Annotated in this window: 37 protein-coding genes (1 of these 37 cut by a window edge); 19 read left to right on the plus strand and 18 right to left on the minus strand. The window is 68.6% G+C overall.

Annotated elements, in window-relative coordinates:
* A protein-coding gene (locus DI526_RS02480) for an NAD-glutamate dehydrogenase (protein ID WP_304273696.1) crosses the window boundary here: on the minus strand, window positions 1–4773 show its 5' portion. Its footprint begins 48 nt before the window's first position; the window shows 4773 of its 4821 coding nt (coding positions 1–4773); the start codon lies at window positions 4771–4773; the stop codon falls past the left edge of the window.
* Window positions 4774–5132: 359 nt separating this feature from the next.
* The gene (locus tag DI526_RS02485) at window positions 5133–6218 is read right to left on the minus strand and encodes an AI-2E family transporter (RefSeq protein WP_304273699.1); all 1086 of its coding nucleotides are present in this window, start codon (window positions 6216–6218) and stop codon (window positions 5133–5135) included.
* 94 nt (window positions 6219–6312) lie between these two features.
* Here DI526_RS02485 and DI526_RS02490 point away from each other — a divergent pair, with 94 nt between their 5' ends.
* The 3 genes from DI526_RS02490 (at window position 6313) to DI526_RS02500 (ending at window position 10218) form a co-directional block, all read left to right on the plus strand.
* Complete coding sequence (locus DI526_RS02490; protein WP_304273701.1) at window positions 6313–7791, plus strand: helicase HerA-like C-terminal domain-containing protein; 1479 nt, start codon at window positions 6313–6315, stop codon at window positions 7789–7791.
* Window positions 7792–7939: 148 nt separating this feature from the next.
* Window positions 7940–9247: a UDP-glucose/GDP-mannose dehydrogenase family protein gene (locus DI526_RS02495; RefSeq protein WP_304273702.1), complete on the plus strand. Its 1308-nt coding sequence runs from the start codon at window positions 7940–7942 to the stop codon at window positions 9245–9247.
* Window positions 9244–10218 (plus strand): NAD-dependent epimerase/dehydratase family protein, encoded by a 975-nt coding sequence (locus DI526_RS02500; protein ID WP_304273765.1) that lies wholly within the window; start codon window positions 9244–9246, stop codon window positions 10216–10218. The genes DI526_RS02495 and DI526_RS02500 overlap by 4 nt, the downstream gene beginning before the upstream one ends.
* On the opposite strand, the gene DI526_RS02505 is transcribed toward DI526_RS02500, so the two are convergent.
* The 3 genes from DI526_RS02505 to DI526_RS02515 all read right to left on the minus strand — a co-directional run bounded on the left by DI526_RS02505 (window position 10206) and on the right by DI526_RS02515 (window position 13349).
* The gene (locus DI526_RS02505; protein ID WP_304273704.1) at window positions 10206–11096 is read right to left on the minus strand and encodes a DMT family transporter; all 891 of its coding nucleotides are present in this window, start codon (window positions 11094–11096) and stop codon (window positions 10206–10208) included. The genes DI526_RS02500 and DI526_RS02505 overlap by 13 nt on opposite strands.
* Window positions 11093–11983 carry an SDR family NAD(P)-dependent oxidoreductase gene (locus tag DI526_RS02510; protein WP_304273706.1) on the minus strand — a complete coding sequence of 297 codons (891 nt, stop codon included), beginning with the start codon at window positions 11981–11983 and terminating at the stop codon, window positions 11093–11095. Before DI526_RS02510 ends, DI526_RS02505 begins: the two co-directional genes overlap by 4 nt.
* A 367-nt stretch (window positions 11984–12350) precedes the next feature.
* Entirely contained in the window at window positions 12351–13349 is a 999-nt protein-coding gene (locus DI526_RS02515; protein WP_304273708.1) for an NADPH:quinone oxidoreductase family protein, read from the minus strand.
* Window positions 13350–13419: 70 nt separating this feature from the next.
* On the opposite strand from DI526_RS02515, the gene DI526_RS02520 reads away from it, so the two are divergent.
* The 5 genes from DI526_RS02520 to DI526_RS02540 all read left to right on the plus strand — a co-directional run bounded on the left by DI526_RS02520 (window position 13420) and on the right by DI526_RS02540 (window position 18876).
* Complete coding sequence (locus DI526_RS02520) at window positions 13420–14298, plus strand: isoaspartyl peptidase/L-asparaginase family protein (protein ID WP_304273710.1); 879 nt, start codon at window positions 13420–13422, stop codon at window positions 14296–14298.
* Between the two features lie 93 nt (window positions 14299–14391).
* A complete protein-coding gene (locus tag DI526_RS02525; RefSeq protein WP_304273711.1) occupies window positions 14392–15792 on the plus strand; it encodes an amino acid permease in 1401 nt (466 codons plus the stop codon).
* 389 nt (window positions 15793–16181) lie between these two features.
* Entirely contained in the window at window positions 16182–17291 is a 1110-nt protein-coding gene (locus tag DI526_RS02530) for a putative urea ABC transporter substrate-binding protein (protein WP_304273713.1), read from the plus strand.
* Window positions 17292–17296: 5 nt separating this feature from the next.
* Window positions 17297–18112, plus strand: a complete 816-nt coding sequence (locus tag DI526_RS02535) for an ABC transporter permease (protein WP_304273715.1) — start codon at window positions 17297–17299, stop codon at window positions 18110–18112.
* Window positions 18112–18876, plus strand: a complete 765-nt coding sequence (locus DI526_RS02540; RefSeq protein WP_304273717.1) for an ABC transporter ATP-binding protein — start codon at window positions 18112–18114, stop codon at window positions 18874–18876. The genes DI526_RS02535 and DI526_RS02540 overlap by 1 nt, the downstream gene beginning before the upstream one ends.
* A 255-nt stretch (window positions 18877–19131) precedes the next feature.
* On the opposite strand, the gene atzF is transcribed toward DI526_RS02540, so the two are convergent.
* The 6 genes from atzF to glmS all read right to left on the minus strand — a co-directional run bounded on the left by atzF (window position 19132) and on the right by glmS (window position 28431).
* Window positions 19132–20916: an allophanate hydrolase gene (atzF, locus tag DI526_RS02545; RefSeq protein ID WP_304273719.1), complete on the minus strand. Its 1785-nt coding sequence runs from the start codon at window positions 20914–20916 to the stop codon at window positions 19132–19134.
* Window positions 20913–24536, minus strand: coding sequence for an urea carboxylase (gene uca, locus DI526_RS02550; protein ID WP_304273721.1), 3624 nt, complete (start codon window positions 24534–24536; stop codon window positions 20913–20915). Before uca ends, atzF begins: the two co-directional genes overlap by 4 nt.
* 9 nt (window positions 24537–24545) lie before the next feature.
* Window positions 24546–25172 carry an urea amidolyase associated protein UAAP2 gene (locus DI526_RS02555; RefSeq protein WP_304273723.1) on the minus strand — a complete coding sequence of 209 codons (627 nt, stop codon included), beginning with the start codon at window positions 25170–25172 and terminating at the stop codon, window positions 24546–24548.
* A gap of 10 nt (window positions 25173–25182) precedes the next feature.
* On the minus strand, window positions 25183–26007 hold the full coding sequence (locus DI526_RS02560) for an urea amidolyase associated protein UAAP1 (protein WP_304273725.1): 825 nt from the start codon (window positions 26005–26007) through the stop codon (window positions 25183–25185).
* Window positions 26004–26471, minus strand: coding sequence for a CopG family ribbon-helix-helix protein (locus tag DI526_RS02565; RefSeq protein ID WP_304273727.1), 468 nt, complete (start codon window positions 26469–26471; stop codon window positions 26004–26006). Before DI526_RS02565 ends, DI526_RS02560 begins: the two co-directional genes overlap by 4 nt.
* Window positions 26472–26610: 139 nt before the next feature.
* Window positions 26611–28431 (minus strand): glutamine--fructose-6-phosphate transaminase (isomerizing), encoded by a 1821-nt coding sequence (gene glmS, locus DI526_RS02570; RefSeq protein ID WP_304273729.1) that lies wholly within the window; start codon window positions 28429–28431, stop codon window positions 26611–26613.
* Between the two features lie 217 nt (window positions 28432–28648).
* Between glmS and glmM the strand changes: the two genes are divergently transcribed.
* The gene (glmM, locus tag DI526_RS02575; RefSeq protein WP_304273731.1) at window positions 28649–29995 is read left to right on the plus strand and encodes a phosphoglucosamine mutase; all 1347 of its coding nucleotides are present in this window, start codon (window positions 28649–28651) and stop codon (window positions 29993–29995) included.
* A 402-nt stretch (window positions 29996–30397) separates the two neighbouring features.
* On the plus strand, window positions 30398–33208 hold the full coding sequence (locus DI526_RS02580; RefSeq protein ID WP_304273733.1) for a TonB-dependent receptor: 2811 nt from the start codon (window positions 30398–30400) through the stop codon (window positions 33206–33208).
* Between the two features lie 43 nt (window positions 33209–33251).
* Here DI526_RS02580 and DI526_RS02585 read toward each other — a convergent pair whose 3' ends face one another.
* Complete coding sequence (locus tag DI526_RS02585; RefSeq protein ID WP_304273735.1) at window positions 33252–33998, minus strand: DUF6065 family protein; 747 nt, start codon at window positions 33996–33998, stop codon at window positions 33252–33254.
* A 77-nt stretch (window positions 33999–34075) separates the two neighbouring features.
* On the opposite strand from DI526_RS02585, the gene DI526_RS02590 reads away from it, so the two are divergent.
* The 4 genes from DI526_RS02590 to DI526_RS02605 all read left to right on the plus strand — a co-directional run bounded on the left by DI526_RS02590 (window position 34076) and on the right by DI526_RS02605 (window position 36488).
* Window positions 34076–34579, plus strand: coding sequence for a prolyl-tRNA synthetase associated domain-containing protein (locus DI526_RS02590; protein ID WP_304273737.1), 504 nt, complete (start codon window positions 34076–34078; stop codon window positions 34577–34579).
* Between the two features lie 105 nt (window positions 34580–34684).
* Entirely contained in the window at window positions 34685–35593 is a 909-nt protein-coding gene (gene trxA, locus DI526_RS02595; RefSeq protein ID WP_304273739.1) for a thioredoxin, read from the plus strand.
* Window positions 35594–35615: 22 nt separating this feature from the next.
* Entirely contained in the window at window positions 35616–36281 is a 666-nt protein-coding gene (locus DI526_RS02600) for an LON peptidase substrate-binding domain-containing protein (protein WP_304273741.1), read from the plus strand.
* Window positions 36282–36290: 9 nt separating this feature from the next.
* The gene (locus tag DI526_RS02605; protein WP_304273743.1) at window positions 36291–36488 is read left to right on the plus strand and encodes a Trm112 family protein; all 198 of its coding nucleotides are present in this window, start codon (window positions 36291–36293) and stop codon (window positions 36486–36488) included.
* A 120-nt stretch (window positions 36489–36608) separates the two neighbouring features.
* Here the strand turns inward: DI526_RS02605 and DI526_RS02610 are convergent, their stop codons facing one another.
* Both DI526_RS02610 and DI526_RS02615 read right to left on the minus strand, forming a co-directional pair.
* Window positions 36609–37859, minus strand: coding sequence for a UbiH/UbiF/VisC/COQ6 family ubiquinone biosynthesis hydroxylase (locus tag DI526_RS02610; RefSeq protein ID WP_304273744.1), 1251 nt, complete (start codon window positions 37857–37859; stop codon window positions 36609–36611).
* Between the two features lie 45 nt (window positions 37860–37904).
* On the minus strand, window positions 37905–38600 hold the full coding sequence (locus DI526_RS02615) for a MarC family protein (protein ID WP_304273746.1): 696 nt from the start codon (window positions 38598–38600) through the stop codon (window positions 37905–37907).
* Between the two features lie 85 nt (window positions 38601–38685).
* On the opposite strand from DI526_RS02615, the gene pyrF reads away from it, so the two are divergent.
* Window positions 38686–39375, plus strand: coding sequence for an orotidine-5'-phosphate decarboxylase (gene pyrF, locus DI526_RS02620; protein ID WP_304273748.1), 690 nt, complete (start codon window positions 38686–38688; stop codon window positions 39373–39375).
* Between the two features lie 128 nt (window positions 39376–39503).
* Here the strand turns inward: pyrF and DI526_RS02625 are convergent, their stop codons facing one another.
* The 3 genes from DI526_RS02625 to DI526_RS02635 form a co-directional block, all read right to left on the minus strand.
* On the minus strand, window positions 39504–39863 hold the full coding sequence (locus tag DI526_RS02625; protein ID WP_304273750.1) for a hypothetical protein: 360 nt from the start codon (window positions 39861–39863) through the stop codon (window positions 39504–39506).
* Window positions 39863–41566 carry a gamma-glutamyltransferase gene (ggt, locus tag DI526_RS02630; protein ID WP_304273751.1) on the minus strand — a complete coding sequence of 568 codons (1704 nt, stop codon included), beginning with the start codon at window positions 41564–41566 and terminating at the stop codon, window positions 39863–39865. Before ggt ends, DI526_RS02625 begins: the two co-directional genes overlap by 1 nt.
* A gap of 88 nt (window positions 41567–41654) precedes the next feature.
* Window positions 41655–41879 (minus strand): DUF1674 domain-containing protein, encoded by a 225-nt coding sequence (locus tag DI526_RS02635; RefSeq protein WP_304273753.1) that lies wholly within the window; start codon window positions 41877–41879, stop codon window positions 41655–41657.
* Window positions 41880–41971: 92 nt separating this feature from the next.
* Here DI526_RS02635 and DI526_RS02640 point away from each other — a divergent pair, with 92 nt between their 5' ends.
* The 4 genes from DI526_RS02640 (at window position 41972) to DI526_RS02655 (ending at window position 47504) form a co-directional block, all read left to right on the plus strand.
* Window positions 41972–43252, plus strand: coding sequence for an RsmB/NOP family class I SAM-dependent RNA methyltransferase (locus DI526_RS02640; protein WP_304273754.1), 1281 nt, complete (start codon window positions 41972–41974; stop codon window positions 43250–43252).
* 84 nt (window positions 43253–43336) lie between these two features.
* The gene (rpe, locus tag DI526_RS02645; RefSeq protein ID WP_304273757.1) at window positions 43337–43996 is read left to right on the plus strand and encodes a ribulose-phosphate 3-epimerase; all 660 of its coding nucleotides are present in this window, start codon (window positions 43337–43339) and stop codon (window positions 43994–43996) included.
* Between the two features lie 4 nt (window positions 43997–44000).
* Window positions 44001–45740, plus strand: a complete 1740-nt coding sequence (locus DI526_RS02650) for a heparinase II/III family protein (protein ID WP_304273759.1) — start codon at window positions 44001–44003, stop codon at window positions 45738–45740.
* Between the two features lie 441 nt (window positions 45741–46181).
* Entirely contained in the window at window positions 46182–47504 is a 1323-nt protein-coding gene (locus tag DI526_RS02655) for an AAA family ATPase (protein WP_304273761.1), read from the plus strand.
* A 66-nt stretch (window positions 47505–47570) separates the two neighbouring features.
* Here the strand turns inward: DI526_RS02655 and DI526_RS02660 are convergent, their stop codons facing one another.
* On the minus strand, window positions 47571–47663 hold the full coding sequence (locus DI526_RS02660) for a hypothetical protein (RefSeq protein ID WP_304273767.1): 93 nt from the start codon (window positions 47661–47663) through the stop codon (window positions 47571–47573).
* Window positions 47664–47989: the final 326 nt, after the last annotated feature.

Here is a 47989-nt window from a genome sequence, read left to right on the forward strand (position 1 = left end):
GGCGAAGGTCCAGCCGCCGCCGGCTTGCTCGATCTCCTCGATCGTGCGCTTGACCGTCCGGGGCAGGTCGCCCCGCAGGGCGGCCCAGGAGTTGATCGCCGCCTTGGCCCCCGCCTCGTCCTCGCCGGCCTGGGCGTTGGCGGCGAACTTCAGCACCGACTGGGTGATGCCGGTCTGCTCGCTCAGCATGTCCTCGATCAGGCGACGGACCGCCAGGCGCTCGAAGCTGTCGCCGCCGACGAAGGCGCCGGCCGCCGCCCGCAGGCGGTCGAAGCCGAACGCCGCGCCGACCTGATGGTACAGGCGAGCGACATTCTCGACGCGCCAGCTGGAGGCGTTGGACAGATCCACGAGATCGGCGGCCGTGGTCAGCGGCTGCAGCGCCGCGACGGCCTGGGCCAGGGCTTCGGGCGCGCCGTCGGCGATATAGGCCTTGGCGCGCTTGGCGACGGCCTTCTGCTCGAAGGGCGACAGGATGGACGGGGTCTGGCCGCGCAGCACGGCGACCGAAGGGCCATAGGCCTCGACAAGCGCCTTGACGCCGGACTTGTCGCGGAAGGCCCGGCGCGCCAGCCAGAAGCTCAGGCTGCGCAGGGCGTAGGCCAGGGCCTTGTAGAGCGCGGTCTGGCCGTCGGCCGAGGCCTTGTTGTCGAGGGCGCCGACCTGGTCCCACAGGGCGTCGACGCCCAGGATTTCCCGGGCGGCCGTGAAGCCGACCACCACCGCGGCGATGTCCGAGCTGGCGGCGGCCTTCAGCCGGCTGGCGAAGGTCGGGCCGCACATGTTGACCATCTGGTTGCCGACCACCGTGGCGATGATCTCGCGCTTCAGGCGGTGCTTCTGCATGGCGTCGGCGTACTGGCCGAGCGCCTTGGGGAAGTAGCCCTCCAGCGTCGCCTCGAACCAGGGATCGTCCGGCGCCGAGGACGCGACGATCTCGTCGAACAGGTCGAGCTTGCCATAGGCCAGAAGCACCGCGAGCTCCGGACGGGTCATGCCCTTGCCGGCGGCCTTGCGCTCGAGCAGCGCCGTATTGGTCGGCAGGCCTTCGACCCGGCGGTCCAGGCGCCCGCGCTGTTCCAGGTCGACCATGTAGCGAATCTGGGCGTCGACCTCGGAGACGGCGTCGCTCTCCAGCAGGGTCAGGGCCAGGGTCTGGTCGTAATTGTGCTCCAGGACATGATGGGCCACGTCGTCGGTCATCGAGGCCAGCAGGGTGTTGCGATCCGGGCGGGTCAGCGCGCCCGAACGCTCCAGGATGCCGGTCAGGATCTTGATGTTGACCTCGTGGTCGGAGCTGTCGACCCCGGCCGAGTTGTCGATGGCGTCGGTGTTGATGTGGCCGCCGGCCTGGGCGAACTCGATGCGGCCCGCCTGGGTCAGGCCCAGGTTCGCGCCTTCACCGACCACCTTGACCCGCAGGTCCGCGCCGTTGATGCGGATGGCGTCGTTGGCCTTGTCGCCGGCGTCGGCGTTGCTTTCGCCCTTGGCCTTCACATAGGTGCCGATGCCGCCGAGATAGAGCAGCTCGGCCCGCGCCTTAAGGATCGCCGTCATCAGCTCGGCCGGCGAGACGGTCTCGGCCTTCAGGTCCAGCATGGCGCGGACCTCGGGCGACAGCGGGATGCTCTTCAGGCTGCGCGCGAAGACGCCGCCGCCCTGGGAGATCTTGGACTTGTCGTAATCCTCCCACGACGAGCGCGGCAGCTTGAACATGCGGTCGCGTTCTTCCCACGACACCGCGGGGTCGGGGTTCGGGTCCAGGAAGATATGGCGGTGGTCGAAGGCGGCCAGCAGCTTGGTCTGCTTGGACAGCAGCATGCCGTTGCCGAACACGTCGCCGGACATGTCGCCGACGCCGACGGCGGTGAAGGTCTCGGTCTGGATGTCCTTGCCCAGCTCACGGAAGTGGCGCTTGACCGCTTCCCAGGCGCCGCGGGCGGTGATGCCCATGACCTTGTGGTCGTAGCCGACCGAACCGCCCGAGGCGAAGGCGTCGCCCAGCCAGAAGCCGTAGTCCTCGGCCACGCCGTTGGCGATGTCGGAGAAGGTCGCCGTGCCCTTGTCGGCCGCCACGACCAGATAGGGGTCGTGGCCGTCGTGGACCACCACCGAGCGGGGCGGCACGACCTCGTTGTCGGCGTCGATGTTATCGGTCAGGTCCAGCAGGCCCGACAGGAAGGTCTTGTAGGCGCGGATCGCCTCGGCCTGGATGGCGTCGCGATCGCCGCCGCGCGGCAACTGCTTGGGATAGAAGCCGCCCTTCGAGCCGACCGGCACGATCACGGCGTTCTTGACCTGCTGGGCCTTCACCAGGCCCAGCACCTCGGTGCGGAAGTCGTCGCGGCGGTCGGACCACCGCAGGCCGCCGCGCGCCACCGGACCAAAGCGCAGGTGCACGCCCTCGACATGCGGGGCGGAGACGTAGATTTCGCGGAACGGCTTGGGCGCGGGCAGGTCTTCCAGCTCGCGCGAGGCGATCTTGAAGCTGATGTAGGGCTTGGGCGCGCCGTTGGCGGCGGGCTGGTAGAAGTTCGTCCGCTGGATGGCGCCGACGAGGGCGGCCAGGCGACGCAGAACGCGGTCGGCGTCCAGGCTTTCGACGGCCTGCAGCGCCTCGACGATCTTGGCCTCGACGGCCTTGGCCTGGGCGATGCGTCCCTTGAGGTCGCCCGGGATCGCCGGATCGAACTTGGCCCGGAAGAGGTCGAGGATCAGGCGGGTGACGGCCGGGTGGTCGCGCAGCGCGGCTTCCTGCACCTGCTGGCTGGGATCAAGGCCCGATTGCTGGCGATAGCGGGCGAGGGCGCGGATCAGCGCCGCTTCGCGCCAGCTGATGGCCAGCTCGAGCACGATGCGGTTGAAGCCGTCGTTCTCGGCGAGGCCCGTCCAGATCGCGATGAAGGCTTCCTCGAAGACCTGGCGAATCTCGTCGAACACGATGTGCTCGCCGGCGGGGTCGTCGAGCACGAACTCGTGGACCCAGACCGAGCGAGGACCATCGGCCTCGTAGACGCTGAGACGGTGGCCGTCCTCGATCAGCGCCTTCAGGCCCATGCGCTCCAGGATCGGCAGCACTTCGGCGAGCGGGGCGGCGGCGCCGCGCAGATAAAGTTTGAAGCGGAAGGTGCGGGCGTCGTCATCGGCCCGGCGGAAGGCGCGCACGCGCGGCGGCGTGTCCGGCGACAGGGCCTCGATCATGTCGATGTCCAGCAGCGCTTCCTGGGCGTCGTACTGGTCGCGATAGCCGGGAGGGAAGGCGCGGCCGTACTTGGCGAGCAGGGCGCGGACCCCGCCGGCCGGGGCGCCGCCCGCGCGGACCACGGCCTCGAACCGGTCTTCCCAAGTCAGGGCCGTGTCGGCGATGCGCGCCTCCACCCAGCCCAAATCAGGATCGGGGTGGTCGCCGGGCGTCACCTCGATGATGAACTGGGCGCGGGCCAGGGGGGCGTCCGAGATCTCCGGATAGTATTCCAGCACCTTGCCGTCATAGGCGTCGGCCAGGATCGCGCCGGCCCGCTCGCAGACCTCGGTGTCGAAGCGCTCGCGCGGGATATAGACCAGCACCGAGGCGAAGCGGTCGAACGGGTCCATGCGGGCGAACAGCCGCACGCGCGGCCGGTCGATCAGGTGCAGGACGCCCAGCGCCATGGACAACAGGGTGTCCTCGCTGGTCTGGAACAGTTCGTCGCGCGGCCAGGTCTCCAGGATGTTGCGCAGGCGCTTTTCGTTGTGGCTGCCCGGCGCCTTGGCGGCGCGCCGCATGATCCGGGCCACCCGGTGGCGGATCAGCGGCACCTCGCTGGCGGGGGTCTCATAGGCCTCGGCGGTGAACAGGCCCACGAACCGGACCTCGCCCGACGGCTTGCCGTCCGGGCCGTAGCGGCGGACGCCGACATAATCCATGAAGCCGCGGCGGTGGACCCGCGAGCGCAGGTTGGACTTGGCGACCACGACGGGGGTGCCGGTCTCCAGCTGCCGGCGCAGCTGCGCGGACAGGATCGCCGGTTCGTGAGTCCGCCGCAGCACCGCGCGCGTCGAGTCCTTCAGGACGCCAAGACCCGCCTCGGCCTCGTACAGGGGCTCTTCGGCCGCGTAGCCGCCGTCCGGCGAGCGCGGATATTCGTAGATGCGCGCGCCCAGGAAGACGAAGTTGTCGTCCTCCAGCCAGCGCAGGAAGGCTAGTTCCTCCTGGCGGCCCTCTTCGCTGGTGACGCCGTGCGTGGCCGACAGCTCGCCGATGGCGCGATGCATCAGCTCGCGCATCGCCTTGAAGTCGCCGACGGCGCGGCGAACGTCGAACAGGGTTTCGCGCACCTGCTCCTGAAGGAATTCCGCGCGGTCCTCGCCGACGGGGTCCAGGTGGACCTGGATCAGCGAGCGAGCGACGCCGTCGATCTCGACGACGGGGTGGAACATGGCGCGGACGCGGAAGCCGCTCTCGGTGATCTCGCCCATGACGCTATCGACCAGGAAGGGACGGTCGAGCTGGACGATCTCGAGCAGGTCGCGCCCGGTGGCGCCCTCCACCGCGGACCGAAGCCTGACGGCGGGCTGCTCCCCGGTGACGCCGACCGCGAAATCCCAGAACTCGACCAGGGAAGCGGCGGCCGCCGTCGCCGACAGCACGGGCGCATCCTCGACAGCCCAGTCCGCATCGACCTGCGCCAGATAGTCGCGCTCGGCCAGGGAGAGTTCCTGGACCGACTTCCCCCGCTTCTGGGCGTAGGCGGCGGCGAGGCTATGGTTTGGGTCGATCTTCACGCCGTTCATGCCGCTTCCTCAAAAATTTTTCCGACATACCTACCGTGGAAAGGTAAAAACTCAACGCATATGCGGAGAAGAAGCCACCTTTTGCTCTCGCGGTCCGCCAAGCCCTCGTGGCGCGGCGAGGTGCTTAAAGCCTAGCGCCGGAGCGAAAGCTTGTCGTTAACGGCTGTGTGAAAACGGCTGCGTGAAAAACGGAAGCGCCGCCGGCTGGGGGAAAGCCGGCGGCGCGGGCCCGCTTGGGGAAGGCGGGCGTTTTCCGCTTGGACGACGACGGCCTTGCCTGTCGCGGTCTGCGGGATCCGGGTGGGGGATGCCGGACAGGATTAAGATAGGAACCCATCCGGCCAGTTTAAGGGGCGCGGCTACTTCTTTCGCGCGGGCTTGGCGGCGTCCAGGCGATCGCCCTGCGGGTCGCCGTCCTCGGACAGCAGGATCGCGATCCAGCGGGATCCGTCGAACTGCGCCAGGATCAGCATCACGGCGACGGTCAGCGGCGTCGACAGGAACATCCCCGGCACGCCCCAAAGAGCGCCCCAGACCGCCAGGGACAGCAGCACGACTGTGGGGTCCATGTTCAGGCTGTCGCCCTGCATGCGCGGCAGGATGACGTTTCCGACCACGAAGAAGATGGCCTGCAGCGCCACGAAGAGGATGATCGCCGGCCAGAAGCTTTCGGGGAACTGCACCAGGGCGAACAGCGGCGGCATGAAGCAGCCGATCGCGCCGCCCAGGATCGGGATGTAGGCGGCCAGGAAGATCAGGAAGGCCCAGAAGAAGGCGTTGTCCAGCCGCACCAGCATCATCACCACCCAGGCGGCCACCGCGATCATCAGGCCGGTGACGGTCTGGATCCACAGGTACTGCTCCACCCCGTCCCGGATCCGCTGGAACAGCTTCATGTTCCGCTCGCGCGTGGCGTGCTGCGGAAACAGGGCGACGATCTTGCGGGCGAAGCCGCGCCGGGAGGCGATGATGAAGCCCAGATAGATCAGCACCAGCACGGCGCTGGAAGCGAAGTTCCCGAACGACTGGGCGGCCTGGCCGATATAGCGCTGCGGGTTCAGCTCGTTGATCAGGCCGCCGATGGTCGGCGCGACGTGGATGCCGACGGCGTGGGCCAGCTTGGCGATGATGTCGTTCAGGCGCGGCGCGTAATCCTTCAGCTGGTCGAAGAAGCCCCGTCCGTTCTCGATGACCACCCAGAACGACACCCCGAAGAGCAGGATCGAGATGACGAGGGCGGTCGGCAGCGCGGCGCGGGCGGGGAAGCCTGGAACGCGGGCCATCAGCACCCGGGCGAAGCTGTCGACCATCACCGCCAGGAACACCGCCAGCGCCAGGGGCGTGAGGATGTCCTGCATCCAGTACAGCGCCGCGCCGCCGGCGATCACGGCCAGGAGCACCACGGCGTTGCGGGTGGTGGAGGGAGGCGAGGCGGAGGTGGGCATCTTCAACGGCTCTTACGAAGCGGGGGCGACATTGCCTATCACGATTGGCGGGGCGCGAGGCCCCGGCTAGGGTCCGTGCGCAAGGAGATTACGCATGCCGCTGCCCATCGGTGACAACCAGATCCTTCTCGGGCTTGGAGAAGGTCCGGTCACACAACGCCTGGATCGGGCGAATCGGCATGGCTTCGTCGCGGGAGCCACCGGCACGGGCAAGACGGTCACCTTGCAGGTCATGGCCCAAGCCTTCTCGGACGCGGGGGTGCCGGTGTTCGCCGCCGACGTGAAGGGCGACCTGTCGGGCCTGGCCATGCCGGGAGCGCCCAACGAGAAGATGCTGGCCCGGGCCGCCGCGATGGACCTGGCGCTGGCGCCGTCCGCGCCGCCGGTGATCTTCTGGGACCTGTTCGGGCAGAAGGGTCATCCGATCCGCGCGACGATCTCCGAGATGGGCCCGCTGCTGCTGTCGCGTCTCCTGGAGTTGAACGACGTGCAGGAGGGGGTTCTGACCATCGCCTTCCACGTCGCCGACCAGGAGGGCCTGCTGCTGCTGGACCTGAAGGACCTGCAGGCGGCGCTGAAGTACGTGGCCGACCAGGCCGACGAGATCGGCACGCGGTACGGCAATGTGTCCGCGGCGACCGTCGGCGCGATCCAGCGCAAGCTGCTGACGCTCCAGACCCAGGGCGGCGAGGCCTTCTTCGGCGAGCCTGCCCTCGATCTCTCCGACCTGATGCGCACCGACGCGGCGGGGCGCGGCTATGTAAGCCTGCTGGCCGCCGACCGATTGATCCAATCGCCGAGGCTCTACGGCACCTTCCTGATGTGGTTGCTGTCGGAGATGTTCGAGAGCCTGCCGGAGGTCGGCGATCCGGAGAAGCCCCGGCTGGTCTTCTTCTTCGACGAAGCCCACCTGCTGTTCAACGACGCGCCCAAGGCCTTGCTGGAGAAGATCGAGCAGGTGGTCAGGCTCATCCGCTCCAAGGGCGTGGGCGTCTATTTCGTGACGCAGAATCCCGCCGACATCCCCGACACGGTGCTGGGCCAGCTGGGCGCCCGGGTTCAGCACGCTCTGCGCGCCTATACGCCCGCCGACCAGAAGGGCCTGAAGGCGGCGGCCCAGTCGTTCAGGACCAACCCGGGCTTCGATACGGCCGAGGCGATCCAGGCGCTCGGTGTCGGCGAGGCCCTCGTCTCGACCCTGGACGAGAAGGGCGCGCCGCAGGTCGTCCAGAAGACGCTGATCCGGCCGCCGGCCTCGCGCCTGGGGCCGATCACGCCCCCGGAGCGCGCCGCGCTTCAGGGCCAGAGCCCGGTGAGAGGCGTGTACGACGCGGCGATGGATCGCGACTCCGCCTACGAGATCCTGCAGGGCCGGGCCGACCAGGCGCAACGCCAGGCGAAGGCGAAAGAGCGCGAGCTGGCGCGGGATGACCAGGACGGCGGCCGCCGCGCGTCGGGTCGGCAGACCATGGCGGAGGCCTTCGCCGTAACCCTCGTCCGAACCGTCGCGTCGCAGGCCGGGCGGGAGCTGATGCGCGGCCTTCTGGGCGGCCTCACGCGACGGCGGCGCTAGACCCGGCGGTCCGCGCGCGACTTGGCGACGCGGTGACGTTTCGCCCTTTCTTGAGGGGCGAGCGTGACCGGCGGCTTGCCTCCGTGATGGGATTGCAGGATTAGGCAGGCGCCGCACACGATGGCGGCGCCCAGATCAGGGTGTTTCGATGCGCGTTGCGATGATTGGCACGGGGTATGTGGGCCTGGTGTCGGGAGCCTGTTTCGCCGACTTCGGTCACGTGGTGACCTGCATCGACAAGGATCCGAACAAGATCGAGCGGCTGGAGAAGGGTGAGATCCCGATCTTCGAGCCGGGCCTGGATGACCTCGTGGCGCGCAACGTGCGGGAAGGGCGGCTGTTCTTCACGCTCGACGGGGCCCAGGCGATCAAGGAGGCCGACGCGGTGTTCATCGCGGTCGGCACGCCCACCCGCCGCGGCGACGGCCATGCCGACCTCTCCTACGTCTACGCCGCGGCCGAGGAGATCGCCGGGCTGATCGACGGCTTCACGGTGGTGGTCACCAAGTCGACGGTGCCGGTGGGCACGGGCGACGAGGTCGAGGCGATCATCAAGAAGGCGCGCCCCGACGCCCAGTTCGCCGTCGTGTCGAACCCCGAGTTCCTGCGCGAGGGCGCGGCGATCGAGGACTTCAAGCGGCCCGACCGCGTCGTCGTGGGCGCGGAGGACGAGCGCGCCCAGGCCGTGATGCGCGATCTCTATCGACCGCTCAGCCTGAACGAGACGCCGATCGTCTTCACCGGCCGCCGGACCAGCGAGCTGATCAAGTACGCGGCCAATGCGTTCCTGGCGATGAAGATCACCTTCATCAACGAGATGGCCGACCTCTGCGAAGTCGTGGGGGCGGACGTGCAGTCGGTGGCCAAGGGCATCGGCCTCGACAAGCGGATCGGGTCCAAGTTCCTGAACGCGGGTCCCGGCTATGGCGGCAGCTGCTTCCCGAAGGACACCATCGCCCTGGTCAAGACCGCCCAGGACTACGGCGCGCCGACGCGCCTGATCGAGACGACGGTCGAGGTCAATGACGCGCGCAAGAAGGCCATGGCCGCGAAGGTCGCCAAGGCGCTCGGGGCCGATGATCTCACCGGCAAGACCGTCGGGGTGCTGGGCCTGACCTTCAAGCCCAATACCGACGACATGCGCGACGCCCCCAGCCTCGACATCATCCCCGCGCTGCAGGCTTTGGGCGCCAAGGTGCAGGCCTTCGATCCCGAGGGCCGGCACGAGGCCGAGAAGCTGCTGACGGGCATCGACTTCCGGAGCGGCGCCTACGAGGCGGCCGAGGGGGCCGACGTCCTCGTCATCCTGACCGAATGGGACCAGTTCCGGGCGCTCGACCTCGATCGGGTCAAGCTGCTGATGAGGGCGCCGGTGGTCGTCGATCTGCGCAACGTCTACCGGCGCGCCGAGATGCAGCGCCACGGCTTCGCCTACGCCAGCATCGGGCGAGGCTGAGCGTGGGGCCGATCATCGTCACCGGCGCGGCCGGCTTCGTGGGCAGCCACGTGGCCGAGCGCCTGTTGAACCGCGGCCAGGCGGTGATCGGCGTCGACGTCTTCAACGCCTATTACGACCCGGCCCTGAAGGAAGCGCGCGCGGCCCAGCTCGCCCACAAGGACGGCTTCTCGCTGGTCCGCATGGACATCGCCGATCACCAGGCCTTCGGCGACCTGGTCAAGGCGTCAGGGGCGCGGCAGGTGATCCATCTCGCCGCCCAGGCGGGTGTCCGCTACTCGCTCGAGAACCCCTTCGCCTACGAGCGCTCGAACCTCGCCGGGCATCTGTCGGTGCTCGAAGCGTGCCGGCACGCCGGGGTCGAGCACCTGGTCTACGCCAGTTCGTCGAGCGTCTATGGCGACCGGCCGTTGAACGGCGACGGTTTCCGGGAGACCGATCCGGCTGAAAGCCCGGTGTCGCTCTACGCCGCGACCAAGCGCTCGTGCGAGCTGCTCAGCCAGAGCTACGCCAGGCTCTACGGCTTTCCGCAGTCGGGCTTGCGGTTCTTCACCGTCTACGGTCCCTGGGGGCGGCCGGACATGGCCTATTTCGGCTTCACCGAGAAGATGCTGAAGGGCGAGCCGATCGAGGTCTATGGCGAGGGCCGGATGGCGCGGGACTTCACCTATATCGACGACATCGTCGATGGCGTGCTGGGCGTGCTCGACCGTCCGCCAGCCCAGGGCGGGCACGAGGTCTACAACATCGGCGACAACGACCCCGTCGGCCTGATGGAGATGATCACGACGCTGGAGGCCGCCCTGGGGATCGAGGCCAACAAGGTCTTCCTCCCGATGCAGCCGGGCGACGTCACCGCCACCTACGCCAATATCGACAAGCTCAACGCCCTCTGCGGCTACCGGCCCAAGGTCAAGCTGGCCGAGGGGCTGGCCCGGTTCGTCGCCTGGCGGCGGGGCTACGCCGACTGAGCCTTCGCCTGCGCCAGCTGATGCTCCCGCCAGGAGATGAACAGCGTCGAGGCGACCACGATGGCCGCGCCCACCAGCGTCGCGGGCTTGGGGACCTCGTGGAACAGCAGCAGCCCCGCGCCGACCGCGAAGACCAGCCGCGTATAGTCGATCGGCGCCATGACGGCGGCCTCGCCGGCTTCCATGCCCTTGATGTAGGCCCCCTGGGTCAGGGTGCCGATCACGCCCATCGCCGCCAGCAGGCCAAGATCCGGCCATGTGGGCCAGCGCCAGACGAACAGGGCCGGCGGGATCGCGAAGACGAGGCCCAGAACGGCGGCGTAGACCAGCAGCACGAACGGGCTGTGGTCGCGGGTCATGACCTTCATGCCGGTGATGGTCAGGGCGAACAGGAAGGCCGAGGCCAGGGCGCAGACCTGCGGCCAGCCAATCCAGGCGCCCAGGCCTCCAGCGCCGGGCCTCAGCATGATCAGCACGCCAAGGAAGCCGACCAGCGCGGCGCCGATGCGGAGGGGACCGATCGGCTCGCGCAGCACGAAGGCCGCAAGCGGCACGAGCCACAGCGTTCGGGTGAAGGAGAGGGCGTTGGCGTCGGCCAACGGCAGCTTCTGGTAGGCGTAGAAGCCCATGATCAGCGCCAGCACCCCGGCGCTGGAACGGAAGATCAGTATGCCCGGCCGCGTCGTGCGGAAGGCTCCGCGCCAGTCGCGGGCGATCAGGGGCAGGAGCACGACCACGCCCGCCAGCTGGCGGTAGAAGGTCTGCAGCGCCGCCGGATAGCCGGGGCCCAGGAACTTGATCAGGGTCGTCATCACTGTGAAGCCGATGGCCGAGGCCAGCATCCACAGCGCGCCGCGCAGATTGGGGGTCAGGCTCACCCCGCCCCGCCGGAGGCGATCAGGCTGGCCCGCATCTGCTCGGCCTGTTCGGGGGTGATGCCCATGGCCGCCAGGATCGGCGAAGGCGTGTTGACGTCCCAGGCGCTGCGCGGGCCGACGGTGATGCCGCCGTCGACCACGATGTGGGTCCCGGTGACGAATTCGGAGTCGTCGCTGGCCAGGTAGAGGGCGGCGCGGGCGATGTCCTCGGGCAGGCCAGACTTCGGGATCGGCTGGATCTTGGGACCGACCTGGGCGATCTGGGCGGCCATCTGGTCGGCGACCTCGCGCGGCAGGCCCATCGAGGCGCCGAAGATCGAGGTGGCGATCAGGCCCGGACAGATCGCATTGACCCGGATCTTGCGCGGCGACAGCTCGGCGGCCGCGCAGCGGCTCAGGTGGATCACCGCCGACTTGGCGGCCGAATAGGCCAGGGGGGCGTAGCCGGCCTGCAGGCCCGCGATCGAGGCGGTGTTGATGATCGAGCCGCCGCCGCGCTTGTCCATCAGCGGCGCGGCGTGCTTCATGCCGATCGCCGGCCCGCGCACCAAGAGGGCGAAGGTCTTGTCCCAGCCCTCGACGGTCATGTCCGCGACCCCGGCCGGCGTGCCGCCGTGGCCGGCGTTGTTGAACAGGACGTCGAGGCCGCCGAACGCGCTCTCCGCAAGAGCCAGGGCGGCGGCGATGTCGGCTTCGACGGTCACGTCGCAGCGGACGTAGCGGACGCGGTCGGGGAAGCGCTTTTCCAGCATCGCCCCCTTCTCATCCTGCAGGTCGGCGACGACGACCTGCGCGCCCTCCGCCGCGAACAGCTCGACCGCGCCGAGCCCGATGCCCGAGCAGCCCCCGGTGACGACGGCGACCTTGCCGTCCAGACGTCCGACCATGGCGTTTCCCTCCGCGCTGTCCGACCTCTCATGGATCGGTGATCAGTGATCATCTTCGCGAAGCAGGGGCGTCTTGGCTAGGGGCCGATACCCGAAAGGCCATCGCCGGAGCAACTCGGCAAGCGCGGCGACGGCGCCGGAAGGCCCCTGTCCGCCGCCACGCTTGCCCAGCGTCACCTCGCGCCCCCTAAGGCGGCCCCGACGCGATCAGCTCGCGTCCAGGCGTGAAGCGGCCCGGGCTTCCGCCCCTTCGGCTCGGGGGGAGCGTCGGCGGGGCGACCGGACCGGGGGCACAATCGCCGAGCAACCTGTCTCTTTCGCTAAGAAGGACGATTAGCGAACCTTAACCAAGGCCGACGAAACGCGGTTAATCGGTCGTGATGACCACCTTGCCCATGGCCTTGCGGCTGGAGAGGTGGGCGATCGCCTCGCCGGCCCGCGCCAGGGGGAAGCGTTCGGAGACGTAGGGCCGGATCTTGCCGGCGGCGTAAAGGTCCATCAGGTCCTTCAGGTTCGCCGCGTGGCCCTTGGGATCGCGCGCGACCGCCGCGCCCCAGAACACGCCGACGATGTCGCAGGACTTCAAGAGGGTCAGGTTCAGCGGCACCTTCGGAATGCCCGACGGGAAGCCGATCACCAGGAAGCGCCCCTCCCAGCCCGAGGCCCGGATCGCCGCTTCCGAATAGTCGCCGCCGACCGCGTCATAGGCCACGTCCCAGCCCGAAGAGCCGCAGGCGCCCTTGAAGAGCTCGGCCAGGGCCTTCTGGCCGTCCTTGTCGAAGGGGCCCTTCGGATAGACGACGCCGCTGTCTGCGCCGTGCTTGATGGCGAGATCGACCTTTTCTTGGCTGGAGGCGGCCGCCACGACCTTGGCGCCCATGGCCTTGGCCAGCTCGACGGCCGCTAGCCCGACGCCACCGGCCGCGCCCAGCACCAGCAGGGTCTCGCCGGGCTTCAGATGGCCACGGTCCTTCAGCGCATAGTACGAGGTGCCGTAGGTCAGGACGAAGGCGGCGGCCTCGTCGAACGGCATGGTGTCGGGGATGTGGGTGCAGCGCCCCTCCTCCAGGGCCAGTTTCTCGGCGTAGCCGCCCCAGCCGGTCGAGGCCAACACCCGGTCGCCGACCTTGAAGCGGCTGACGCCCTCGCCGACGGCCGCGATCACGCCCGAGACCTCGCCGCCCGGCGCGAACGGGCGCGGCGGCTTGAACTGGTACTTGTCCTCGATGATCAGCACGTCGGGATAGTTGACGCCGCACGCCTTGACGTCGATCAGCACCTGGCCGGGGCCGGCGACGGGATCGGGCAGCTCCTCCAGCACCAGGGTCTCGGGGCCGCCGACCGCCTTGCTGAGCACCGCCTTCATCTCGCCTCTCCCTGCGATTGTCGTTAATCAAGGGCGACGCTAGCGCGGGACGCGCCGCCAAGGAAGCAGAATGTCAAACAAGTGTTTTAGTCTCGCCCTGCACGGCGGGGCCGGCGCGAAACCGGGCCACGACTACGCCGTCGAGATCGCCCACATGCGCGGCTTGGTCGAGGCCGCCCGCGACCGCCTGGCCGCCGGGGCCAGCGCCCTGGACGTCGCCGTCGAGACCGTCGTCGCCCTGGAGGCCAGCGGCCTCTACATCGCCGGCCGCGGCGCCTCGCCCAACGCCGATGGCGAGTACGAGCTGGACGCCAGCCTGATGGACGGCGCCACGCGCCTGGCCGGTTCGGTCGCGGCCCTGCAGGGCTTCAAGAGCCCGATCCTGGCCGCCCGCGCGGTGATGGAGCAGACGCCTCACGTGATGCTGGCCGGGCAGGGCGCGATCGACTTCGCCGCCGACCAGGGCCTGGAGACCGTCGAGGACCCGGAAGCCTGGTTCACCGGCGCCGGCGCCTTCGAGGACAACCACCCGCCGGAGACCCTGCCCACCGGCACGGTCGGCTGCGTGGTCCGCGACGCCGAGGGGCGCCTGGCCGCCGCCACCTCAACGGCGGGCGTGTTCGGCAAGCGGCCGGGCCGGGTCGGCGACTCGCCGGTGATCGGGGCCGGGACCTATGCCGACGACTGCGCCGCCGTCTCCTGCACCGGCCAGGGCGAGTATTTCATCCGCGCCGCCGTCGCCGCCCAGATCGCCCACCGCGTCCGTTTCGGCGGCGAGCCGCTGGACGCCGCCGCGAAGGCCGCCATCCAGGAGGTCGCCGCGCTTGGCGGCCACGGCGGGCTGATTGCGGTGGACGCTTCCGGAAACATCGCCATGCCGTTCGCGTCCAGCGGCCTCAAGCGCGCCGCCCTGCTGCCGGATGGGACGATCCTCAGCGCGGCGTTTTGAGGCGCGGCGCGGAGGCGGGGCCCGGTCCGCCCGGTTGATCGAAATTTATCGATAGGGCATAGGCGCCGCCTGACTTTCCGTCGAGGAGCCGCCATGGCCCCGTTCCGCTCGGCCGACCTTCTGCGCCGCAAGCCTGTCGCCCAGATCGAAGGCGAGCATCCGCCCGAGGGCCTGCATCGCTCGATCGGCCTGTTCCAGCTGACCATGCTGGGCGTCGGGGCCACGATCGGCACCGGCATCTTCGTGGCCCTGACCACGGCCGTGCCCGCCGCGGGCCCGGCCGTGATCCTGTCGTTCGTGCTGGCCGGGATCACCGCCGCCCTGACGGCCCTGTGCTACGCCGAGCTGGCCTCGACCATCCCGGTGTCGGGCTCGTCCTATTCCTACGCCTACGCGACCCTGGGCGAGTTCGTGGCCTTCATCGTCGGCGCATGCCTGCTGCTGGAATACGCCGTCTCGGCCTCGGCGATCGCGGTGGGATGGGGCCAGTACCTGAACGAGATGCTGGTCGACCTGGTCGGCTGGCGATTGCCCGACGCCATCGCCAAGCCGCCGGGCGCGGGCGGGGTGTTCAACCTGCCCGCCGTCGTGCTGGTCGGCGCCTGCATGGTGCTGCTGCTGCGCGGGGTGAAGGAGTCGGTCACGGCCAACGCCATCCTGGTGGTGCTGAAGCTGCTGGTCCTGCTGTTCTTCGTCGTCATCGCCTTCAGCGGCTTCCACGCCCGCAACCTGACGCCGTTCATGCCGATGGGGGTGGCCGGCGTCGGGGCGGCGGCCTCGTCGATCTTCTTCTCCTATATCGGCATCGACGCGGTCTCGACGGCGGGCGAGGAGGTCAAGGACCCGCGCCGCACCCTGCCGCTGGGCATCGTGCTGTCCCTGCTTATCGTCACGGCGATCTACATCCTGGTCGCCCTGGCCGCCGTCGGGGCCCAGCCCTGGACCGCCTTCAAGGGCCAGGAAGCCGGCCTCGCGGTGATCCTGAGGAACCTGACCGGCCAGGCCTGGACCTCGCTGGTGCTGTGCGTGGGGGCGATCGTCTCGATCTTCTCGATCACGCTGGTGGTCATGTACGGCCAGACGCGGATCCTCTACGCCATGAGCCGCGACGGCCTGCTGCCCAAGGTCTTCCAGCGCCTGCACCCGAAGACCCGTAGCCCCGACCTCAACACCTATATCGTCGCGGCCTTCATCGGCCTCCTGGCCGCCTTCGTGCCTCTGGACGTGCTGGTCAATCTGACCAGCATGGGCACCCTGATCGCCTTCGCCATCGTCTCGCTGGGGGTGATCATCCTGCGTCGGACCCAGCCGGACCTGCCGCGCGGCTATCGCGTGCCGTTCTACCCCATGCTGCCGATCGCCAGCGTCGCCTTCTGCGGTTACCTGATCATCGGCCTGCCGCTGGACACCTGGGTCCTGTTCGCGGCGTGGGTGGCGGCGGCTTGCGCGGTGTACTTCGGCTACTCGGCCAAGCACTCCAAGCTCCGCCGCTGAGCGGGCGCTTCGGGCGCTTGGCTTAGACCGAGCCGACGTCTCTTCAGGTCATCCAGTAACGGCCGCCCCGGGCGACGACGCCGGCGCGAAGACAGAGCCAGAGGTCGGCCACCAGTCTGGACAGCATGTGCGCGCCTCCTGTCTTGCGCTCGAAGGCTGTCGCAGTCGGTGGATCAGGCATACGCCGGAGCGTCCCCCTGCGCGTTCACGGCGGGCAACGGCGCGGGATGCGGCGCCTCGCCCGCGGATCGGCCTGCTTTTTCGGCAGAACGACGGCGATGGAAGAGGGGCCGTTGACGTGCGCCGGTATTACGATTGCGCCAACTCGTAATATGGCAAACGCTGTTCCCCAACGAACCTTGGCAGCGAATTCGAAAGGGGAGCCGCTGATGAGCATCCAGTTCACCCGCAAGCGTTTCATGGCGGCCTTGGCCGTCTCGGCTTTGGCCCTGGCGTCCTGCGGCCCGAAGACCGCCGACAAGACCGCGCCGGCCTCGCCCGCCGCCGCGGCCAAGACCGAGTACAAGATCGGCTGGACCATCTATGCGGGCTGGATGCCGTGGGCCTACGCCCAGCAAGCGGGCATCGTGAAGAAGTGGGCCGACAAGTACGGCGTCAATATCCAGCTCGTGCAGATCAACGACTACGTCGAGTCGCTGAACCAGTATTCGGCCGGCAAGCTGGACGGCGTCACCGCCACCAACATGGACTCCCTCACCGTGCCCGCGGCGGCCGGCCGGGACACGACCGTGCTGATGATCGGCGACTATTCCAACGGCAACGACGGCGTCATCCTTAAGAACGGCGCCACCCTGGCCGACATCAAGGGCCGGCCGGTCAATCTGGTCGAGCTGTCGGTCTCGCACTACCTGCTGGCCCGGGCCCTGGAGACGGCCGGGCTGAAGATGGCCGACGTCAAGACGGTCAACACCTCGGACGCCGACATCGTCGCCGCCTACAGCGCGGCCGACACCAAGGCCCTGGTGACCTGGAACCCGCAGCTGTCGGAAGTGAAGAAGATGCCCGGCGCGACCGAGGTGTTCGACAGCTCCAAGATCCCGGGCGAGATCCTGGACGGCCTGTCGGTCAGCACCGAGGCGCTGAAGGCCAATCCGAACCTGGGCAAGGCGCTGGTCGGCATCTGGTACGAGGTGATGGCCTTGACCGTCGCCCAGACGCCCGAGGGCAAGGCGGCCCGCGAACAGATGGCCAAGCTTTCCGGCGCGGACCTGGCCAGCTTCGAGAGCCAGCTGAAGACCACGCATCTCTACGCCGATCCGAAATCGGCCCTCTCCGCGACGGTCAGCCCCGACCTGGTCACCGCCAACGACCGCGTCCGCAAGTTCAGCTTCAGCATGGGCCTGTTCGGCCAGGGGGCGAAGTCGGTGGACGACATCGGCATCAGCTTCCCGGGCGGCAAGACCCTCGGCGACCCCAACAACGTCAAGCTGCGCTTCGACCCCAGCTACGTGCAGATGGCGGTCGACGGAAAGCTCTAGCCACGATGCGCCTGCTGAACGTCAGACCGAGAGGCGGGATCGCGATCCTGCTTGGCGCTCTCCCGCTGCTGGCGGTGGCGCTGCTTTATCTGATGGCCTCGCAGGCGCGTCACGCCGACAATCCGCGCGACAAGCTGCTGCCGACGCCGGCCGCCATGGTCGAGGCCGTGCAGCTGATGACCAAGGTCGACCCGCTGACCGGCTACGCGCCGCTGGCGGTCGACACCGTCGCCAGCCTGCAGCGGATCGGCGTCGCCCTGGTCCTGGCGACGGCGATCAGCCTGCTGCTGGGCCTGGCCCTGGGCCTGCTGCCGCTGCTGCGGGCCAAGCTGGGGCCGCTGGTGGCGGCGATCGCGGTGGTGCCGCCGATCGCCGTGCTGCCCATCCTGTTCATCGTCTTCGGCCTGGGCGAGACCGCCAAGATCGCCCTGATCGTGATCGGGGTGACGCCGGTCATGGTCCGCGACCTCGCCGCCCACGTGGCGGCCATTCCCGAGGAGCAGCTGGTCAAGGCCCAGACCCTGGGCTCCAGCACCTGGCAGCTGGCCCTTCGCGTCGCCCTGCCCCAGGCCATGCCGCGCCTGATCGACAGCCTGCGCCTGTCGCTGTGCCCCGCCTGGGTCTACCTGATCTCGGCCGAGGCGATCGCCGCCGACACCGGGCTGGGCTATCGCATCTTCCTGGTCCGCCGGTACCTGTCGATGGACATTATCCTGCCCTACGTCGTCTGGATCTCCCTGCTGGCGGTGGCGATGGACGTGACGTTGCGGCTGATCAGCCGGCGCGCCTATCCCTGGGCCTATCCGCAGGAGTCGCGCTGATGGGCGACCTGCTGGCCTTCCGCAACGTGTGGGTCGAGTACGGCGACAAGGTCGTGCTCGAGAACGTCGACCTGTCGATCAGGCAGGGCAGCTTCGTCTCGATCGTCGGCCCGTCCGGGGCGGGCAAGAGCACCTTCCTGCGCCTGATCATCGGCCAGGAGAAGCCGACGCGGGGCGCCATCGACCTGGACGGCGAGAAGCTGCGGGCCGAGCCGGGCCCGGATCGCGGCGTGGTGTTCCAGAAGTATTCGGTGTTTCCGCATCTCTCGGCCCGCGACAACGTCGTGTTCGGCCTGGACTGCGCCGGCTCGCCGTTCCTGGGCCGGCTGTCGGGGGCGCGCCGCCGCAAGGCGCTGGAAGAAGCCGACGCCATGCTGGCGGCCGTGGGTCTCTCCGACAGCGGCGACCTCTATCCGGCCAAGATGTCGGGCGGGATGCAGCAGCGCCTCGCCATCGCCCAGGCCCTGATCAAGAAGCCCCGCATCCTCCTACTGGACGAGCCGTTCGGCGCCCTCGACCCCGGCGTTCGGCTGGACATGCACGAGCTGATCACCGGCCTTTGGCGGGACAACGGCCTGACCATCATGATGGTCACCCACGACATCAAGGAGGCCTTCAAGCTGGGCACCCGCGTGCTGGCCTTCGACAAGCGGCGGCGCGATCCCCAGGCCCCTCATCGCTACGGCGCGACGGCGGTGTACGACTTCCCCCTGGACAAGCCGGGCGCGGTGGGGCCCGAGGCGCTGGCGGGGCTGGGGACGTAGTCAGTCAACGGGTGCGATGCTGCGCCGCAGCAACCGCGCTTGCAATGACAACGTTGTCACACTATGTGAGTGCGATCGCGAGGAACCGCCTCGCGGGATCGTAACCCGGAAAGTCCGATGTTCAGCCTGATCTACTTCACCGTTTCGGCCCTGAAGGCCGCGCGCGCCACCGCGTAAGCGCTCTTCCGCGTCGATAATGCTGAAAAGCCCGCGACCATCGGTTCGCGGGCTTTTTCGTTGTGCGCTGCGAAGACCCTAAGCCTGAAGCGAGGCGATATAGGCCCGCCAGCCGCCCAGGGCGGTGATGTCTGTGGCGCCGTCCAGCGCGCGCGGCTCGGCGACGAAGCCTTTCACCGACGTCCCGTCCTCCAGCGTCACCGTGCCGATCGCCAGGGGAGCCGGGACCTCGGCGGTGAAGCTGCCGAAGGCCTCGACGTCCAGCTCATAGACCTCGACCAGGATCGCGGCGCCGCCCTCTCCGACATGGACCAGCGCCGGCTTCGGCGGGGTCGAATTAGCGATGGCGTAGAGCTTGTAGGCCGGGGCGGTCTTGGTCGCCGTCACCAGCCGGGCCTCGCGCGAGGTCAGCTGCCAATGCAGCGGCATGCCGCCCAGATGCGCGCCGACTACGGCGAGCTTGATCCCGGGCTTATGCGGCGTCAGGTCCAGGGGCGGCGTCTCGGTCATGGGGAAGGTCTCCAGATAGCTGGCCGCCAGATCCAGCAGCGCGCGATCGGCGAAGGCGGGACCGATCAGGGTGACGCCAAAGCCGGTGGCGTCCGCGCGGAAGCCGGCGGGCACGGCCAGGGCGGAGAGGTCCAGCAGGTTCACGAAATTGGTGTAGAGGCCGAGATTGGCGTTCAGGGCCAGCGGCTCGGCCTTGAGGTCCTTGAGCCGATAGATGGTCGGAGTCGTCGGCAGGAACAGGATATCGGCCGCCGCCCAGATGGCTTCGGCGGCGCGACGATAGCCCTCCAGAGCGTAGAGGCCGCGGAAGGTCTCCACGCCGGTGGTCGCCAGGCCGCCCTGGACGATCGCGCGCACCGTCGGCTCGATGGCGCTGGGCGTGGTGCGAAGCAGGGGCTCGATCGCGGCGGTGCGCTCGGCCACCCAGGGGCCGCTGTAGAGCAGCTTGGCCGCGTCCAGCAGCGGAGCGATGTCGACCTCGACGGCGACACCGCCCGCAGCTTGCATCCGCTTGATCGCGGCGGCGTACAGCGCCTCGGATTCGCCGTCGCCGAAGAAGAGTCGCTGGTCGGGCAGCGGGATCGCGAAGCGCAGGCCGTCCATCGAGAAGGCGGGCGGCGTCGCGGGCGCGCGGCGCGAATAGTCGTCCTCGGGATCGAAGGCGGCCAGGACCTGATCGACCACGGCCGCGCCGGCGAGGTCGGCGGCGAAGACGCTGATGCAGTCCAGGGACCGGCAGGCGGGGACGAGGCCCCGCGTGCTCCAGCGCCCCTTGCTGGGCTTGAGGCCCACCAGGTGATTGAACGCCGCCGGCACCCGGCCCGAGCCGGCGGTGTCGGTGCCCAGGGCGAAGGCGACCAGGCTCGCCGCCACGGCGACCGCGGACCCCGAGCTCGAGCCGCCGCTGACGAAGGCTTGGTTGAACACGCAGCGCGGGGCGCCGTAGGGGCTGCGCGCGCCGACTAGGCCGGTGGCGAACTGGTCGAGGTTGGTCTTGCCGATCAGCACCGCGCCGGCCGCGACCAGCCGCTCGACCACGGTGGCGGACCGCGCGGGCGTATAGGCGAAGGCCGGGCAGGCGGCGCTGGTCGGCAAGGCCCCGACGTCGATATTGTCCTTCACGGCGAACGGTACGCCCGCCAGCGGCAGGACCTCGCCGGCGGCGATCCGGGCGTCGACGACTTCCGCCTGGGCCAGGACGGCCGCCGCGGGCAGGCGCAGGGTCCAGACCTGGGGCTGGATCAGGTCGTATTCAGCGACCGCCTCCAAGACCGTCCGGGCGACGTCGACCGCGCGGGCCCCCGCGCCCACGGCGTTCGCGATAGCCTCGACGGACAGGCGCGTGACGCTCATGCCGCAGCCTCCAGGTCCGGGGTGACCGCGATGACCGGCGCGCCGGCGGCGATCGACTGCGCGGGCTGGGCGTAGACGGCGCTGACGACGCCCGCGACCGGTGTCGAGACATCGCACTCGGCCTTCATGGCCTCGATGATGGCGATCACGGCGCCGGCCTCGACCCGCTGGCCCGGCTCGACCAGCACCTTCCAGACATTGCCGCCCAGCGGGGCCTCCACAAGGTCGGCGCCGGGCGGAATCTCGACCGCCGAGGCGTCTTCCTCGACGTCGGCGACGCTGGACAGGGCCTCGACCCTGGCGAACTCGCCCTTGGCCTCCCAGTCGGCGCGTTCGGCGTCGAACGCGGCCTGGCGCGTGGCCTGGAAGGCGGCGATGCTGTCGGCGTTGTCGGCCAGCATCTTGCGGTAGTCCGAGAGGCGGAAGGTCTCTTCCTCTATGCGGATCTGGCGCCGGCCCAGCGGGAAATCACGCCGCCATTCGGTCAATTCCTCGGCGCTGACCTCGAAGAAGCGGATCTGGTCGAAGAAGCGCAGCAGCCAGGGCTTGCCGTCCGTGAAGGCCTCGGTCTGACGCCAGGTGTTCCAGACCTGGATGGTCCGCCCGAACAGCTGGTAGCCGCCCGGGCCCTCCATACCGTAGATGCACATATAGGCGCCGCCGATGCCGACCACGTTCGGCGGCGTCCAGGTGCGCGCCGGATTGTACTTGGTCGTGACCAGGCGGTGGCGAGGATCGACGGGCGTGGCGACCGGTGCGCCCAGATAGACGTCGCCCAGGCCCATCACCAGGTAGCGGGCGTCGAACACGATCCGCTTGACGTCCTCGATGCTCGAAAGGCCGTTCACCCGGCGGATGAACTCGATGTTGTCCGGGCACCAGGGCGCATCGTCCCGGACCGCCTGCATGTACTTGTCGATCGTCTGGTAGATCGCCGGGTCTTTCCACGACAGCGGCAGGTGGACGACCCGCGACGGGATCTCGAAATCGTCCAGGCCGCCCAGCCGATCCTCGGCGGCGACCAGGATCTCGAGGAGTCTCTCCTGGCTGAGACGACGACTGTCGTAATGCACCTGCAGCGAGCGGATGCCCGGCGTCAGGTCAATGACCCCGTCCAGCGCCTGGCCCTGCAGGTCCAGCAGCAGGGCGTGGATCCGCAAGCGCAGCTCCAGGTCCAGCACGATCGGGCCGTACTCGACCAACAGGTGCTGGTCGCCCTGGCGGCGGTAGAGCACGCGTGGCCGATGCCCCTCCTGCGGCAGCTCGCGCAGGATCGGGCTGGACTGGGCGTCGACCGGCGACGGGGCGGGCGTCGACGCCACCGAGAGGTCGGCGATCAGCGCTTCCTGGTCATCGAGCGCGGCGGCCGCCGCGGCGTCGTCGACCACGGCGAAGCGCACCGTGTCGCCGGGCGCCAGCTGGCCGGCCTTCCAGAGGTCGGCCTGGATGATCACGAACGGGCAGACGAAGCCGCCCAGCGACGGACCGTCGGGTCCGAGGATGATCGGCATGTCGCCGGTGAAGTCGACGGCGCCGATCGCGTAGGCGTTGTCATGGATATTGGACGGATGCAGCCCCGCCTCGCCGCCGTCCCGCCGCGCCCATTCGGGCTTGGGGCCGACCAGGCGCACGCCCGTGCGGTTGGAGTTGTAGTGCACCTTCCAGTCGGTGGCGCCGATCATGGCGATGTCGGCGGGAGTGAAGAAGTCCGGCGCGCCGTGCGGGCCCGGCAGGACGCGGATCGTCCAGGCCTTGCCCAGGGCGGGGCGAAGGTCGGCGGCGAGGGCCGGCGCGACGCCGGCGGGCGAGGCCTCCCGCAGCCGCAGCACGTCGCCGGCGCTCAGGTTGCGTCCGGCATGGCCGCCAAAGCCGCCCAGGGTGAAGGTCGAGCGGCTGCCCAGATAGACCGGCGTGTCCAGGCCGCCCTGGAACGACAGATAGCCGCGCAAGCCCGCCTCGGTCGCGCGGCCGATCTTCAGCACCTGGCCGGCGGCCGCCGCGAACGGGGCGTAGGGCTCGACCGCAACGCCATCCAGCCGCGCATCGAAGCGCGCGCCGGTCAGGCACAGCACCGCCGGGCGGTTGAACTTCAGCGTCGGGCCGAGGGCGGTGATCTCCAGCCCCGCCGCGTCGGCGTCGTTACCCAGCAGGCGATTGCCCAGCCGGAAGGCCAAGGCGTCCATCGGCCCGGACGGCGGCACGCCGACGTCCCAATAGCCCTGGCGGCCCGGCCAGTCCTGCACCGTGGTGGCGGGACCGCCGCTCAGCACCTGGATGGTGTCGGGCGTCCAGGCCACGGTCTCCAGGGCGCGGGTCGACACCTCGCCACTGACGAAGGGCGGGCTGCGGACCACGGCGCGCAGCCAGTCGAGATTGGTTTCGATGCCGGCCAGCCGCGTGTCGTCCAGCGCCCGCTGGAGCGCCGTCACGGCCGTCTCGCGGTCAGGCGCGGTGACGATCAGCTTCGCCAGCATCGGGTCGTAGAAGGCGCTGACCTCGGTCCCATCGACCACCCATCCGTCGGCGCGGACGCCGTCCGGGAAAGCCACCTCGGTCAGCACGCCCGAGCTGGGGCGGTAGTCCTGGGCCGGGTCCTCGGCATAGAGGCGCACCTGGATCGAGGCGCCCTTGGGTTCTGGGAGCGGGGTGTCCAGGAACGAAAAGTCGCCGGCCGCGCCGCGCACCATCCACTCGACCAGGTCGACGCCCGTGACCTGCTCGGTCACGCCGTGTTCGACCTGCAGGCGGGTGTTGACCTCCAGGAAGAAGAAGTCATCGCGGTCGGCGTCGTACAGGAACTCGACCGTGCCGGCCGACTTGTAGTTCGCCGCCGAGGCCAGCCGGACGGCGGCGTCCAGCAGGGCCGCGCGGGTGGCGGCCGGCAAGCCGGCGGCCGGCGTTTCCTCGACGACTTTCTGGTTGCGGCGCTGGAGAGAGCAGTCCCGCTCGCCGAGGGCCACGACCTTGCCGGCGCCGTCGCCGAACACCTGCACCTCGACGTGGCGGGCCTTGCGGACATAGCGCTCGAGGAAGACCCCGCCGTCGCTGAAATTGCCGGTCGCCAGGCGCTGGACGGCGGCGAACGCCTCTTCCACGGCTTGCGCGGTCTCGCAGACGCGCATGCCGATGCCGCCGCCGCCGGCCGTGGCCTTCAGGATCACCGGGAACCCGATCCGCTCGGCCGCCGCCAAGGCCGCCGCCGGGTCGACCAGGAGATCGGTGCCGGGCGCCAGAGGAACACCCCGGGCCTTGGCCAGGTCGCGCGCCGTGTGTTTCAGGCCAAAGGCGCGGATATTGTCCGCCGTCGGACCGATGAAGGCGACGCCGGCCGCCGCGCAGGCTTCGGCGAACCCGGCGTTCTCGCTGAGAAAGCCATAGCCCGGGTGGATCGCCTGAGCGCCGGTGGCCTTGGCCGCCGCGAGCACGAGATCGGCGCGCAGATAGCTCTCGGCGGCCGGGGCCGGCCCCAGGCGGACGGCCTCGTCGGCCATCGACACGTGCAGAGACCCGGCGTCGGCGTCGCTGAACACCGCCACGGACTTCACGCCCATCGCCTTCAGGGTGCGGATGATGCGGCAGGCGATGGCGCCGCGATTGGCGATCAGGACCTTGTCGAACATTCGCAAGCCCTATTGCGCGATGATCATGCGGACCGGCGTCGGATTGAAGCCGTTGCACGGGTTGTTGATCTGGGGACAGTTCGAGACCACGGCGATGACGTCCATCTCGGCGCGGAGGTCGACATAGAGGCCCGGAGCGGAGATGCCGTCGACGATTCCGAGTGCGCCGTCGGCCTCGACGGGGACGTTCATGAACCAGTTGACGTTGCTGACCATGTCGCGCTTGCCGCGCCCCTGGGCGGCGTTGGCGACCAGGAAGTTCTCGACGCAAGCGTGCTGGGCCTTGGTGTGATGACCATACCGCAGGGTGTTGCTCTCGCACGAGCAGGCCCCGCCGATCGTGTCGTGATAGGCCACGGCCGTCGACGTCACCGTCATCATCGGCGCGCCTTCGTTGGACAGCAGCACCGAGCCCTCGCGCAGGAACAGGTTCTTCTGGGCGGCGATGGTGTCCTGGGCGCTGTAGCGTTCGGCGTCGTCGTGGGCGTTGTAGAGCAGGAAGTCGACGGCCTGGTTGCCTTCGAGGTCGATGATGCGGAGGGTCTGGCCGGCCTTGACCGCGTGGAGCCAGGGAGCGCGGGCGGGGACCACCTCGTCGTGGACGATGGTGTTCAGGGGCGGTGGGTCGAACGCCATGGCGGGGTCCTCAGCGCGAGAAGTAGTCTTCGACGTTCAGGAAGGCGCGCAGGCCTTCGGGCGTCGCGTTGCGGATGGGGTCTTCGGGCGGGGTGACCGGGCCGCGCCAGGCGGTGGCGCGCACGGGGGTCACTGAATAGGCCTCGCGCGGGTCCAGTACGTGCGGGCAGTTGGCCAGGACGACGATCAGGTCCATCTCGGCCCGCAGGGTCAGCGACCGGCCGGGCGGGTATGGCCCGACGTCGATCAGGGTCTCGCCGCCCTGCCCGATGCGGACGGACTTGAAGAGGTTCAGGCAAGGATGGATGTCCTTGCGGCCCAGGCCGAACTTGGCCACGCCCAGCGAGAAGCGGTCGCGCGCATTGGGGTGGGCGCCGTGATTGAACCCGTCGCCGTACTTGCGGGCGTTGCTGGCCTGGTTCGAGGCGCCGCAGAAGGCGTCGTGCGTACCGGCCTCGTCCTCGAGGATGCTGGCCAGCACCCGGCCCATGTCGGACAGCAGCAGGCGCCCCTGGCCCAGATAGCCGTTCCACTGGACCTTCAGGGTGTCGGCGATGTTGAGGCGCTCGATCGGACGCTCGGCGTTGAAGACCAGCAGCGAGACCGCGGCGTCCCCGGCCAGGTCGGTCAGGCGCAGGCGCGAGCCCCGGGCGATCTGGCGGCTGGCGTAGCCGCCGGGCGCGAGGGTCTCGTCCCAGACAAGGTCGGCGGGCGCGACGCCCGGGGGCGGGTCGACGGCGGCGCTGGCCGGCACGGTGGGCATCGCCTCGACACGGGTCCCGGCCTGGGCGCGGGCATGGGCCTGGGCGGCGTAGGGGGTGGCGGTCTGGCTCAAGACGGCTCTCCGTCGGGCTCGTCGCCGTGGAAGTGCAGCGGCGGCAGCAAGGCGGTGGTGGTGACGAGCTTGATCTGCTGCACGCCGCGCACCTTGCGCAGGTCGTCGCACAGCGTCTGCAGGCGTTCGGCCGGCCCCTGGACCAGCAGGACCTCCATGGCCTGGTCGTCCTCCAGGAACACGTTCTGGGCCGAGATCACCTCCTTCACGTAGCCCAGCTGGGTCTGGGCCAGGGCGTGGCGGACCCGGCCGCTCTCGGCGCGATAGATCAGGGTGATGGTGCCGGCCAGCATCGCATCGGGGCGCTCGCCGCTGTGCTCGGCCAGCTCATGGCGGATCAACTCGGCGATCATTTGCGAGCGGCTGGGCAGGCCGCGCTCGGCGACCATCGCGTCGAGCTGGGTCATCAGCTCGGCCGGGAGGCTGATGCTCAAGCGCGCCAGGGTGGAAGAGGACGTATCCATGGGGGCATCCCATCGCTGTTATTACGGAAGAGGCAATCCGTAATAACAGCGATGGGCCAGCACACCAGGCGGGCGCCTCGCTTTTGGGCGAAGCGCGGTCGAAGTTTGTACAGGGCGGCGGTGCCCCGCGGGCTCGCCCCTACTCCACCGTCACCGACTTGGCGAGGTTGCGGGGCTGGTCGACGTCCGCGCCCTTCACCACCGCGACGTGGTAGGCCAGCAGCTGGATCGGCGCGGACATCACCAGGGTCGAGACCAGCGGGTCCGAGGCCGGCGCGGTCACCACCACCTTGGCCCCCGTTGGCGCGTGCTTCACGCCCTCGGTGTCGGTGATGAAGATCACCTGGCCGCCGCGCGCCATCACCTCGCTCATGTTCGAGGCCGATTTCTCGAAATAGCTGTCGTGCGGCGCCAGGATGACGATCGGGGTCTGGTCGTCGACCAGGGCGATCGGACCGTGCTTCAGCTCGCCGGCGGCGTAGCCCTCGGCGTGGATGTAGCTGATCTCCTTCAGCTTCAGCGCGCCCTCCAGGGCCAGGGCCGACATCGGGCCGCGGCCGAGGTAGAGCACGTCGCGGGCCTTGGCGACGTCGGTCGCGATCTCCTTGATGGCGTCTTCCAGGCCGATGGCCTCGGCGATCAGGCGCGGGGCCTCCAGCAGCACCTTGACCAGGCGCTGCTCCTCGGCGGCGTCGATGGTCCCGCGCGCCTTGGCGGCGGCGATGGCCAGGGCGATCATCACGCTGACCTGGGCGGTGAAGGCCTTGGTCGAGGCCACGCCGATCTCGGGGCCGCAGTGGATCGGCCAGACCACGTCGACCTCGCGGGCCATGGTGGATTCCTGAGCGTTGACCACCACCGCGCTCTTCATGCCCTTGGCCTTGCAGTAGCGCAGGGCCGCCAGGGTGTCGGCGGTCTCGCCGGACTGCGACATGGCCACGACCAGGGCGTCCTTGCGGATCGCCGGCTGGCGGTAGCGGAACTCCGAGGCGATCTCGACGTCGACCGGCAGGTCGGCCAGCTGCTCGATCAGGTACTTGCCGACGACGCCGGCGATGTAGGACGTGCCGCAGGCCACGACCTGAATGCGGTCCAGCTTGGCGAAGTCGATGTCGCCCGGAACCGAGGCCCGTGACGTCAGGGTGTCGACATAGGCCGCGATCGTGCGCTGGCAGCCCTCCGGCTGGTCATGGATCTCCTTTTCCATGAAGTGCCGGTAGTTGCCCTTCTCCAGCATCACCGCCGAGGTCGGCACCACGCGGACGGGCCGGGTCACCGCCGCGCCCGAGGCGTCGAAGATGCGATGGCTGTCGTGGTCGAGGGCCACGTAGTCGCCCTCCTCCAGATAGATCACCCGGTTGGTGAAGGGGCCGACGGCCAGGGCGTCCGAGCCCAGGAACATCTCGCCCTGTCCCTCGCCCACGACCAGCGGGCTGCCGCGCCGGGCGCCGAGGATCAGGTCGTTCTCGCCCTCGACCAGCACGGCCAGGGCGTAGGCGCCGGTCAGCCGGTCCAGGGCGGCCTTGAAGGCCTCGAGCGGCGCGAGGCCCGTCGAAAGCTGGGCGTCGATCAGGTGAGCGATCACCTCGGTGTCGGTGTCGCTCTCGAACGCGCGGCCGGCGGCGGCGAGCTCGGCCTTCAGCTCGGCGAAGTTCTCGATGATGCCGTTGTGGACCAGGGTGACGCGGCCGGCCGTGTGCGGGTGGGCGTTCCTGACGTTCGGCGCGCCGTGGGTGGCCCAGCGGGTGTGGCCGATGCCCGTCGTCGCGTTCAGGGGCTGGTCCTCGACCACGGCTTCCAGGGCCTTGATCTTGCCCTGGGCCCGACGGCGCTCGGTGTGGTCGCCCACGATCCCGGCGATCCCGGCCGAGTCGTAGCCGCGATACTCAAGCCGCTTGAGGCTCTCGATCAGACGGTTGGCGACCGGTTGCTTGCCGACAATGCCGATAATGCCGCACATAGGCCATGATCCCTTGTAGAACGCGCCACAAGACCGTGAGCGAGCGCTAGCTTTACGACGCCGCGTTTAGCACTCGTCCGGAAGCGGCTTTGATAAATCTGCATTTCGGATCGTTTCGCGAACCGACTTTCAGCGAGCCAATCGCTTCTGAATGGCTCAGAATTGGGGCAATGAGCGGCCCAACGACCTTACGCTCGCCAAGAGACGACGAAACCCAATGAGCAAGCGCGCCTATTTCGGCACCGACGGCATCCGCGGCCAGGCCAACAAGCACCCCATGACCGCCGAGGTCGCCCTGCGCGTCGGCCTGGCGGCCGGCAAGCTGTTCCGGTCGCAGGACGATCGACGCCATCTGGTGGTGATCGGCAAGGACACCCGCCTCTCGGGCTACATGATCGAGCCGGCCCTGGTGGCGGGCCTGACCAGCGTGGGCCTGGACGTGCGCCTGTTCGGCCCCCTGCCGACTCCGGCCGTCGCGATGATGACCCGCTCGATGCGGGCCGACCTCGGGATCATGATCTCGGCCAGCCACAACAATTTCGCCGACAACGGCATCAAGCTGTTCGGCCCCGACGGCTACAAGCTGTCCGACGAGCAGGAGCTGAAGATCGAGGCCCTGATGGACGAGGGCCTGCAGGAGGGCCTGGCCGAACCGCGCGAACTGGGCCGGGTCAAGCGGATCGACGACGCCCAGGCGCGCTATGTCGAGATCGTCAAGGCGACCTTCCCGCGCCACCGCAACCTGTCGGGCCTGCGCATCGTGATCGATTGCGCCAATGGCGCGGCCTACAAGGTCGCCCCGACCGCCCTCTACGAGCTGGGCGCCGAGGTGATCTCGCTGGGCGTCACGCCCGACGGCACCAACATCAACGAGGAGTGCGGCTCGACCCATCCCGAGGCCATGGCCAAGATGGTCCGCGAGTACCGCGCCGACATCGGCATCGCCCTGGACGGCGACGCCGACCGCCTGGTGATCTGCGACGAGAAGGGCGTGGTCGTCGACGGCGACCAGATCATGGCCATCATCGCCGGCTCGCTGGCCAAGGCCGGGACCCTGAAGGGCGGCGGCGTGGTGGCCACGGTCATGTCGAACCTCGGGCTCGAGCGCCTGCTGGCCGGCCAGGGCCTGACCCTGGAGCGCACCGCCGTCGGCGACCGCTATGTCATGCAGCGGATGCGCGAGGGCGGCTTCAATGTCGGCGGCGAGCAGTCGGGCCACCTGATCCTGTCGGACTTCTCGACCACGGGCGACGGCCTGATCGCGGCCCTGCAGGTTCTGGCGGTCATGGTCGAGACCGGCAAGCCGATGAGCGCGCTGGGCCGCCAGTTCGAGCCGGTGCCGCAGCTGCTGGAAAACGTCCGCTTCGCCGGCGGCAAGCCGCTGGAAGCCAAGAGCGTCAAGGAGGCCATCGCCGACGGCGAGGCCCAGCTGAACGGCTCGGGCCGCATCGTCGTCCGCGCCTCGGGCACCGAGCCGCTGATCCGCATCATGGCCGAGGGCGACGATCCCGCCCTGGTCAAGAAGGTGGTCAAGTCGATCGCCGGCGCCGTGAAGGCGGCCTGACGGACACCACGCTCGCCGGTGAAGCCCGCGCCTGGACCGCCTCGCCAGCCTTCCGCGGCGGGCGCCTTGGCGCGCCTGACGCTCGCTTCGCGATCATTTCCGCGAAGCAACCGCCCCTGGATCCGACCTCATCCTAAGGTTACGGGCGTCTCGCCTTTTCGTGCTGAGCGCGCGCTGATCCTGCACGCCACTCAGGTTGACTTGTCCGACATGAAGAAAGCCCGCCGAGCCCTCAACAAACTTCGCGGCTTTCCGAAACGTCAAGCAGCGCAGCGATTCTGCGGCCTCAACCATATTATAAATGGCATTAGTGGTATTGACCGAACTCAACCTCTCATGGAAAACTAGTCGGACAATACAAGGGTTGCGAGAGGGGCTCGCGCCCATCCAGGGAGGGGACGAATGAAGCGCCTTGCGCTTTTGCTGTCGGCTGCGCCGATGGTGTTTTCAGCCATGCCAGCGGCGGCTCAGATCGCCGAAAAGCCGGCCCAGACGAAGCCGGCGACCAACGCCAAGGTCGAGGACTCGGCCGTTACCGAAGTCGTGATCACGGGCCTGCGCAAGAGCCTGAGCTCGGCGCAGCAGATCAAGCGCCACTCGGACGCCATCCTCGACGCCGTGGTCGCCGAGGACATCGGCAAGCTTCCCGACAACACAGCCGCCGAGACCCTGGCGCGCATCACCGGCATCCAGGTCGAGCGGTACAGCGACGAGGCCAACAGGGTCCTGATCCGCGGCCTCCCTGACGTAGCCACCACCTATAACGGCCGCGAAATCTTCACGGCCGAGAACCGTCGCGTGCAACTGCAGGACTTCCCGGCCCAGGCCCTGGCCGGCATCGAGGTCTACAAGTCCGGCACCGCCGACATCGTCGAGCCCGGTCTGGCCGGCCTGATCAATGTTCGCACCCGCCGCCCGCTCGACTTCAAGGGCGGCTTCATCGGCGGCGGCGTCCGTCTGACCTATAACGATCAGAGCAAGAAGCGCGACCCGAACGGCAACATCCTGGTGTCGGATCGCTGGGATACGTCGATCGGCGAGATCGGCGTCCTGGCCAACGCGACCTACGCCCAGTCGAAGTATCGGAACGGGGTCCGCTACAACAGCCAGTCGATCGTCAAGGTCAGCCCCCTGTCCACCGTCTCGCCGGCCAGCGTGGGGACCAACTTCTACTATCCGGCGGCGGTCGGGCTCTATAACGACGGCGGCAAGCGTTATCGCCCGTCGGGGAATGTCGCCGTCCAGTGGAAGCCCAGCGACAAGCTCGAGATCTATTTCGACGGCATCTACCAGGGCTATCGCGGCCGTCAGGCGACCGACAATCTCGACGTCAATCTTCGTGACTGGGACTCGACGATCCAGCAGGATCCGATCCTGACGAACGTCGTCCTGGTCCCGGGCACGACCGATCAGGCCGCCAGCTTCACCAAGACCAGCGGGATGGCGCCGCAAGCCTACCGCTCGACCGGCGCCGACCAGACCAACACCTACCAAGGCGCGCTCGGCGCCGTCTGGCGAGGCGACCGCCTGACGCTGTCCACCGACCTCTCCTACGAGGACAGCCGCTATACGGCCCGCAGCTGGAGCCTGGACAGCGCCTTCACCGCGCCGCCGACCGTCGTCGTCAAGTTCAACGAGAAGGACGGCGCGGCGTTCGATCTCCCCGGCTTCGACGCCTCCAACCCCGCCAACTACCTCTGGCGCGGCTACTACGAGCGTCGCTACATCGCCAAGGGCAGCGGGGTGCAGTGGCGCGGCGACGCGGTCTATGACACCGGCGCGTCGTTGCTGCCGGAGGTCAAGTTCGGCCTGCGCTACACCGATCGCGACGCGTCCTTGATCCAGGGCTCGCGCTACGCCTGGGTGCTGCCGCTGAAGATGCCGCTGGCCGGCCTGCCCGTCGGCCAGCTCCAGCTGATCGAGGATCCGTTCCGCGGGAGCACGCAAGGCTTCACCCGCTACCTGATGCCTACGCGCGAAGGCGTCGCCGGCAACTTCGCGGCGCTGCGCCAGCGGTCGGTTGACGCGCTGAAGCAGCTGGTGGCGCTCCACCCCACCGATCAGGGCTATATCGACAATCTGAAGGCGTTCAGCGCGCCCGACGTCCCGCTCGACGTGGCCGGCGCCTTCAGCGCCAAGGAACAGAGCTACGCCGGCTACGCCCAGACCAAGTACGCCTTCGATCTCGGCGCCTGGGCGGTCGATGGCGTGGCGGGCGTTCGGGTGGTCCAGACGAAGGGCGACTTCTCCGGCACTTCGCGCGTCAGCGCCAACGGGGTCACCAACCTGATCCCGCGCACCATCCACCAGAACTACACCGACGTCCTGCCCAACATCAGCCTGCGGGTTCGCCCGGACGACAAGTTCCAGCTGCGCCTGGGCTACACCCAGACCCGCACGCGGGTGAACTTCGGCGACCTCAATCCGGCGCTGAACATCAGCCAGGTGGTCCGCGACCCGTCACAGCCGGTGGATCCGAACTCGCCGACCGCCAAGATCAACGCCTATGGCGACGGCGGAAACCCGGACCTGCTGCCCCTGACCTCGAACAACTACGACGTCAGCGCCGAGTACTATTTCTCGAGCACGGGCAACATCTCGATCGCCGGCTTCTATCGCGACCTGTTCGGCTTCACGAGCCGGTATACGCGGCAGGTCGAGGATCCGGTCTATGGCCTGATCCAGATCAGCCGTCCGGAGAACTCGGGCTCGGGCAAGATCAAGGGCTTCGAGATCAACGCCCAGAGCTTCCTGGACTTCCTGCCCGGCGCCTGGAAGGGCTTCGGCGTCCAGGCCAACCTCACCTACATCAACGGCCGCAAGATGCAGCCGGCGGTGCTGGGCGGCGACGGGGACTATGTGCGGATCGAGGGCCTGTCCAAGTGGACCTACAACGCCGCGGTGTTCTACGAGCGCAACGGGATCACGGGCCGGCTGTCCTATAACCACCGCTCGCCGTGGGTGGACTACTACCGCCAGGCCTCGGACGGCTCGCGCTACACCGGCGTCGGCATCCGCGGCACCTCGCGCCTGGACGCCTCGCTCAGCTATGACGTGACCAAGAACATCACCGTCGGCTTGGACGTCAGCAACCTGCTGGCCAAGCCGTTCGAGAACTACAACAACTACTCGCAGACCCGGGCCTATCCGGTCGATGTGCGCTACGAGGGCCGCTACTACGGCCTGGGCCTGCGCTTCCGCTTCGGCGAGTAGGCGCGCGGCGGCCAGCGACGAGAGTCGCTGGCTGCTTCCGGCCTCAGACGCCCAGCTTGGGGGCCTTCAGGCGGCGCTTGTTGACGTGGTGGCTGGGGGCCTCGGCCTTGATCTCCTCGGGGTACTCGCCCTTGAAGTAGAAGCGCTGCCAAGCCTCCTTGGTGGCCTCGGGATCACGCTTGAAGATCAGGTTGTTGAACTCGGTGCGCTTCTCGGCCCAGACGTCGTACTGGCGGCGGAGCTCGGGGTTGGAGTTCATCGAGCGGATCACCGGCTGGAAGGCCTCCATCGGCTTATCCTGGATCAGCATGATGAAGCAGAAGGTCTCGCCCTTCTCGAACCGCACCGTGCCGGGGCGGGTGAAGATCCAGTTCATCGTGAAGGGAAAAGGCAGCCAGTCGGTCTCGATCACGCCGGCCAGCGGCTGGATGCCGTCCTTGACGTGGTTGGGCGGCCCCATGGCCATCAGCGACCAGCCCGGCGGCGTGCGGAACAGATAGCCGGTGTGGAAGGTCACCACGCCCCGCGTGAAGTGCGACTTCACGAAGTCGGTGAAGCCGGGATAGGGGTGGTCGGGCTGGAACTTGATGCACTCCTGGTGCGCCCCGCCGTCCCAGGTCATCGAGAAGCCGACGGGGCAGATGATGTCCCAGCCGGTGGTGTTGGCCATGGTCAGCGGCAGGCAGCGATAGGGATGGCGCTCGGCGAACCGATCCATCCAGGCGCGCTGCGGCCGGCCCGGCACGATCTCGGGCGGACGGTTCTCGGTGGGATAGCACTCCAGTTCCATGCCGGTCCTTTGCTTGGTTCCTGCCCCTTATGCGTCTGGTCTAGCCCTCCGGCCCTCCAGCCGTCTAGAGAGACCGCATGAAGACCCGCGCCGACCTGTTCGCCTTCTTCGACGCCCACGGTGTCGACCATAAGACCCTCGACCACCCGCCGGTGTTCCGCGTCGAGGAAGGCCTGGAGATCAAGGCCGCCCTGCCCGGCGGCCACACCAAGAACCTGTTCCTGAAGGACGCCAAGGGCCAGCTGTGGCTCATCTCGGCGCTGGGCGAGACGAAGATCGACCTCAAGAAGCTGCACCACGTGATCGGCTCGGGCCGGCTGTCGTTTGGCCCAGAGGCGATGATGTTCGAGACGCTGGGCGTGACGCCCGGCTCGGTCACCGCCTTCGGCCTGATCAACGACGTCGACAAGCGCGTCCGCTTCGTCCTGGACAGGGCCTTGGCCGACAGCGACCCGGTCAACTTCCACCCGCTGAAGAACGACGCCACCACCGCCGTCAGCCAGGCGGGCTTTCGCAAGTTCCTGGCCGCGCTGGGGGTCGAGCCGATGATCGTCGACTTCGAGGCGATGGCCGTCGTCTGACCGCGGTTCGCCTAGCGAGCGATCCCATCATTGCGCAGAGGCGCGCCAGGGACCATCTTGGCGGCTGACGCGTTTCCTGCCCCAGTACCCTATACGAGAGACCCGATGTCCCTGATCGGCGAAAAGTCCGCCGCCCCCGCCGCGGGCAAGAGCGACCACATCAAGGATGGCTCGGACGCCACCTTCATGGCCGACGTCATCGAGGCGTCGAAGACCCAGCCGGTCATCGTCGACTTCTGGGCGACCTGGTGCGGTCCCTGCCGCCAGCTGACCCCGACGATCGAGAAGGTCGTCAACGCCGCCAAGGGCGCGGTCAAGCTGGTGAAGATCGACGTCGACAAGAACCCGGCCTTCGCCGGCCAGCTGCGCGTGCAGTCGATCCCGACCGTCTACGCCTTCGTCGACGGCCGGCCGGTCGACGCCTTCCAGGGCGCCCTGCCCGAGAGCCAGGTCAAGGCCTTCGTCGAGAAGCTGGCCAAGGCCGGCGGCGGCGAAAGCCCGCTCGACGAGCTGATCGCGCTGGGCAAGGAATCGCTGGAGATCGGCGACATCGGCGGCGCGGCCCAGGCCTTCGCCCAGGCCCTGCAAGTCGACCCGACCAACATCAAGGCCATCGGCGGCATGGCCCGGGCCTATCTGATCGGCGGCGACCTGGAAGGCGCGGCCGAGGTGGTCGCCATGGCCCCCGCCGACGCCAAGGACCCCGACCTCGACGCCGCCCGCGCCGCCCTGGCCCTGGCGCAGGAGGCCCCCTCGGAGACCGCCGCGTTCGAGCAGCGCCTGGCCGCCGATCCCGACGACCACGAGGCCCGCTTCGAACTGGCCAAGGCCCTGGCCGGCGCCGGCCACCTGCAGGCCGCGTCCGATCACCTGCTGACCATCATCGCCCGCGACCGCGCCTGGAACGACGAGGCGGCCCGCAAGCAGCTTCTGACCGTGTTCGAGGCCGCCGGCCCGACCTCGGAAGTCGCCAAGCAAGGACGGCGCAAGCTGTCCTCGATCCTGTTCAGCTAAGGTTTCAGCCCACGGAGACTCCATGCCGGCCGTCTATCGAAAGCTTGGCGACCTACCCCTGGTGATCCCGGTCTTTCCCTTGGACGGCGCCCTGCTGCTGCCGGGCGGCCAACTGCCGCTGAACATCTTCGAGCCGCGCTACCTGAACATGCTGGACGACGCCATGTCCGGCGAGCGGATCATCGGCATGATCCAGACCCGTCCCGGCGGCGATCATCAACGCCCGGCCCTGGCGCCGGTCGGGTGCGCCGGCCGGGTCACCAGCTTCGCCGAGACCAGCGACGGCCGCTATCTGATCACCCTGACGGGCCTCTGCCGCTTCAAGGCCGGCGAGGAGCTGCCGGTGCGCACGCCCTACCGCCAGGTGCGCGCCGACTTCACGCCCTACGAGCCGGACCTGCGCGAGGACGGCGCGGGCGAGCGCACCGCCGCCGACATCGACCGGCTGCTGGTCGCCCTGCGCCGCTATCTCGACCACCGGGGCTTGGCGATCGACTGGGGCGACGCCGAGAGCGCGCCCTCGGACGCCCTGATCAACAGCCTGGCCATGGCCCTGCCGTTCGATCCGATGGAGAAGCAGGCCCTGCTCGAGGCCGAGACCATTTTCGAGCGCAAGGCGACCCTTACGGCGTTGCTGGAGATCGACGCGGCCGGAAGCGACGATGACGAACCCACTTCGATCCAGTAGACACGCGCCATGACCCAAGCCGCCCCGCCCCCCGTCGATGTCGATCCGCGCCTGCTGGAAGTGCTGGTGTGTCCCGTGACCCGAGCTCCGCTGGAGTACGACCGCGTCGCCGGCGAACTGATCAGCCGCTCGGCCAAGCTGGCCTACCCGATCCGCGACGGCGTGCCGATCATGCTGCCGGAAGAGGCGCGGGAGCTCAGCGAGTAGGGGTTACTTGCCCCCACCTGACCTCGCTTCGCGAGGTCGTCCGCCCCCAGAGGGGGCAGAAGGTTCGCGATATCCTTCTTCCCCCTATGGGGGAGGAGCGCCGAAGGCGCGGAGGGGGCCTTAGAGGCTCTGCCCCCGCAGCAGCTTCGGCAAATCCCCCACCCCGCCGCCGGCCTCGTGCATGAAGAACCGGCGCGCCGGGGCGATGCGGTTGACCACCGCCAGGCCGGCGCCGCGCGCCACGCGCAGCAGCGGATTGTCGTTCGAGAAGATCCGCACGAAGGCGTCGAAGGCCAGGGCGTTGGTCACGGTGTCGAACCGGCGCCAGCGGGCGTAGCGCTCCAGCACCGCCTCGGCGCCGATGTCCTCGCCGTTGCGCACGGCCTCGACCAATACTTCCGCGAGCGCCGCAGCGTCCTTGAGGCCCAGGTTCAGACCCTGGCCCGCGATCGGGTGCACCCCGTGGGCGGCGTCGCCGATCAAGGCCAGGCGGGGCGCGGTCAGCCGTTCGGCCAGCAGCAGCGACAGCGGATAGACGAAGGTCGGCCCCACGACCTCGACCTGGCCCAGGAAGTCGCCGAACCGGCGCATCAGGTGGGCGTGGAACATTTCGGGCGAGGCGTGGCGCAGGGCCTCGCCGCGCGCGGTGCTCTCGGTCCAGACCAGGCTGGCGCGGTTCTCGGTCAGCGGCAGGATGGCGAACGGGCCGCTGGGCAGGAAATATTCGTGGGCCACGCCCTCGTGCGGGCGCTCCAGCTTGACGGTGCAGACCACGCCGCTCTGGCCATAGCCCCAGCCGATGTGGCCGATGCCGGCCGCCTGGCGCAAGGCCGCGCCGCGCCCTTCGGCGCTGACCGCCAGCGGCGCGGTGAGCGCTCGGCCGTCCGACAGGATCAGGCGGGCCGCGCCGTCGGCGACCTCCAGGTTCTTGGCCGACATCGGCGCGATGACCGGGATGTCCTTCTCGATCACCGCTTTCGAAAGCGCCGCGCGGATCTGGCGGTTCTCGACCAGGTAGCCGAGCGGCTCGCCGTCGATACGGCCGGAGATCTCGCTGGAATCGAAGCGCAGGAACGCGGCCGACGGCTTGCGGGCCGCCGCGCCGGGCGTGCGACCGTCGGTGACCAGGATCTGCTCGATGCGCTGGGCGTGCGGCTCCAGGCTCTCGCCGGCGCCGATCGCCCGCCACTGGCGGAACGAGGAATAGGCGATAGCGGAGCTGCGGCCGTCGAAGGTCGTCGCCAGCTGGGCGTCGAACGGCTGCGGATCGACCAGAAGGGGCTTGAGGCCGCCGGACTTCAGGGCCAGGGCCAGGGTGGCGCCGGCCATGCCGGCGCCGGCGATGATCACGTCGGCATCGTAAGCGCGCATGGCGAGGATATGGGCGCTGTCTCCCGCGCCTGTCCAGACGCGCGGCTACTTCTTTTCCGCGTAAGGGGCCTTGGCGTCGGAGCGGATCAGGCCGCGCGTGGCGTCGCCGACCCCGACAATGACGAACTGCACCGCAAGCGCGCAGAGGATCAGGCCCAGCACCCGCACGACGATGCTCATGCCGATCCGGCCGAGGGCGCGGCTGATCAGCGGCGCGGCCCAGAAGGCGGCCACGACCACGGCCGAGACTGCGGCGATCACCGCCACCCCGATGCCGGCTCCGGCCAGGCCCAGGGGCTTGGCTTCGGCCGCATAGATGATCACGGTCGAGATCGCGCCCGGCCCGATCAGCAGCGGCATGGCGAACGGGACGATCAGCCGCTCGAACCGCTGGCGGGCGTAGGCGCGGGGCGACTGGTCCTCCAGGCCCTCGGCCGCGTCGGCGAACATGGTGGTGAAGTCGTCGCGCACCATGTCCAGGCCGAGAATGAACAGGATGATGCCGCCGGCGATCCGGAAGGCCGGCATCGAGATGCCGAAGAAGGCCAGCAGCCCGACGCCCGTGAAATAGAAGAAGATCAGGAACGCGGTCATGAACAGGCCGATATAGACGGCCACCATCCGCCGGCCCGCGGCGGCCGCGCCCAGGGTGGCGGCGGCGAACAGCGGCACGTTGCCGATCGGGTCGATCAGCGCGAACAGCGCGACGAAGAAGTTGACGGCGAGTTTGGCCTCGGTCATTCGACGTCCCTACCTTTCAGATCGCGCCCAAGCTTGGCTCTGTCCTAGAGCGGACGATGACGCGCGCCAACCCCGGGGACTAAAGATGACCGCCGACCCGCGCCTGATCGTGCCGCTGGACCTGCCCACCGTCGAGGAGGCCCGCGACATGGTCGAGCGCCTGGGCGACGCGGTCAGCTTCTACAAGATCGGCCTGGAACTGCTGGCCAGCGACGGCATGAGCCTGGCCCGCGAACTGAAAGCCTCGGGCAAGCAGATCTTCCTCGACTGGAAGCTCCACGACATCGGCGCCACGGTCGAACGCTCGGCCCGCGTCCTGGCCCAGAGCGGCTGTGACCTGCTGACCGTCCACGCCGAGCCCCAGGTGATGAAGGCGGCCGTGCAGGCGCGCGGCGACTCCTCGCTGAAGATCCTGGCGGTCACCGTTCTGACCAGCCTGACCGACGCCGACCTGATCGAGATGGGCTACGCCTTCAGCGCCCGCGAACTGGTCGAGCGTCGCGTGCGCCAGGCCCTCGACTGCGGCGTCGACGGCATCGTGTCCTCGCCGCAAGAGGCCGCCCTGGCCCGCGAGATCGCCGGTCCTGGCTTCCTGATCGTCACCCCCGGCGTGCGCCCCTTCTGGGCGGCCAAGAACGACCAGGCCCGCGCCGCCACCCCCGAAGCCGCCATCCGCGCCGGCGCCAGTCACCTGGTCTGCGGCCGCCCGATCACGGCGGCCAACGACCCGCGCGAGGCGGCGCTGAAGGTGATCGCGGAGATCGCGGGGGTGTAAGATCTCTCCCCTCCCCTTGATGGGGAGGGGTAGGGGTGGGGTGACTGCAGCGGTCAACGCCGCTCTCTGCGGTCGCCTCCGCGATCACCCCCATCCCCACCCCTTCCCCCATCAAGGGGGAAGGAGGATTAAGGCGTCTGGAACCAGAGACCCCCGACATCGGGATCGATCGGATCTGCTAGCCATTCATTCATGACACGCTCAATGATCCCCTCTCGATCCGTTCCGTATTTCGGATCGGGAACCCACTGTTTCTGCCCATCGCAAAATTTGATCATCTGCGGTAGCGCGCCAGCATAAACTAGCGCGGACACATGCCGGCGGACGAAGTCCGCAAGCTCCGATCCTTCCAGACCGAAATCAACTCGACCCTTCGGTACGATCTGCCACATACCGACCGCGTCTATCTCCAGTTCGTTGAGCAAACCGTCGATCGAATCCTGGATCGAGTATCCGAACGAGCGATGAAAGGGCTCGCGCTCAGCCATCACCGCACCACCATCCCCACACCCCGCGCCCTGGGGTCGGCTTCCGGAACCGGCGTCCGCCCCAGAACCTGGATGGCCGCGATGTCGCCGATCCGCGAGTGCTCGACGAACTTGTAGCCCTTGGCCTCCAGCGCGGCTTTCACCCCCGCCGGCGGCGGCGCGAACTGTTCGACGATGATGGTGTTCTCCGGCAGCAGCTGGTGGTGGAAGCGCGGCTGCTTCTGGGCGTCCTTCAGGGACAGGTTGAGGTCGTAGACATTGGCCAGCACCTGGAACACCGAGGTGAAGATCGTCGAGCCGCCGGGCGTGCCGATCACCATGGCCACGCGCCCGTCCTTGGTCAGGATGGTCGGCGTCATCGAGGACAGCGGCCGCTTCAGCGGGCCGATCGCGTTGGCGCTGCCGCCCACGACCCCGAACATGTTGGGCGCGCCGGGCTTGGCCGAGAAGTCGTCCATCTCGTCGTTCAGCAGGAAGCCGGCGCCCTCGACGACCACGCCAGAGCCGAACCAGCCGTTGATCGTGTAGGTGTTCGAGACGGCGTTGCCCCACTTGTCGACGATCGAATAGTGCGTGGTCTGCAGCTTGCCGAGGCCCGGCGAGACGGACTTGGTCGCCGACGGCTTGTCCGGATCGATCTCCTTGGCGCGCTTGGCCACATAGGCGGGGTCGATCAGGTTCGAGACCGGGACCTTCACGAAGTCCGGGTCGCCCAGATATTCCGCCCGGTCGGCGAAGACGCGCTTTTCGATCTCCGAGACCAGGTGGACGTACTTTTCGCCGTTCAGGGCCTGGCCCTTGAACAGGGGGGCGGCGTCCTGCTTCATCAGCAGCAGCTGCATCAGGGCGATCCCGCCGGAGCTGGGCGGCGGCGCGGTGACCACGTCATAGCCGCGCCACTTGGCCGTCACGGGCGCCCGCCAGACGGCCTTGTAGCCGGCGAGGTCGGCCTTGGTGATCAGGCCCTTGTGCTCGCCGCGCGCCATCTGGGCCACGATCAGCTCGGCGGTCTTGCCCTCGTAAAATCCCTTGTCGCCCTGCTGGGCGATCCGGGTCAGCGTGGCGGCCAGCTCGGGCTGCTTGAAGATCGTCCCGGCCTTGGTCGGCGGGAAGTAGGCGCTGAAATTGGTCGTCTTGAACTCGGGCGGAACCTCGTCGGTCAGCATGCCGGCGAACTGGTCGTTCACCAGGAAGCCGTCGCGGGCGTAGCGGATCGCCGGGGCCAGCACCCGCGCCCAGGGCAGCTTGCCAAACCGCTTGTGGGCCATGGCGAGACCCCGCACCGTGCCGGGCGTGGCGGCGGCCAGGTTGCCGAACAGCGACAGACCCTCGATCACCTGGCCGTCGGGACCCAGGTACATGTCCGCCGTGGCCGCCGCCGGGGCGGTCTCGCGGTAGTCGAGGAAGTAGGGCTTGCCGTCCATGTAGACGGTCATGAACCCGCCGCCGCCCAGGTTGCCGGCCTCGGGATAGGTGACGGCCAGGGCGAAGCCCGTCGCGACCGCCGCGTCGACCGCGTTGCCACCGGCCTTGAGGATCTCCTGGGCGGCCAAGGCCCCGAAGCGGTCTGGCGAGGCCACCGCGCCAGCGGCCAGGGCGCGGGCGGCGACCGATTTGGTCTTCGGCGGAGCGGCCTGGGCCACCGGCGCGACCAGCAGAAGGCCGGCGGCGAAACTGGCGGCGAGACGGGCGAACAGGCGCAAGACGAAAACCTCCCCAAGGCTATGCGGAGAGGTTAGCGACACTTTCCGCCGCGAAGAAAGGGCGAACGCGGCGCCGGGTGATTACTGCCTAGAAGTCGACCGCCACGCCCTTCTTCTCCCAGTCGCCGAAGCGGGTCGGCTCGGGGCCGTCGCGGCCGCCCTGCTCGGGGGGCAGGGACAGGGCGTCCTCGGCCGCGCGGCGGGCGGCGGCCTCCTCCAGCGCGCGGCGAGCGGCGGGGCTGAGGGCCTTGCCGGGGGCGGCGCCGGGGACCTCGGGGATGGCGTCGACGGGGGTTTCGGGCGTGTCGGACATGGGGCCAGTTTAACACCCGAGCCCGGCGCCTCGCCACCGGGTCCGCGTCGAATCCGCTTGCGCTCGCGCCCGCCTCTTGGCACGGCGGGGCGGTGACTCAAGAATTGAACGACGGCCTCCCCGCCCGGGAAGCCGCCCTGACCCTGATCGACGCGGCCCTGTCGCGGCGCGGCGGCCTCGACGAAGCCGCCTCGGCCAACGGTTTCCGCTTCCTCGAACCGCGCGAGCGCGCCTTCGCGCGCGCCCTGGCCATGGCCGTGCTGCGCCACCTCGGCCCCATCGACCGCGCCCTGGCCGCGCGCCTGCAGAAGGCGCCGCCGGACCGGGTGATGAACCTGCTGCGCCTCGGCGCGGCCCAGGCCTTCCACCTGGAGGTGCCGGCCTTCGCCGCCGTGGCGACCTCGGTCGAACTGGCCGCGGCCAACAAGACCAGCCGCCCGTTCAAGGGCCTGGTCAACGCCGTGCTGCGCGGCCTGCTGCGCGACGCTCCGCCCAGCAACGATCCCACACTGCTAGCCCCGCCCTGGCTCTATTCGCGCTGGGTCGCCGCGTTCGGCGAGGCCACGGCTCGCGAGATCGCCGACCAGATCGCCCTGGAGCCGGCCACCGACCTCTCCCTGAAGCCCGGCGCCGACGCGGACGCCTTGGCGCAGGCGCTGGAGGGCGAGATCCTGCCCGGCGGCTCGCTGCGCGTGCGCCGCAAGGGCGACGTCGCCGCCTGGCCGGGCTTTGAAGACGGGAGCTGGTGGGTGCAGGACGCCGCCGCCGCCGTTCCCGCGCGCCTGCTGGACGTGAAGGCCGGCGAGGCCGCGCTGGACCTCTGCGCCGCGCCCGGCGGCAAGACCCTGCAGCTGGCCGCCGCCGGCGCGCGGGTCGTGGCCCTCGACCGTTCGTCCGCCCGCCTCAAGCGGCTGGAGGAGAACCTCGCCCGCACCGGGCTCGAAGCCCAGGTCGTGGCCGCCGACGCCGCGGCGTGGGCGGACGACCGGACCTTCGACGCCATCCTGCTGGACGCCCCGTGCAGCGCCACCGGCACCTTCCGCCGTCACCCCGACGTGCTGTGGGCCGCACGGCCGGGCGATGTCGCGAGCCTCGCCAACGTCCAGGCCCGCATCCTCGACAGCGCCGCCGGCCGCCTCAAGCCCGGCGGTCGCCTGGTCTACTGCGTCTGCTCGCTGGAGCCCGAGGAGGGCGAGGCCCAGGTCGAGGCCTTCCTCGCCCGCCGCCCCGACATGGCGCTGGACCCGATCCAGCCGGGCGAAGGCGGCGCGCCGCAAGCCAGCCTGACCGCGCGCGGGACCCTGCGCCTGTTGCCGCACCAGCTGGACGGCGGCCAGGACGGCTTCTTCGCCGCGCGGTTCCGCAAGCGCTGAACCGACGCCCAAGCTTGGGCATTTCTGCGCTTAACCCGTCCTGTCCGGGATGACAGAGCGACTCAGGGTCGCTATCCCAGGGTCATGACCGCGCCGATCATCGCCCCGTCGATCCTCGCCTCCGACTTCGCCCGCCTGGGCGAGGAGGTCGCCGCCATCGAGGCGGCCGGCGCCGACTGGGTCCATGTCGACGTGATGGACGGCCATTTCGTGCCCAACATCACGCTGGGCCCGGACGTCGTTCGGGCGATCCGGCCGCACGCCAAGATCCCGTTCGACGTGCATCTGATGATCAGCCCGGCGGACCCGTACCTGGAGGCCTTCCGCGCCGCCGGGGCCGACCTGATCAGCATCCACCCCGAGGCCGGCCCGCACCTGCACCGCTCCCTGAAGCGGATCCGCGAGCTGGGCGCCAAGGCGGGGGTGGTGTTCAACCCCTCGACCGGCATCGACCACGTCGAGTGGATCCTCGAGGACGTCGACCTCCTGCTGGTCATGTCGGTGAACCCGGGCTTCGGCGGCCAGAGCTTCATTCCGGGCCAGCTGCGCAAGGTCGAGGCCCTGCGCAAGATGGTCGACAAGGCCGGCCTTCCCATCATCATCGAGGTCGACGGCGGCGTCACCCCGGTCACCGCCCCGCAGTGCGTGGCCGCCGGGGCCACCGCCCTGGTCGCCGGCTCGGCGGTGTTCAAGGGCGGCCGCGAGGCCTACGCCGCCAACATCCGCGCGCTGAAGGGCGGCTGACCCCTTGGCCCCAGCCGTCAAGCGCTCCGCCAACGGCTCCCGACTTCCCGTCCGGCGACGGGGCGGCGTTCTTTTGCGGGCCCTGACGGCCGAGCTTTCCAGCCAGGTCGAGCGCGAGTGGTACGGCTCGGGTCCGCACCGCCTGCTGCTGGCCGCGACCAAGGTCGAGGCCCTGGCCGCCTATCCCCGCGACCCCCGGCCGACCGACGCCGGCCACGGCCGCCGCATCCTGGCCGGGACCCTTGCCCTGGACGGCGGCTCCCTGCGCATCGGCGAGGCGGGCGATCCGTTCGACACCGCCAGCCCCTCGCGCCGCTTCGCCGTCAGCCTGCACCGCTTCGACTGGCTGCCCGACCTCGTTTCGGCCGGTCCCGACGGCGCCCGCCGCGCCTTGCGGCTGCTCGACGACTGGCGGCGGGTGTTCGGCAAGTGGAACGCCTTCTCGTGGGGAGCCGAGTGTCTGGAGCGGCGGGTCTTCCACCTGGCCTGCGCCGCCCGGACCCTGGCCGCCGAGGCCAGCGACGCCGAGGCCACCGACCTGCGCCGCGACCTCGTCCGCCAGGCCCGGCACCTGGCCGAGATCCGCAAGATCCCCGCCCGCGCCCTGGAGCGCGCGATCGCCGTGACGATCGCCGGCTGCGTCCTGGCCGGCAAGCCGGGCGACGCCCTGATCGACAAAGGCCTGAAGGCGCTGGCCCGCCACATCGACCGCATCGTCCTGCCCGACGGCGGCCACGCCACCCGCTCGCCCGAGGCGGGGGTGGAGCTGCTGTTCGACCTGCTGACCCTCGACGACGCCCTGCGCCAGCGCGGCCGGCCAACGCCCGAGGCCGCCGCCCGCGCTATCGACCGCCTGTCGACCGCGACGCGGTTCTTCACCCTCGGCGACGGCGGGCTGGCGGCCTTCCACGGCGGCGAGACGGTGGGCCAGGCGCGCATCGCCGCGGCCCTGGCCCACGACGACACCGGCCCGCGGCCGCTGAACAGCGCCCCGCACAGCGGCTATGAGAAGATGGTCGGCGGCTCGCTGGAGCTGATCGCCGACTGCCGGCCGCCCGCCGCCGGATTCCTCTCCGTCGCCGCCTGCGCCCAGCCGGCCGCCATCGAGATCCTCTGCGCCAAGGACCGGCTGATCACCAGCTGCGGCTGGAGCCCCGAGGCCGCCGGCGCCCACGCCTTCCGCCTGTCCGACGCCGCCTCGACCGTCTCGGTCGGCGACGGCTCGGCCGGCCGCCCGCTGTCCGGCTTCCGCGCCAAGGCCCTGGGGCCCTGGCTGGTCGACGGCGCGACCAAGGTCGAGGCCGAGCGCCACGACGATGTCGGCGGGGTGTGGCTGGATATCGTCCACGACGGCTGGCGGCATGTCGGCCTGACCCACACCCGCCGCCTGTTCCTCGACGCCGTCGCCGACGAGCTGCGCGGCGAGGACAGCCTCACCCCCATGGCCGCCCTCGACCTGGACGCCGCGTCCGGCCCGCGCCGCTACCTACCGTTCGCGGTGCGCTTCCACCTGCACCCCGAGGCCCGCGCCTCGATCGCCCGCGACGGCAAGAGCGTGCTGATCCGGGGGCCGAACACTATCGGCTGGTGGCTGCGCAACGACGCGGTGGACGTCGAGATCGCCCCGTCGGCCCACTTCGACCACGGCCTGGCGCGCAAGGCCGGCCAGGTGGTGCTCAAGAGCCAGGTCCGCCCGGAGGTGGGGGCGAAGATCCGCTGGAAGCTGACGCGGGCGGAGGGGTAGGGGGTGTGTTGCTCTTTACAACCGGATCGCAATGGCCTCACCCTAACAACTAGGGCGGGAAGCCCAGTGGGAATTGGGGGCGGGCTAAGCCTGAGCAACACTGTGATAGAGAAGATCAGCATCCTCAGGTTTAAAAGAATAAATCAAGCGGATATAAATCTAACTAATATAAACTTGTTCGTCGGCGGGAATAATTCTGGAAAAAGCTGAACTTTACAGGCCATACATTTCAATGCTGCGCTAGCTCAAGCAAGAAACATATCCGGATCAGATCAGTTTACAGCGGAGCAACTGAGATACTGCCCGACAGATGATTTCTTGAATCTCTGTCACAATCAGCGTCTGCACGAAGGCACTTCGATAGAGTGTGATTTTTACGCTCAGAAAGATGGCGATGTGCCGGATGCAACTGTGTTTCTCACACGCGGGCGGAATGGAGTGGTGAAGGCGCGCACAAGTGGAAATCAGCTGCTAGCCGCCATCGCCGATCCCAAAGGCTTCTTTTCGATATATGTGCCAGGTCTGGCGGGTATCAGCCTGCGCGAGGAGTATCGGTCTGAACTTGTCATGAATAATGGCATTGCCCGGGGAGACGCAAACCTATTCCTGAGAAACCTTCTTCTGAGAATTGAAAAGTCTGAATTGAAAAAGACGAGCTTTTCCGGCAAGCTTTCGCGCGTATTTCCCGGGTGCCGAGTTATTACCAAATTCAATGAAGCCGACAACCTCGTAATTGACTCAAAGGTCATCATGGCAGACGGGAAGGAACTACCCCTCGACATGGTAGGAACCGGCATGCTTCAGTCAATACAGCTTGTTGCCTACATAACTATGTATGAGCCTCAATTACTGTTACTCGACGAACCGGATGCGCACTTACACCCTACAAATCAAAAGCGCCTAGCAGAAACACTCGTTCTAATTTCCCAGGAGACTGATACCAAAATCCTTATCGCGACCCATTCCAGACACTTGCTCGACGCGTTTAGTGAGTGCGAGGGAGCGAGCCTATTCTGGGTCAAGGATGGCGAGCCCAAGCCTCACGAAGACTGGGATGATGTTGCAGTCTTGATGGATCTCGGTGCTCTAGACCGCGGGGAAAGACTTCTTAACGGCGAGTATAAGTACCTATTCTGGACCGAAGACGATGATACGCGATATATAAAGTCTTTTATAAATTCAAACGGACTTAACGACGAGGAATTCTATATTTTTTCATACAAAGCAAGCAGCAAAGTGGATGCCGCCAAGCTTATGTCCTCGTTCTTGTCTAGAATTAAACCCGGAGTTCGCACCATCATACATAGGGATAGAGACTTCATGCTCGACAAAGAGGTCGAGGCCCTAATCAAGAAGTACGACCTAGAGGACAAGGGCTCCATGCGTCTGTTTGTCACCACAAAGAGCGATATCGAGGCGTACTTCGCGTCTCAAGAGCATATTTCAGAGGTGATGCGTATTAGCGAGAGCGATGCAAGAATTTTGATTGAGTCGCTGATCCAAGAAAACCAGAATGAATTCACTATTAAATTTCACTCGAAGCGACAGGACATAAAGAATACGCTCTACAAGCGTAATCCGGATGAATGCCCCTCACCAGAGGAGCTTATACCCGGCGGGGTAATCCCAATTGAAAAGGCGCTAGGAAAGCTTCTACTGAAAAAGTTGGGCCCGGTGATGCAGTCGAGGGGCAAAAATGCTGGGGACATACTGATCCCTAGCAAGGCGCTCTTGGATAAATATTTTAGCGAACTGCTCAACTAAGTTTGAAGGCGCCGCGCTAGTTCTAGATCTCTCGAAGGCTGGAGCGTGCTGGGCTGACCGGGCTGGTTAGGGACCAGCCTTCGGCCGGCCGCCGCGCGGCGGCGCGAGGCGTCGTCCCTGAGCAACCCGGGCAGCCCAGCGATCGTCTCGCCGTGAGATGTAAGGATGGCTCCCGTCGCGGGGACGGGGGAGGAGCGCTAGATCATTCTCCTCCCCCGCTGGGGGAGGTGGCCCAGCGGTGGAGGAGGGGGCAGCGCGGCATGCGTCCAGCTGGCCCCCTCCGTCGCTCCGCGACACCTCCCCCAGAGGGGGAGGAGAGGCGGACTACGAGCGTTCGCGGCGCTCCATCATCCGCGTAGACGGAATCGAACCGAACGATTTCAAGCACTTCTCACTTTTACACGCCGCTGGATCATCCGCGTTGAATCCCCACCCATACTTGTCCTCACCCGATGGCTTGGAAGGGACGTCCGGCCGGCGATCGT

The organism is Caulobacter segnis, assembly GCF_003243465.1.
Taxonomy (GTDB): Bacteria; Pseudomonadota; Alphaproteobacteria; order Caulobacterales; family Caulobacteraceae; genus Caulobacter; species Caulobacter segnis_A.

What these genes read in the sequence shown, in the direction of transcription:
- DI526_RS02615 (WP_304273746.1), bottom strand. Translation starts at nt 38,600, where the DNA reads ATGACCGAGGCCAAACTCGCCGTCAACTTCTTCGTCGCGCTGTTCGCG.
- DI526_RS02535 (WP_304273715.1), top strand. Translation starts at nt 17,297, where the DNA reads ATGCGCCTGCTGAACGTCAGACCGAGAGGCGGGATCGCGATCCTGCTT.
- DI526_RS02635 (WP_304273753.1), bottom strand. Translation starts at nt 41,879, where the DNA reads ATGTCCGACACGCCCGAAACCCCCGTCGACGCCATCCCCGAGGTCCCC.
- DI526_RS02530 (WP_304273713.1), top strand. Translation starts at nt 16,182, where the DNA reads ATGAGCATCCAGTTCACCCGCAAGCGTTTCATGGCGGCCTTGGCCGTC.
- DI526_RS02580 (WP_304273733.1), top strand. Translation starts at nt 30,398, where the DNA reads ATGAAGCGCCTTGCGCTTTTGCTGTCGGCTGCGCCGATGGTGTTTTCA.
- DI526_RS02565 (WP_304273727.1), bottom strand. Translation starts at nt 26,471, where the DNA reads ATGGATACGTCCTCTTCCACCCTGGCGCGCTTGAGCATCAGCCTCCCG.
- pyrF (WP_304273748.1), top strand. Translation starts at nt 38,686, where the DNA reads ATGACCGCCGACCCGCGCCTGATCGTGCCGCTGGACCTGCCCACCGTC.
- DI526_RS02515 (WP_304273708.1), bottom strand. Translation starts at nt 13,349, where the DNA reads ATGAAGGCGGTGCTCAGCAAGGCGGTCGGCGGCCCCGAGACCCTGGTG.
- glmM (WP_304273731.1), top strand. Translation starts at nt 28,649, where the DNA reads ATGAGCAAGCGCGCCTATTTCGGCACCGACGGCATCCGCGGCCAGGCC.
- DI526_RS02590 (WP_304273737.1), top strand. Translation starts at nt 34,076, where the DNA reads ATGAAGACCCGCGCCGACCTGTTCGCCTTCTTCGACGCCCACGGTGTC.
- DI526_RS02585 (WP_304273735.1), bottom strand. Translation starts at nt 33,998, where the DNA reads ATGGAACTGGAGTGCTATCCCACCGAGAACCGTCCGCCCGAGATCGTG.
- DI526_RS02540 (WP_304273717.1), top strand. Translation starts at nt 18,112, where the DNA reads ATGGGCGACCTGCTGGCCTTCCGCAACGTGTGGGTCGAGTACGGCGAC.
- DI526_RS02605 (WP_304273743.1), top strand. Translation starts at nt 36,291, where the DNA reads ATGACCCAAGCCGCCCCGCCCCCCGTCGATGTCGATCCGCGCCTGCTG.
- atzF (WP_304273719.1), bottom strand. Translation starts at nt 20,916, where the DNA reads ATGAGCGTCACGCGCCTGTCCGTCGAGGCTATCGCGAACGCCGTGGGC.
- DI526_RS02610 (WP_304273744.1), bottom strand. Translation starts at nt 37,859, where the DNA reads ATGCGCGCTTACGATGCCGACGTGATCATCGCCGGCGCCGGCATGGCC.
- uca (WP_304273721.1), bottom strand. Translation starts at nt 24,536, where the DNA reads ATGTTCGACAAGGTCCTGATCGCCAATCGCGGCGCCATCGCCTGCCGC.
- DI526_RS02555 (WP_304273723.1), bottom strand. Translation starts at nt 25,172, where the DNA reads ATGGCGTTCGACCCACCGCCCCTGAACACCATCGTCCACGACGAGGTG.
- DI526_RS02510 (WP_304273706.1), bottom strand. Translation starts at nt 11,983, where the DNA reads ATGGTCGGACGTCTGGACGGCAAGGTCGCCGTCGTCACCGGGGGCTGC.
- DI526_RS02625 (WP_304273750.1), bottom strand. Translation starts at nt 39,863, where the DNA reads ATGGCTGAGCGCGAGCCCTTTCATCGCTCGTTCGGATACTCGATCCAG.
- DI526_RS02600 (WP_304273741.1), top strand. Translation starts at nt 35,616, where the DNA reads ATGCCGGCCGTCTATCGAAAGCTTGGCGACCTACCCCTGGTGATCCCG.
- DI526_RS02520 (WP_304273710.1), top strand. Translation starts at nt 13,420, where the DNA reads ATGTCAAACAAGTGTTTTAGTCTCGCCCTGCACGGCGGGGCCGGCGCG.
- DI526_RS02495 (WP_304273702.1), top strand. Translation starts at nt 7,940, where the DNA reads ATGCGCGTTGCGATGATTGGCACGGGGTATGTGGGCCTGGTGTCGGGA.
- trxA (WP_304273739.1), top strand. Translation starts at nt 34,685, where the DNA reads ATGTCCCTGATCGGCGAAAAGTCCGCCGCCCCCGCCGCGGGCAAGAGC.
- DI526_RS02525 (WP_304273711.1), top strand. Translation starts at nt 14,392, where the DNA reads ATGGCCCCGTTCCGCTCGGCCGACCTTCTGCGCCGCAAGCCTGTCGCC.
- rpe (WP_304273757.1), top strand. Translation starts at nt 43,337, where the DNA reads ATGACCGCGCCGATCATCGCCCCGTCGATCCTCGCCTCCGACTTCGCC.
- glmS (WP_304273729.1), bottom strand. Translation starts at nt 28,431, where the DNA reads ATGTGCGGCATTATCGGCATTGTCGGCAAGCAACCGGTCGCCAACCGT.
- DI526_RS02490 (WP_304273701.1), top strand. Translation starts at nt 6,313, where the DNA reads ATGCCGCTGCCCATCGGTGACAACCAGATCCTTCTCGGGCTTGGAGAA.
- DI526_RS02485 (WP_304273699.1), bottom strand. Translation starts at nt 6,218, where the DNA reads ATGCCCACCTCCGCCTCGCCTCCCTCCACCACCCGCAACGCCGTGGTG.